This window comes from Micromonospora sp. LOL_015, assembly GCF_048060275.1.
GTDB lineage: Bacteria > Actinomycetota > Actinomycetes > Mycobacteriales > Micromonosporaceae > Micromonospora_E.
Genome location: NZ_JBHMIO010000007.1, coordinates 115344 through 173014, shown reverse-complemented (window position 1 = coordinate 173014; position 57671 = coordinate 115344). Strand labels below are relative to the sequence as shown.

The window sequence follows — 57671 nt, the reverse complement described above, 5'->3', positions numbered from 1 at the left end:
CCCCGCTGGTCGAGGCCAAGGTACGGGAACTCACCGGCCGGGTGCTGCGGATCGACCCGACGGTGAATGACCGGGACACCCCGTTCAAGGCGCTCGGCTTGGACTCGCTATCATCGGGATGGCCGGCCGGTTCCCCGGTGCCGACTCCATCGACGAGTTCTGGCAACTGCTGGTCGACGGCCGCGACGGAGTGGGCCCGGTGCCGCCACAACGGTGGAACGGTGCCGCGCTGCACGACAGCGACCCGATGAGGACCGGCACGATCACCACCGACCAGGGCGGCTTCCTCAGCGACGTCGACCGGTTCGACGCCGGGTTCTTCGGGATCCCCGCCCGGGAGGCACAGAGCCTGGATCCGCAGCACCGACTGCTGCTCGAGTGTGCCTGGCACGCGCTGGAGGACGCCAACGTCGACCCCACCGGCCTGGCCGGCGGCCGGACCGGTGTGTACATCGGCATCTCCAACTCCGACTACGCCCGACTACTGCAACGTGGCGGGCTCGACCAACTGGACGCGTACTTCGGCACCGGCACCTCGCTCAACGCGGCTGCCGGCCGGATCGCGTACCTGCTCGGTCTGCACGGGCCGGCGATCGCGGTCGACACCGCCTGCTCCTCGGCCCTGGTCGCGCTGCATCTGGCGATCCGCTCGCTGATGCCGGCCAGTTCCGCCGGGTCAAGGTCGCCGGTGGGCACCAGCGCGTTCCACCAGACGGTGCCGTCCGGCTTGGCGGTGTACTGGAAGCAGCCCTGTCGGCTGACCACCAGATGCAACGTCCCGGCCGCGATGCCCGGCAGCCGAGTCACCCCGTCGATCGCGCAGTGTCCGCCGTACTCGGGCGGTGGCGCCGCGTTGCTGATCACCCGGCGCACCCGCGAATGCGTCCCATCGGCACCGACGAGCACGTCGCACTCCACCCGGGCCCCGTCGATGAACTGCGCGGTCACTCCACCAGTGCTGCTGGTGGCACCGGCCAGCCAGCGGCCGGTATGGACCTCCGCTCCGGCCCGGACCGCTTCGTCGCGAAGTACGGACACCAGGTCGCCACGCATGATCGACAAATTCATCGGCCGGTTGGCCAGGCGATGGGCCCGGGACAGTCGACCCAGCAGCCGGCCTTCGCTGTTCCACAGGCACAGCCGGTTCACCACGATCCCGCGTGCCTGTATCTGCTCCAGACAGCCGACCGATTGCAGCGCTCCAAGCGCGTTGGCGGTCAGGTTGAGAAAGCCTCCGGTCGTCCCGGCTGGATCGAGGTACGCCTCGTAGACGGAGGTTCCGATGCCGGAACGGGCCAACGCGACTGCGGTCAGCGATCCGGCGAGCCCGGCACCGACGATCGTGGCACGAAGTGTCATCCGGATTCCTTCCGTCGTGTATGTCACGCGCCCAGAAGTGTGCCGCCAGGTACTGCAGCGCCCCTTGAGATGCGGTCGGCGACAACCGGCTGCCGACGGCCGACGTTCATCGTCGCATCCGGCCCCGGGTACATGTCCGACCCGAATTGGCGTACCAGGGCGTGCCCTGGAAGTCGATTGGCCCGTCCGGCGCAGGCCGGCGCCCGAGGATTGGCCGGGACGGCGGTTGGGCAGGATCCTCGTACCGTACCGATCGGAGGTCGCCACGATGTCGACAGCGGGTACCACAGGGACTCAGCCGGACCGGGACGGGCCGGCGACCAACCGCCGTGACCCGGACGATCCCGGCCAGCCGCCGGTGGGGCCGGACGACGGGCCGGCCAGTCCTGCCCGGCTGTCAACTGCGTCGCTGTGGGCGGCCGCTCGGCGTACGGTCCGCGAGGTCACCGCCGACGCGGTGCCCGACCTGGCGGCCGGGCTCACTTACTACGGCGTACTGTCGATCTTTCCTGGTCTGTTGGTGCTGGTGTCGGTGCTCGGGCTGCTCGGCGGCGGCGCTACCGATGACGTCCAGGGTGTGATCGGTGGTCTCGCGCCCGGCGAGATCGGCGGCTTTCTCGACCAGTCGATCGCCCAGGTCCGGGAAAACTCCGATACGGCCGGCCTGGTGGCCGTCGTCGGTCTACTCGCCGCCTTCTGGTCGGCGTCCAGCTACATCGGGGCCTTCATGCGGGCCGCGAACGCCATCTACGACGTGCCGGAAGGTCGCCCGATCTGGAAGACGTTGCCGATCCGGCTGGGCGTCACCGCAGTCATCGGGCTGATGCTGATCGCCAGCGCGCTGATCGTGGTCTTCACCGGGGAGTTGGCCGCCCGGACCGGGGAACTGCTGGGCGTCGGGCCGGAGGCGGTCGCCGCCTGGGACATCGCCAAGTGGCCGGTGCTGGTGGTTCTGGTCAGCCTGATGTTCTCGATCCTGTACTGGGCCACGCCGAACGCCCGACAGGGCGGGTTCCGGTGGGTGAGCCCGGGCAGCGTCCTGGCGGTGCTGCTCTGGCTGCTGGTCTCCGCCGGCTTCGCGTTCTACGTCGCCAACTTCGGGTCGTACAACGAGACCTACGGTGCCATCGCCAGCGTGATCGTCTTCCTCGTCTGGTTGTGGCTGACCAACATCGCGATCCTGCTCGGCGGCGAGTTGGACGCCGAACTGGAGCGGGGCCGGGCGATCGCGGCCGGGCATCCGGACGGCCGCGAGCCGTACCTTCAGCTGCGGGACACCCGGAAGTTGCCCGCCAACCGCCAACCGCCTGCCGCCGAGACCGACGGCTGACGGTCGATCAGGCCGCCGGCAGGTCCTCCCGGGAGGCCGCAGAGCGGAGGTACGTCTCGACGTCGGGTTTGGTGACTCCCAGATCGGCCAGCGGGCCGGCCCCGGCGGCGTACTCCAGCAGGGCGAGCAGGATGTGGGCCGTCCCGACCATCCGGTCGTCGAACCGTAGCGCCTCGCGGAAGGTCAGCTCCAGCACCTTGCGCACCTGGGCGTCGAACGGGACGAGCTCCGGCACGTGGTCGACTGCCGGCGGCAGGGCCGCCGCCGCCACCTGACGAATCCGATCCGGGTCGCCCACCCGATCGGCCAGAACCCGGGCGGCGAGGCTGTCCAGGTCGGTCAGCAGGGCCAGGACGAGGTGCCCGGTGGTGATCTCGTCGTTGCCGGCCCGGCGGGCCTCGTGCTGGGCGGCGACCACCACGTTGCGGGCCTGCGGAGTGAACCGGCCGAACCCCTGCTGCGGGTCGAGGTCGTTGGGTTCCTCCGGGGTCTTCGGCACGAACCGCTTCTGCGCGGCCTGTTTGCTGACCCCGATGCTGCGCCCGATCTCGGTCCACGACGCGCCGGACCGGCGGGCCTGATCGACGAAGTGGCCGATCAGGTGATCGGCGAGCTCGCCAAGGTGGTCGCCGACGGCGACGGCGCTGCTGAGCTGAGCGAGTCGGTCGTCACTGGCTCGTTTGATTTCGGCGATCAGGTCGTCGAGGCGGACCGGATTGCCGAGCGGCAGATATTCGGACATGCGTCAACCATAGGCTGACGCATGTCAGACGTCAACCCTAGGTTGACGTCTGCTCAGAGGCGTACCTGGTTTGCCAGGTGCTCGTCAAGCATGGTGGTCAACCGACCGGCCACTCCGCGCGCCTCGATATGCAACCGGGCTACGTTCAACCCGTCGGCACCGAGCACCGCGAGTAGCGCACTGTCGTTGATCGCGTACACCGAGAAATAGCCCTTGTGACTACGGACGGTGGACTCCCGGAACGGGCCCTGCCGCAGCGCGAGGCCGGTCTGCCGGCCAAGTCCGAAGGTCGCCGCCGCGAGCGCCGCCAGGTCGTGCGGCTCTGTCCCGTCGGTCAGATCGTGCAGCAGCAACAGCCCGTCGACACCGGCGATCACCGAGCCGATCACGCCGGTGACGCCGTGTTTCAGCGAGGCAAGTTCAGCGGACGCCGGATCCGGAGACGACGGAACGCCGCCGATGGTTCCAGACATGACTGATCTCCGTTCGACGGTACGGCGCGACTGTCGTCGTTCCACCCCGGGTAGCGTCCTCGCCAGGAAGGGCTACCGAGCGCACCCGGCTGCCCGCCCCGGCGAGCAGACAAAACTCCTACCGACCCGGTCAGAGCTCGAGCGAGGCCTCGACCTGTCGCAGGTGGTGCCGGGCCAGGGCCAGGTTCGACCGGGAACGGTTCAGCGCCAGGTAGAAGAACAGGCCTTGACCGGACCGGGAGGAGACCGGGCGGATGAGGTGGTACTGGGTGTCCAGCGTGATGAGAATGTCCTCGATGCCGTCAGCGATCTTCAACATCTCCAGGGTGCGCATCTTGGCCCGGACCACGTCCGTGTTCCCTGCCGCAGCCACCGCGAGATCCATCTCAGCGGATCCACCGGCGGTACCGAGTGTCATGCCGCTGGAATAATCGACCAGCGCGGCACCGATGGCACCCTCGATGCTCATCGCGTCCTTGAGTGCCGTGTCGAGTGAAGCCATGCCCTGCCTCCGGGTGATTTCAGGTGGGTCAACGCCCACCGGAGAGTTGCACGACGATGAGCCAGGGTGCACGTCGCCGGGCGATAACTGGCTGAGCAGACTACCAATCCCCGTCCGACGTCCGCCGAAGCCACCGGCACGACCGATACCGCACAGGAGGCTGCCGCTGTCGACCCGACTGCGTCCGGACCAGGTGCGGCGCGCGTCGAATGGGTACGGTGCAGACATGGCGAAGACGGCAGACGGCAGCTACGTCAACCCCGGCGGTGAGTTCACCCGCGATCAGCGGTACATCGCGACCCGGATCACCGCCGACGGGCGCGACGGATATCCGGTGGAGCCGGATCGATACCGGTTGGTGGTCAGCCGGGCGTGCCCGTGGGCAAACCGGGCGATCATCGTCCGCCGGCTGCTCGGTCTGGAACAGGCTCTGTCGATGGGCGTGGCCGGGCCCACCCACGACAAGCGCAGCTGGACCTTTGACCTCGACCCGGACGGACGCGATCCGGTACTCGGTGTCGAACGGCTGCAGGACGCCTACTTCGCCCGGTTCCCCGGCTACGATCGGGGCATCACCGTGCCGGCGTTCGTCGACGTGCCGACCGGGCAGGTGGTGACCAACGACTACGCCCAGATGACCATCGACCTGTCCACCGAGTGGACCGCGTACCACCGCAGCGGCGCGCCGCAGCTCTACCCGGAGCCGCTGCGCGACGAGATCGACGAGGTCAACTCAGTGGTCTTCGCCGACGTGAACAACGGGGTCTACCGATGCGGGTTCGCCGGCAGCCAGCAGGCCTACGAAGCGGCGTACCGACGGTTGTTCGACCGGCTCGACTGGCTCTCCACGCGACTGGAGAACCAGCGTTACCTGGTCGGCGACACTATCACCGAAGCCGACGTACGACTGTTCACCACGCTGGTGCGCTTCGACCCCGTCTACCATGGACACTTCAAGTGCAACCGGCAGAAGCTGACTGAGATGCCGGTGCTCTGGGCGTACGCCCGGGATCTGTTCCAAACGCCGGGGTTCGGGGACACCATCGACTTCGACCACATCAAACGGCACTACTACGAGGTCCACCGGGACATCAACCCGACCGGGGTGGTACCGGCCGGTCCGGACCTGACCAACTGGCTGACCCCGCACGGACGCGACAGGCTCGGCGGGCGCCCGTTCGGCACCGGCAGCCCGCCGGGGCCGCCACCGGCCGCCGAGCGCGTGCCGGCCGACCACACTCCGCTGGCCTGAGACCGACGTCCGTCGGCCCTGACCCTCCGTCGGTCGGCCGGGACCCAGGTCACGGCCGACCGACAGACCAGGTCACGGCCCGCTTGAGACGCCAGCCGTGACCGGCTCCTCGACCCGCAGACCGTGGGCACGCACCTCGTCGGCCACCCGGGTCAACGCGGAATCAATGGCGCAGAGGGCGACCGAGACCTCGCCGAGCTGGGCGCGCAGCGACTCCTCGGACCAAGCGGAGACGCTGACGCCCCGCAGAGCACTGACCGCGGCGTCGAGCCGCGCAATCACCTCGTTCGTACTCATGTTCGAAACACTAGCGTACCGGCGGAAGCCCGCGCAGCTGAATCGCCGGATCCGCCACCGCCGCGAGCAGGAGAGCCTCGGCCAGGCAGACCCGGGCGAACTCGCCCAGATGCAGGCTCTCGTTCGGCCCGTGGGCGGCGGTGTACGGGTCCTCCACCCCGGTCACCAGGATCGCCGCGTCCGGAAACATCTCCTGGAACGTGGCGATGAACGGAATCGAACCGCCGACGCCGACGTCCACTGGCGCCACGCCGTCCCACGCCGCGGCGAACGCCGCGCGGGCCGCGTCGAAGTACGGACCAGTCGCGTCAATCACACAGGCGTCGCCGTCACTTTCCAGGCTCACCTCGACCCGCGCGCCCCACGGGGCCTTTGCCCGCAGATGTGCGGTCAACGCCGCGTACGCCGCCGACGGATCATCGCCCGGGGCCAACCGCAGACTCAGCTTGGCCCGCGCCGCCGGCACCAGGGCGTTGGGGGCACCGTCGGTGGCCGGGGCGTCGATACCGAGCACGGCCAGCGCTGGCTTGGTCCACAGCCGGTCGGTCAACGCGCCGGTGCCGGTGAAGCCCACCCCGTCGACCATGCCGGCCTCGTCCCGCATCCGCTGCTCCGGCAGATCCACGGCGGAGCCCGTCCGGCCGACCAGGCCCGGCACCGCCACATCGCCGGCCTCGTCGTGCAGGGTGGCCAGCAGCCGGCAGAGCGCGGTCAGCGCATCCGGCACCGGACCGCCGAACATGCCACTGTGCACCGCCTGCTCAAGGGTGCGGACCTCGACGAAACAGTTGACTAGGCCCCGCAGCGACGTCGTCAACGCCGGTACGCCGATCTCCCAGTTCGCCGAGTCGGCGATCACGATCACATCGGCGGCGAGCTCGTCGCGGTGGGCGTCCAGCAGTCGGGACAGCGACTCGCTGCCGTACTCCTCCTCGCCCTCGACGAAGAGCACCACGCCGACCGGCAACGCGTCGCCGAACGCCCGCAACGCGGCGATGTGCGCCATGACTCCGGCCTTGTCGTCGGCGGCGCCCCGCCCGTACAGCCGGCCGTCCCGCTCCACCGGCTCGAACGGGTCACTGGACCACAGCGCCGGATCGCCGATTGGCTGCACGTCGTGGTGGGCATACAGCAGCACCGTCGGGACGCCGGGCGGCGCCGGCCGGCGGCCGAGCACTGCGGGCTGCCCGCCGGCCCGGACCACCTGCACGTCCAGCCCGCAGCCCCGGGCCAGCTCGGCGACCGCCGCGGCGGACCGCTCCACCTGGCTGTGGTCGAACCCGTCGAAGGCGATACCGGGGATGCGGATCAGCCGCTCCAGGTCGGCGCGGACCCCGGGCAGCTCCCGGGCGATGGCGGACCGCAGGTCGGCGGCGGTGGGAATGGCAGTCGTCATCCGACGATGGTAGGGGCCGTCCGGTGCTCACCCGACGACACGCCGGGGGCTCGCCTCGCGCCGCCGCAAGCGAACGGGCACACTGGCGCGATGGACGGCACCGACAACCCCGAACCGTGCGACTGCCCCGGCTGCAGTGAGGCACCCGGCGACGTCATCGGCACCCTGCTGAGCGGCGCCGCCGCCCTGGTCGACGACGATGACCCGATCGCCGCCGAACTCACCGGCGCGATGTTCGTCGCGATGGTCGGCGACGAACCCGACCCCGACGGCGTCCGCCCGCTGCGCGACGGGCTCATCCCGCAGCTCGCCGACCGAGGCGGCCCCGAGGCGGTGGCCCTGCTGACCGCGATCGCCGCGGTGTCGCCACCGCCCGCCGCCGAGGCTGCCAGGGCCGCGGCGGCGACCATCGCCGGGACAGGCGTGCCGTGGCCGAAGTGGGCCGACGAGGTCGCCGCCGAGGTGACGGTGGACGACTGCTGGCGGATCGACAGCCCCGACGGGACCGACTCGGTCTTCACCGTCGCCTTCCGACGGGCCGGCCGTAGGCACGCCATGATGGTGATCGTCGATCACGCCGACTGCGCTGCCGCCCAGGACATCCTGCTGTTGGACGGTGACCAGCTGCCGGCGGCCCTGGACGAACTGACCCGGGATCAAGGCACCACCCGGACCCGACTCGACCCGGCCGACCTGCGGTGGCACGTCGAGCAGGCGTTGGACGCCCGCAGCGTGCACGACGAGGCCGACGCCGAACTCGACGACGAACCGGAGCTCGACGACGACGAGGGGCCGCCGTACCCGGTGCTGGCCACCCTGCTGGACGCCCGGCTGGCCACCATGCCGGAGTCGGACCGGCCGCCGGCCCCGCACCATGACGCCGGTCCCGACGACCTGGCGGACCTGCTCCCCGGCCTGCTGGACGGCGGCGGGTTCCCCGCGCAGCGCCGTCCCGGGCCGGTCCGGCCGGCACCGACGCGCAAGCTGCCGGCCAAACGGAAGAAGTCACAGGGACCGGCGCCGATCTACCGGGTCGACGTGGTGCTGGCCGACAGCGAGCCGCCGGTCCGGCGGCAGTTGGAGGTCGTGGGTGATACTCCGCTGGAGGACCTGCACCACGTGATCCAGTCGGCGTTCGACTGGGACGACAGCCACCTGCACCTGTTCGAGACGCCGTACGGCGATTTCGCACCGCCCGGCGACCGGACCGGGCACCAGTCGGAGCGCAAGGTCACCCTGGAGCAGGTCGCCCCGGCCGTCGGCGACACGATTGCCTACCGGTACGACTTCGGCGACGACTGGACCCACGAGATCACCGTCGCGGCGGTCACCGACCGCGACCCGACGGCGGTCTACCCCCGGTGTACGGGAGGCGAGCGGGCTGCCCCGCCGGAGGACTGCGGCGGCGTCTTGGGCTACGCCCATCTGCTCAACGTACTGGCCGACCCGTCCCATTCGGAGTACGCAGACCGACGCGATTGGCTCGGTCTCGACGACGGGCAGGCACCCCTGGACCCGGAGCGGTTCGATCCCGACGTGATTGAGCGGCGGCTGGCCGCGCTGCGCTGACCGGCGGCAGGTCGGCCCCGCCGGCCACCAGGCCGGCCTGAAGTCAGCTCCGCCGACCACCCGGCCGGCCGGTGGAGCTGGCCGCGCCCATCCAGGACCGAGCGCGGCCGGCGGCGCCGCTGGCCCACTCGCCGACGTCGGCCGCGCCGGAACCCAGCCGACGCAGCAGGCCGACCAACGGATCCTGGCTGCGGCCGAACTCCTCGCGGTACGCCTGCGCGGCGGCCTTGATCTCATCGGTCACCGAAGCGGTCGGGTCGTCGGCACGGCGCGGGTAGTCACCGGCCAGCACCTGCGCGTACCCACCGGAGTCGATCCACTGCCGCAGTGCCGCAGCCCGCGCCACCGGCACCGGGTGGGTGCTCCAGGCGGTCATCCGGAACTTGTGCAGGCTGTCCCGCAGGTCACCGCCGCCGTCGTACTCGGCGGCCTGCTCCAGGAACGCGGCGGTGTCGATCTGGCTGAGGTCGCCGCCGCCGGCCAGCTTCATCAGCAGCCGCTGCGCCGCCGCCGGGTCCTGACCGGCGAGCAGCCCGGCACGGTCGCCGGACAGCTCCGCCTTGCGCCACCACTCCAGCATCGCTGCGCTGATCGCCCGCAGCGCGATCGCGCCGACCGGCAGCCAACTCAGGTTCGCCGCCCAGCGGGTCAGGATGGTGAGAATCGTCTGGTAGACGGCGTGACCGCTGCGGACGTGCCCCAGCTCGTGGCCGAGCAGCGTCCGCAGCTCGGCGTCGTCGAGCTGCTGTACGCAGGCGGTGTTGATCACGATGAACGGTTTGTCCAAGCCGATGGCCTGGGCACCGAGCACCGGGGACTGGGTCACGAACAGCTCCGGCAGCTCCGGCACGTCCAGCGCGGTTGCCGCCTCGGCGAGCAACCGGTGCACCCGGGGGTACTGGCGGTGGTCGACCCGGATCGCCGACGCCAGGTAGCTGAGCCGGAAGGCCCGCTCGTTCCACATCCCGAAGAATGTCCGGACCACGTCGTCGAAGCCACGCAGCTCACGGAGCGCGGTCAATGCGCCCCGGTCGGCCGGGTGCTCCCAGGCACGGGAGCTGATCCCGGTCAACGTGATCCGCCGCCGGTCCGGCGGGGTGGTGACGTCCGGCGTACCGCAGCTGGCCGCAGCCGTGGGCGTGGTGCCGTCGTCGTCTGCGGTCATGGCGGACGCTCCCCGGGATCGGCTGACTGGCCTACCCGGCCGATGGTGCCCCACCGGCGCCACCGGCGTCTACGTCCGGCCAGTCCCGGATCCACCCGTACGCCAGCTGGCCGGACCGGAGCTGGCCGGACTCGGGCTCAGCAGCGCCGTCGACGAGCAGGTCGACCGCACCGGGCGTACCGTCGGCGGAGATGAACCGCTCCTCGGCCCGCCGCCAGCGGTCGAGCGTCGGCTGTATCGCGGCCCCGTCGCGGGTGAGCGACCGGGCCAGGCGCACCGATTCTGGTGCGGTGACATAGACCGACAGCGTCGCGGCCGGCCGGACCGCCGCGCGGGCCGCGCTCACCCCTTCGATCACGAGTACGGCGGGCGGCTCGATCACGGTCCAGCCGTCGCCGAACCGCCCGGCGGCCCAGTCGTATCGTCGGTAGCGGGCCGGCCGGCCGGTCCGCAGCGGGTCGAGCACGCAGGTGCTGAGCCGGGGCCAGAATGTGAACTGGTCACGCCAGCCATCCAGCAGGTCGTCGGTGTGCACGACCGCCACGGCGGGGTCGGCGGCGGTGCTGAACGGCTCCGTGGCCGACTCCGGCGCTGTCGCCGTGATCGTCGCGCAGGCAGTGGCCAGGCGGTCGGCGAAGGTGGACTTGCCGGCGCCGCTCGGGCCGTCGACGACGACGAGCCGGACCCGGCCGAGGCGGGCCGGGGCGGCGTACACCCGCCGGGCCAGACTCTCGAAGGTCGAGATCCCCCGCGTCACCGGGGAGCTCCGGGTGGGATGAACGGTAGTCCGGCCGGCGGCCCGGACTCGATCAGCCGCCACAGCGCGGCGGTGTCCAGGTGCTCCTCCACCAGGTCGCCGAGTAGATCGAGTCCGCGTTGGCGCAGCGCCGTGAAGCTGGTGTCCGGCGCGACGGTGAAGCCGTGCCGGCCGGCCTGGCGGGCCACGTCGGTGAGGTAGCGGCGACGGAACTCGTCGGACTCGAAGGCACCGTGCCAGTGGGTGCCGCACACCGGACCGAGCCGTACGCCCTCGGTGCCGCCCGTCGCGCCAGGGCCGGTGCCGGTGCCCACCTCGGTGCCGGTGCCGGTGAACAGCGGCGAGATCGACCCGTCGGACCGGGAGATGTACCCGTGGTGAATCTCGTAGCCGCGCACCGGGACGTCGCTGTAGGCCCGCCCCGCGCTGCGGGTCACGGTCTTGTGCTCGGCGAAGGTGATCTCGACGGGCAATAGGCCAAGCCCCGGTACCGTGCCCCGGCGGCTCTCCACCTCGTCGTGGATCACCCGGCCGAGCATCTGGAAACCACCGCAGATGCCGAGCAGCGGGCGGCCAGCGCTGGCGTGCGTGGTCACCGCCGCAGCCAGCCCGGTCCCCCGCAACCAGGCCAGATCGTCCACGGTCGATTTTGTGCCGGGCAGGACGACAAGGTCGGCGGCGGCAACCTCGGTCGGGTCGACGGTGAGCCGGACCTGCACGCCCGGCTCGGCAGCGAGCGCTTCGAGATCGGTGGCGTTGGACATCCGGGGTAGTCGCACCGTCGCGACCCGCAGGATGTCGCGGCCGCGCGGCGCCGTGGGTCGTCCGATCGTCTGGCCGTACGCCAGCGAGTCCTCACCGTCCAGCCAGAGATCGGGCTGCCAGGGCAACACCCCGTAGGTGGGTCGGCCGGTCACCTGGTGCAGCATGTCGACCCCGGGCCGCAGCAACTCCTGATCACCACGAAATTTGTTGATCACGAACCCGGCGATGTGTTCCTGGTCCTCGGCGCTGAGCAGGGCTACGGTGCCGAACATGGCGGCGAAGACGCCACCCCGGTCGATGTCACCGACGACGATCGCCGGCAGCCCGGCATGCCGGGCCAGCCCGAGGTTGACGAAGTCACCAGCCCGCAGGTTGATCTCGGTTGGGCTGCCGGCTCCTTCACAGATCACCACGTCGTACTCGCCACGCAGCTCGGCGAGGGTGGTGTGCACGGCGTCGGCGAGGCGGGAGCGCATCGCGCGGTAGTTGGTCGCGGTGACGGTGTCGACCGCCTCCCCGAGCAGCACGACCTGGCTGGCCCGGTCACTGCCCGGTTTGAGCAGGACCGGATTGAACCGTACCTGCGGCTCCAGCCCGCAAGCGGCTGCCTGCACCGCTTGCGCCCGTCCGATCTCGCCGCCCCGACCGTCCGACCCGACGACCACCGCCGAGTTGTTGGACATGTTCTGTGCCTTGAACGGCGCGACCCGCACCCCACGCCGGTTCAGCCATCGACAGATTCCGGCGGTGAGCAGGCTCTTGCCCGCGTCGGAGGTGGTCCCGGCGACCAGTAGGCCACCACCGACAGGGCCAGCACTCCCCGGCACCCCGGCCTCCCTTCCGCTCCTGGTGGTGTTGCTACCGGCGGCGGATGGCCCGCACGGCGGTTCTGACCGCCTGCGCGGTCAGCTGCGCGGCGGCCAGCTGCACCACGGGAGCCGCCAACACGGACACTGCCGCAGCGGTGTTGCCGACCCGCCGGGACAGCGTCGCTGCCCGGCGGATCTGCCGAGGTGAGGGGCGCGGACCGTCACCAAGATACGGACGCACCTCGGAACGCCCGAAGTAGACGTTGCGCCCACCGAGCCGGACCCCGAGCGCCCCGGCGAACGCCGCCTCGCACTGACCGGCGTTGGGGCTCGGATGGTCGGCGCGGTCCCGACGCCACACCCGCCAGGCCCGTGCCCGGTCGCCCTTGACCGCTGGCGACCACCACACGGCGGCCAGCCCGGTGAGCCGCGACGGCACGAAGTTCAGCAGGTCGTCGAGTCGCGCCGCGGCCGTGCCGAACCGTTCGTAGCGCGACGACCGGTGCCCGACCATGGCGTCCAACGTGTTCGCCGCCCGGTAGCCGACCAGGCCGGGCAGACCTGCGACGGCCCCCCAGAACAACGGCGCGACCACGGCGTCCGAGGTGTTCTCGGCGACGGACTCGACGGTCGCCCGGGCCAGCTCCGGCGCGTCGAGCGTGGCCGGGTCCCGGCCGCAGAGATGGTTGAGCCGGCGTCGGGCCGCTGGTACGTCTGCCCGGTGCAGCGCCCGCGCCATCACCTGTGCCTCGGTCCGCAGCGTCCGCCCGCCGAGCACCGCCCAGGTGGTGCCGGCGACGAGAGCAGCCCGGGCGATCGGATGTCGTCGGGTCAGCACCGACGCCGCCACGGCGGCGATCACCGGCCCCCCGACGGCCACGGCCGTGTAGGCGACGCCGGCCCGACGGGTCGGCCGGTACAGCCGGCGCTCGGCGGCACCGGCCAACCGGCCGTACCCGGCGACCGGATGCCAGCGGCGGGGGTCGCCGAACAGGGTGTCCAGGGCGTAGCCGGCGACCAGACCGCCGGCCGTGGCGGCGGCGGCCGACGCGTTGACCCTGCCAGCGCTGGTAGCCACTCCGGCAGCCTACGTGGAGCCGGTGGCCGGTGGCCGGTGGCCGGTGGCGGGTGACGGGTCGGCTGACGGTCACCGGTCACCGGTCGGTCGACCGTCGGCGCGGTGGTACGGCAGACGGGTCCGTACCACCGCGCTCGTCGGCATGGGGCCGGCCAGGGTCAGACCGGCACCGCCGTCCGGCTCCGCGACCGCCGGGCCCGGCTGGACGAAGCCGGCTGCTCCTCGGCCGGCAGCGGATCGCCGATCGGGTCGCCGGAATTCCCGTCGCCGCCGGGCGACCGCGACGACGGCATATCCATCAGCATGTCCGATGGCTCGTCGCGGTGACCGGAGTCGCCGCCCGTCGTCGCGATGCCGGCTCCGGGGTCCTCGGTCGAAGCGGCGACTGTGCCGGCCTGAGCCGAGGCGGACTCGGCCGCCTCGGCGGCGAGCAGGTCCACGGCGAGGGTGACCGGCCGGCCACCCGGACGGTTCGGTTCCCCTTCGACCGGCGACGGCACTGACGGTTCCAGGAACATCGGGTCGTCGTCACCGTCGAACAGCTCGTTGCGGGTCGCCGGCACCTCGTCGGCCGGCACCTCGGCGGTGACCTCACCCTGCACCCGCCGCTCCGGGTCGTCCCCGTCGACCTCGCTGGTCGCCAACGTCGGCCGGTTGCGGGTGAACCGACCCCGTCCTCGGGCCAGGTCATGGCCGACCGCCACGGCCTCCATCTCGTACTGCAGGCGGTTGTTGCCGTCGCCGTCGACCCAGTCGCGGGTGTAGAGCCGGCCGACCACGACGACCGGGTCGCCGAGCATGACCGAGGAGCAGACTCCTTCGGCCAGCTTGCGCCAGCAGTTCACCCGGACCCGCAGGCTGTTGCCGTCGACCCAGCGGTTGCTCTCCCGGTCGAGCCGGCGCGCCGTCGAGGCCACTTTGAAGTTGGCGACCAGTGTGTTGGTCTGGGTGGTACGCCGCCACTCCGGCGTGGTCAGCACGTTACCGACAACCGTCACGTACGTATCGAACATCGCATCTCCGCAAGGGGCTCGTCGGATTGATCTGATCGAGTCGACTCGATGCTCAGCATTGATGGACGGCACCCCTGCCGGCCAGCCACGGTCCGGCGGCGCTGTGGACAGATCCCCGGCTGTGGACAACCGCTCCGATACCGAGTTGATCTGCTAAGACGCGCATCGGAACCGGCGGGTGGAGGTCGGACGGTGTCCGGTGGTGACCGGTAGGCTCAGCAACCGACCTCGGACCGGCTCTTGGCCATGAACTTGGGAAGACTGAGGTTCACTCAGCAGGCCTCCTACCCACTACAGTAGACCCCCAAAACGTAGTGGTCAGCCTGCTCAGAATCCACGACACCACCAACATCGACGCCGCCCTGCGATACAACGCCCGCAAGAACCGACGGATCCTCGAACTCCTGGAGCTTCTACCAACCTAAACACCCCACCCGCCGACTTTGCCGTGCCCGTGGGCTCTACGCGCCGGCCGTCCAGGCAGTTGCCTGGGCTCATCCAGACCGTCACCTGTGCACGTCCGGACCGGCATGAGTGACGCTCACCCGGATCGCCACCCGCTTGTCGCGGCGCATCGCAGCCCGGTAGTCGTCCCAGTCGGAATGCTCTCCGGAGATCCGTCGGTAGTAGTCGACCAGCACGTCGAGGGCTTCGGGCAGCCGTACCACCTCTGCTTCTCCGTCGATCTGCACCCAGTCGCCAAAGAACCGGTCGGTGGTCACGCAGAACGTGACTCGTGGGTCGCGCAGCAGGTTGCGGACCTTGACCGCGCCTTCCCTGGTGCTGACCAGCACCCGACCGGCGTCGTCGACCGCGACCAGCACCGGACTGGTCTGCGGCCGGCCGTCCGGATGCCGGGTCACCAGCACCGCCCGATGATTCGCCCGCAGGAACGCCGTCGCCTGTTCGGCCTTCATCTCGCACCTCCTCGCGCCGCGCACCGCCGCTCGGCCGCCGCCAGTGCCGCCTATGATTGTGCGACGCGCAGCGCGGTGCTACCCGGAGGTAACCATCCGGCGGTACGGTCAAGGTCGTGCAGCCTGACATCCTCGGACCCCCGTACGAGCAGCAGGTCATCGAACTGGACCCGGACGACGAGGGTCCGGTCGTCGCGACCCTGGTCCGCCGCCGGGCGGACCGCCCGGCCGGGCGGGCGGTGCTCTACCTGCACGGCTTCGTCGACTACTTCTTCCAGACCCATCTGGCAGACCACTTCGTCCGCGGCGGCTGGGACTTCTACGCCCTCGACCTGCGCAAGTACGGCCGGAGCCTGCTGCCGCACCAGACCCCGAACTTCTGCCGCGACCTCAGCGACTACTTTCCGGAACTGGACGCCGCCGCCCGGATCATCCGCGAGCAGGACGGCAACGAGACGTTGCTGGTCAACGGCCACTCGACCGGTGGGCTGATCGCCGCGATCTGGGCCGACGCGCGGGCCAGCCAGGGCATCGCACCGGACGGGTTGTTCCTGAACAGCCCGTTCTTCGACCTCAACGCACCGTGGCTGCTCCGCCGGCCGGTAGCGGCGGCCATCTGCCGCCTCACCGGCCGCTCGCCCTACCGCGTCGTCCCGGTCGGGCTTTCCCGGGTGTACGGGCAGAGCGTGCACGCCTCCCAGCGCGGACACTGGGACTACGACCTGGAGTGGAAGCCGCTCGCCGGGTTCCCGGTGCGGGCCGGTTGGCTGACCGCAATCCGACGCGCCCAGCGGCGGCTACGTGCCGGACTGCACATCACCGCGCCGGTCCTGCTGGCCTGTTCCTCCCGGTCCTACCGCAGCCACAGCTGGCACGATTCGGCCACCCTGGCCGACGCGGTACTCGACGTCGAGCACATGGCCCGGTGGGCCCCCCGGCTCGGCCGGCACGTCACCGTGGTCCGCATCGACGGCGGCCTGCACGACCTGACCCTGTCCCACCAGCCGGCCCGCGACGAGCTGTTCAGCGAGCTGGACCGCTGGCTGCGTGGCTACTTCACCACCGAGCCGGCTGGCCCGGACCCTGGTCAACCGGTAAGGGCGCAACGCCCGGTCGACCGAGGGTTACCGGAGACCGACTGACTCGTCACGGCAACTTGCGACCACTACTATGTGCACGCTAGGACGAAGATCAGCAAGCGCCCGTAGCTCAGCGGATAGAGCAGGGGACTTCTAATCCCAAGGTCGTAGGTTCGAACCCTACCGGGCGCGCCACCACCCCAGGTCAGAGCTTCGACGCTCGCAGACAGGCAGTCCGATAGACTCCCGTCCTCACGGTCACGTCAGCGGAGGTTTGACCCAGATGTCCCCAGCGGCGTCGACGTCCGCACGAAGCCGATGGATACTGCACTTCACCGACATCGACAATCATGCCAGTATCTCTGCAGAAGGCCGTTGGCCTGCGATGTTTCCGCCCGCGCCGGCATCATGCGCACGGAGGTCGGCGATCCCGCGATCAAGGACTCTCGCCGCCGACGGCGGATCCCGATCGGCCCACGGGGCTACGTTGGGGACTACGTCCCGTTCCACTTCGCCCCACGTTCACCCATGATGTATCGGATTGCCTGCGACCATCGCGACAGCATCGCCGGCCGGTACGCGGACGGCGACCGCCCGTTGGTCTACCTCGCTGTGACAGTCGGTGCGGTCGTGGAGGCTGGTGCGGCGTGGGTCGCGACCGACGACAACGCAGCGATCGCAACGTCAGCCTTCACCACGGCGCTCGACGACTTGGACAACACGGTGGACTGGCCGCTCGTGCAAGCGGAACGCTGGAACAGCACCGTAGACGATCCAGACCGGCGGCGTCGCCGGATGGCGCAGTTCCTGGAGCAGCACCCGGCCAACAGCCACCACCACGACCCCGACCAGCACCAACCCGCCGGCAAGCCAGTCGTACACCGGTGGGCCGGCGTGGGTCGCCACCGCGACCATCGCGATCAGCATCGCGACGTCGTGGAACGCCGGCACGTTCGGGGCGGCGAGCAGTCCAGTGGTACTGCGACGTCGGCCGGTACGGCGAGGTCGACGCGGGTGGTATGCCGCCCAGCCTAGGGCACGGCTCCGATCAGCTGGTCGGGAAGTCCTCGCCGAGGACGGTACGCAGCCGCTGCAGCGCCCGCATGCTGCACATCTTCACCGCCGACGTGGTGATGCCGAGGATCTCGGCGACGGCCTGCACGCTCTGGTCCTCCCAGTACCGCAGCACCAGCACCGCCCGGTCGCGCACCGGGATCTCCGCCAGCGCACGCAGCAACGCCACCTGCAGTTCGGTGGAGCCGCCCGAGCCGGCGGGCCGGCCCGCCGGCTCGGGCGGCTCGGCGAGCAGCACCTCGGTGCGGCTGCGCCGCGTCATCGCGTCGGAGACCGCGTTGATCAGGACCCGACGGCTGTACGCGTTCAGGTTCGCCGTGGGCCAGATCCGGTTCCACGAGGCGTACATCCGGGTGAAGGTGATCTGGGTGAGATCCTGCGCGAGATGCCAGTCCCGGCACATCAGGTACGCGACGCGGCGCAGCCGGGGAGCCGCGTCGACGACGAACGCGGTGAACGCCTCGTCCCCGGCCACTCGCTGCTTCCGACGGCTGGCGGCCCACCGGGCCAGCGGTCCGCCGCCGCGCTCAGACCTCGTCGGTGCCGGCTCCACCGGTAGGTCGGCAGCGACCGGCGCTACGACCCGAACCCCACTCACTCGTCCACCTGCTTGTCCGTGCCGTACAGGCAGAACCAGCCGGTGACCGTCTCGACACCGGGCATCGCCTGTAGTCCGCCGCTGACCTGCTGATACGCCGATGGGTTCGCCAAGGTGATCCGGAAGGACTCTGGCAACTGGTCCGGGGTCACTTTCTCCATCAGGTCTGGATGATCGAGCAAAACGGCAGGATCGTCCTTGTACCGCCGAATGAACCGCTGGTAGGCGTCCTGCCGGCTCTCAAACGCCACCGACCCAACCTGCGGATTGGACCGCAGCGCCGCGTCGACAGCGCGCCGCTGCTCGGCAGTCACGTTGACGCTCAGGTAGACGGCGGCTTCGGTCGCCGCCTCAGCGGTGGTGGGACGCACCAGTTCACAGCCGGGCGAGACCGACGGCATCGCCGCCTGCGCCGGCACCGGGGCCGGTGCGTCCCGGACGGGTGCTGCCAGGCTAGCTGCGACGGCGGCGAGGACGGTCACGGCGACGGCGGCACCGCCGATGGTGAGCCGTCTGCGTCGGCGTAGTCGGCTCCCGCCGACCATGGCCGCTCGGGCCAGGTCGTCCGGTGGCACCGCAGGTGCCGGTTCGTCGTCGAGCGCCCGGTCGAAGTACGTCCGCAACTGGTCCATGCAGAAGTAGACCGGTCGACGCGGCGGACCGGTCACGGCCGCAAGCCGGTGGTCCGCAGATCGATCCGGTCCGGCTGGTCGTGCGTATTTGTGGGTGCCCGGTGGTACGGATATCGTGCAGAGTCCGGTCCGGCAGGCGCACCGCCTGGCCGACTACCAGGAAGGCCCCAACTTGTCCTCCGCCACGAACTCCGCCCCGGTCACCGCCGACGACGTGACGGACCAGACGACGGCGGCGGACCAGACGACGGCGGCGGACGAGACGGCACCGCCGACCAGCGGATGGCGTCAGCGGGTACGGCGTACCGCCCGATGGTCGGCCGACGTGCTGGCGGTCGGCGGCGTGCTGGCCGCGATGACCCTGCCATACCAGCTGGATCTGGTGGTCCCGGTCGCGTTCGCCCGCATTCCGGTCGAGGCGCTGGTCGCCGCCGCGCTGCTGCTGGTGCTGCCGGGCCGGGTCCGCACCCCGGTGGCTGCCACGCTCGGCGCGCTGCTCGGCGTACTGATCACGCTGAAGGTCGCCGACATCGGCTTCTTCTCGGTGCTGGACCGGCCGTTCGACCCGGTCCTGGACTGGGGTCTGCTGGCCGACGGATACCGGTTCGTCGACGCCTCCTACGGCCGGGCCGCGGCGGTCGGCGCGGCGGTCGGCACCGTCGTGCTCACGATCGGGGTGCTGACGCTGCTGGTCGCCGCGACGCTGCGGCTGGCCCGGCTGTTGGCCGCACACCGACGGATCGGCGGCGGTACGGTCGGTGCGCTGACCGCCGGCTGGCTGGTGTTCGCCCTGCTCGGTACGCAGGTGGTGGTCTACCAGGACGAGTGGCGCACGATCGGACTGCCGGTCGCCAACCGGGCGACCGCCCGGTTGGCGTACGACCACACCATGCAGATCGGCGCGAGCCTGCAGGACCGGCAGGAGTTCGCCGAGCTGGCGGCGGTCGACGCGTTCCGGGACGTGCCCGCCGACGAGTTGCTGACCGCGCTGCGCGGCAAGGACGTGCTGCTGGCGTTCGTGGAGAGCTACGGCCGGGACGCGGTCACCCACCCCGACTTCAGCCCACTGATCGGTGACCTGCTCGACGACGGCACGCAGCGGCTGGCGGCGCGGGGCTACCAGTCGCGCAGCGCTTTCCTCACCTCGTCAACGGTCGGAGGCAGCAGCTGGCTGGCGCACGCCAGCACCCTGTCCGGGCTGTGGGTGGACAACCAGCAGCGCTACCGCAGCCTGGTGACCAGTGACCGGCTGACGTTGACCCGGGCGTTCGGACGCGCCGGCTGGCGGGTCGCCGGCTTCTTCCCCGGCAACAGCCGGGCCTGGCCGGAGGGGGCGTTCTTCGGCTACGACCAAGTCTACGACTCGCGCAACATGGGGTACGCGGGCGACAGGTTCAACTTCGCCTCCATCCCCGACCAGTACGTGCTGTCGGCGTTCGACCGCTTCGAGCGGCGCGACAACGACCAGCCGGTGATGGCCGAGGTGGCGTTGCTGTCCAGCCACGCGCCGTGGACCCCGCTGCCGCAGCTGGTCAACTGGAACACGGTCCGGGACGGTTCGGTCTTCGACCGGGAGGCGATGGCCGCCGGCCAGGCCAATAAGTCCGCGGAGGACGGATTGCGCAGCGACTACCCGAAGGCGGTGGCGTACTCGTTGAGCACGATTATCTCCTACATCGAGTCGCAGGGCGACGACGATCTGGTGGTGGTCTTCCTCGGCGACCACCAGCCGGCGCCGGTGGTGACCGGTCCGGGGGCCAGCCACGACGTGCCGGTCACCATCGTCACCAGCGACCAGGCGGTCCTCGACCGGGTCGCCGGCTGGGACTGGCAGGAAGGGCTGCGCCCCGGTCCGCAGGCCCCGGTGTGGCAGATGGACTCGTTCCGGGACCGGTTCCTCACCGCTTTCAAGTAGGCCGCCCCGCTCGTCACGGGCAGATCGGCTCCGCTCGTCACGTGAGCCGGTCTCGCAGTACCGGCCATCATGCACCGTCTCATCCGTACGGATGATGGCTGTACCCGCTGCTCGGGGCCTAGCGTCGACTCTCGACCCTTGAGAGCCACGGCTTATCGACCAGCGCACCCCCTGGCCGTTCGGGTCGTGGATCGTCACGGACTCCCGAGGAGACATTTTGAGGAAGCCCTCGACGAGGCGCCACTCGTCGCCGAACGGCCGTTCGCAGCCACCGCCCGGGACCGGCCGGTCCGGCAACCGCCGCCTGATCGCCCTGCTCGTCGCCGTCGTCGCGGCGGCGCTGCTGCCGGCGGTCGGCCCGACGTCGGCCGCCAGTGCCGCGCCGCAGGAAGGTACGCCGATCGCCGGCACCCCGTGGGCCGTGCTCGACGACGTACCGACGGCCAGCCGGTCCGGTCGCGCCCAGGACATCCAGGCACACCGGTTCGCGGCGTACACCCTGGACCGGGATGTGATCGCCGCCCAGCTGGACCGGGCGCCGGACGAGTCGGACCGGGCCGCCGCGACGGCACCGCTGGTGCTGGCCGTGCCGGACCCGGACGGCGTGGTGCAACGGTTCGCGGTGGTCGACTCTCCGGTGATGCAGGACGGGCTCGCCGCCCGGCACCCGGACATCCGCACGTACGCCGGCACCGGCGTCGACGACCCGACGGCGACGATCCGGGCCGACCTGACCCCGCTCGGCTTCCACGCCTCGGTCCGCTCGTCGACCGGGTCCTGGTACGTCGACCCGTACCATCGCGACCAGAGCGTCTATGCCAGCTACCACGCCGGTGACCTGGTCAACCGGCACGGCCCGCTGACCGAGCGGGGCGACGTCGACGCGGCCGCCGAGCAGGTCGGCGCGGAGATCGACCAGGCGCAGGCCGACGACCCGGCCGGTCCGCTGGTCAAGCTGCGCACCTACCGGCTGGCATTGCTCACCGACCCGTCGTACGCCGACTACTTCGGCGCGCAGAACGTGACCGCCGCCAAGGTGACGCTGGTCAACCGGGTCACCCAGATCTACGAGGACGAGACCGCGATCCGGCTTGTGCTGATCAACGACACCGACAAGACCAACCTGAACACCGTGGCGGCGGCCACCGGCCCGGACGGGCCGTGCGGGTCCGCGCCGTGCTTCTCCGAGGCGCAGCTGACCGGCTGTTCCGGCGCGACGCTCAACCGCAACCGGATCGTGCTGGGCCAACTGGTCGGGGCGAGCAGCTACGACGTCGGGCACATCGGCTTCGGCCTGCCGGGTGGCGGCGTCGCCGGGCTGGGGGTGGTCGGCGGCGACGGCAAGGCGCGCGGCTGCACCGGCCTGCCGAACCCGATCGGTGACTTCTACGCCGTCGACTACGTGGCGCACGAAATCGGCCACCAGTTCGCCGGTAACCACACCTTCAACGGCACCCAGTGGAACTGCTCCGGCGGCAACCGCAGCGCCGCCAACTCGTACGAGCCGGGCAGTGGTTCGTCGATCATGGCGTACGCGGGCATCTGCCAGCAGGACAACCTGCAGCCGCACACCGACCCGTACTGGTCGCAGCGCAGCTACCACGAGATCACCACGTTCGTGAACTCGTCCCGGCCGGCGATCAACGAGGTGCAGACGGTGTCGCTGCGCGACTTCGACACTGTCGGTGACTCGTTCCAGTTCACCTTCAACGGCCGAAACTCCCGGCTGATCGGTTACGGCGAAAGCTACACCACTGCCTACATCAAGGAGACGATCGAGTCGATGACCGGTTGGCCGGACGGCGCGACGGTGACCGTCGGGGCGTTCGGCGGTGTCGGCGCGCTCGACAACACTGGCTTCCAGGTGACGTTCAACGGCGGAGCCGTGGCGCAGACCAACGTATCGCCGCTGGAGTTGATCCCCTATTCCGGCATGGACGGCTTCGTCGGTGAGACCGCCAAGGGCGGCCCGGTCGACAACGGCGGCTGGCAGGTTACCGAGACCACCAACCACGCCCCGGTGGTGACCGTGCCGGACCAGTTCACCATCCCGGTACGGACCCCGTTCGCGTTGACCGGCAGCGCCACCGACGCCGACGGTGACGCCCTGACCTATCTGTGGGAGCAGAACGACCGCGGCGGCATCGCCGGAGTCAGCAACGCCGGCACCGCGTTGACCGACAACGTCAAGACCAACGGACCGCTGTTCCGAGTGTTCGGCACGGCGGCGCTGGTCGGCCCGGACGACACCGAGCAGTACTACTCCCCCGGGTTGAACGCGGTCGACGACGACCCGACCCGGGTCTTCCCGGACATGGCGCAGATCCTGGCCGGCAACACCAACGCGGTGACCGGGGCCTGCCCGGCGGCGCCGGCACCGCCGGGCAGCGGCAGCGCGTCGAACCTGCCGCAGGCGCTGGTCGACTGCTACTCGGAGTTTCTGCCGACCGCCGACTGGGTCGGCTTCGCCAACGACCGGACCATGCGCTTCAAGCTGACCGCCCGCGACGGCCGGATCGGCGGCGGCGGGGTCGGCAACGCTGAGACCGAGGTCGTGCTGGCCCCGCAGGCGGGTCCGTTCCTGGTCACCTCCCAGCCGGCGCCGGCGTTCTACCTCGGCGGGTCCACTCAAGAGGTCACCTGGGACGTGGCCGGCACCGACGCGGCGCCGGTGAACGCGGCGCAGGTGCGGATCTCGCTGTCGACGGATGGGGCGAAGACCTTCCCGTACGTGCTGGCCGAGGCGGTGCCGAACAACGGAACCGCCACGGTGACGATGCCGAACATCGACACCACCACCGGTCGGATCAAGATCGAAGCGGTCGGCAACGTCTTCTTCGACCTCAACGACGCCGACATCCGCATCGACCAGGTCCGCGCGGCCGAGCTGGCGTACACCGGGGACACGCTGGTGCACCCGGAGGGTGGCGCGGAGCAGGCGCAGGTGTTGCTGCGGACGGCGGTGAGCGCCGAGGCCGGCGACGTCCGAGGTGCCCAGCTCGCCTTCACCAGCGGCGACACCACACTGTGTGCCACCGAGGTGAAGTTGTGGGGCAGCGACCGCACCGGCGGGATGGCCAGCTGTACGGCGACCCTTCCGGTCGGCAACCACCCGGTGACCGCCACGGTCGACGGCCGCTACACCGGGTCCGTCACCGCGACGGTGACCGTCTCCCCGCCGACCAGGCTGCGGTTCCTCGGTGACGGCTACCTGCGCAGCGAGTCGACCGCTGGCGCCTACCCGCTGGACCCGGATCACCGGATCGAGTTCGACCTCGACGGCCGGATCACCTACGGCGAGAGGCTGGTCGGCAAGGTGCTGGTCGGCTACCGCTCCGGCGACCAGCGGTACAAGTTCCAGGGCAACGTTCTGGAGTCGTACGGCTCGTACGCTCTCGGCAGTGGACCAGCCACGGCGCAGCTGCGCTACCAGGTGACGCTGTTCGACCTGTCCACCCCGCAGCAGCCGGTGGCGGTGGCGACCGGACTGACCATGCGGGTGAGCGCGACGCTGGTCAGCGGGCCGGGCCAGCTGGACAAGATCGGGATCACCGTCTGGGACGGTGACACGCTGATGTTCTCGTCGAGCTGGACCGGCACCGCCACCGAGGAGATCAACCTGACCGCGTCCGGTGGTGACCTCGTCCTGTACTAAGGGCTGGGAACTGCCGATCATTGCTGACAGACGTCCGCCCGGACCGCCGGGTGGGCGTCTGTCAGCGCTGGCGGACGGCGTGCAGCACCGCGTCGTGGACGGTCACCGGGTTTCCGTCCGGGTCGATGCCCGGCCGAGGTACCGTCTCGGCCCGGATGCTGGCCCACTCCTGCGGGTCCAGCACCGCCGCCACCTGCTCGGCGGTGAACAGCAGGTCCCGCATCCGGGGCCGGCGCAGCCCCGGCACGTCCAGGTCGGACGGGTGGTGGCCGACGATCAGCAGGGTGCCGCCGGGGCGTACCGCCGCAACGAGCCGGCGGTGCAGCATCGCCCGGTCCGGGTCCGGCAGGTGCATGAACTGGGCGGTGACCAGATCGAACCGGTCCGGTCCGGGATCCCAGGTCCGTAGGTCGGCCGGCTGCCAGGTGAGCCGTCCGGCCACGTCGTCGCCGGCCGTCGCCGCCTGCTCGGCACCGCGCCGCAGCGCCACCGCCGACACGTCGACGGCGGTCACCTCCCAGCCTCGGCCGGCCAGCCAGATCGCGTCGGCGCCCTCGCCGGCGCCGACGTCACAGGCGGTGCCGGCAGGCAGTTCGGTCGCGACGGTGACCAGTTGCGGGTTCGGGTTGCCGCTCCACACCCGGTCGACGGAGCCGTACCGTTCGTCCCAGAACTCCTGGCTGACCATGGCGGCCACGTCCGCCGGCCCGTGGTGCACCGACAGGCCGGAGTCGTCCTCGCCGGCGGCGGCCCGGTGCCGGCGTACCGCGTCGGCGGTGTCCTCCTCGGCCAGGTCGCCGTTGACCGCCGCGGCCGCCATCGTGCCGGCCGCAGCCGCCGCCATCACCTGGCCGAACGGATTGGTCAGGTTGCCGGCCGCCCAGACTCCCGGGATCGGGGTACGGCCGGTCGGGTCCGCCTCGACCTGTTCGGCCATCCCGCTCGGATGGCTGGTCACCGGCACCCCCAGCTTGGTCAGCAGCCGGTAGTCGACCCGCAGCCGGGAAGCGACGGTCACCGCCGACCGGGGCACCACGGTCCCGTCGGCCAGCCGTACCCCGGTGAGCTGGTCGTCGGTCACCTCCAGCCCGACGACCTCGCCCGGCACCACCCGGACGCCGCGGGCCGCCAACTGTTCAGCCTGTTCGTCGGTGAGGTCGACACCGGTGTGGGTGAACAGCACCAGGTCGGAGGTCCACTGCCGGAACAGCTGCACCTGGTGCAGCGCCATCTCGCCGGTGGCGAGCACCCCGACCGGCTGGTCCCGGATCTCCCACCCGTGGCAGTACGGGCAGTGCAGCACATCACGGCCCCAGCGGTCCCGCAGCCCGGGGATGTCGGGCAGTTCGTCGACCACGCCGGTGGCGAACAGCAGCCGCCGGGCGGCCACCGTACGGCCGTCGGCCAGGCTGATCTCGAATCCGCTGTCGACCCGCTCGACCGCCTCCGCCCGGCCGGGCAGCACCACGCCGCCGTACCGTTCGACCTCCTGCCGGCCTGCGGCGACCAGCCCGGCCGGGCTGATGCCGTCGCGGCTGAGGAAGCCGTGCACGCCGGCCGAGGGCGCGTTGCGGGGTTCACCCGCGTCGATCACGATCACGGCCCGCCGGGCCCGGGCCAGGGTCAGCGCCGCGCTCAACCCGGCGGCACCGCCGCCGATCACCGCCACGGCGACCCGGTACGTGGGTCCCCCCACCTTGTTGTCAGCCATCCTGACCACCTCCGGCACCCACGATCCGCCGCTGCCAGCGTAGCGGCAAACTTTCTTGCCGTTTTGGCAAACGCCGGTGGTCGGCAGGCTCTGCGGGGCTTCACCACCGGTCGTGGTGCACGGCGTCGGTCACCGGCCGGCGCCGCCGCCAGCCGTGCCGCTCCAGGTCGGGTTCGTCGGCGAGCCGGCTGACCGGCCCGATGCAGAGCCAGGCCACCGGTCGGATGCCGGCCGGTATGGCGAGCAGGTCCCGCAGGAACGGCTCCCGGTAGAAAGAGACCCAGCCGACCCCGAGACCTTCCGCGGTGGCCGCCAGCCAGAGATTCTGAATGGCCAGGCAGACCGAGTAGAGGCCGGCGTCGGCGATGGCGTGCCGGCCGAGCACCGCCGGGCTGCCTCGCTGCGGGTCGTAGGTCACCACGATCGACAGGGTGGCCTCCCGTACCCCGTCGATCTTGATGTGCGCGAACCGGGCCGCCGCGACCGGGTCGAGGGTCTGCGCGAACGTCTGCCGTTCCCGCTGCACATGTGCGTGGAAGGCGTCACGCACCGCCGGATCGCGCACCAGCACGAAGTCCCACGGCTGGGTGAGCCCGACACTCGGCGCGGCGTGCGCGGCGGTCAGCACCCGGTGCAGCACCTCGTCCGGCACCGGCGCGCCGGTGAACTCGGCCCGCACGTCACGGCGCCGATGGATGACGTCGTACAGGTCGATGAGCATCGCGCTCCATTGTCCCAAGCCGCGCCTTGAATCCGGTTGCCGGCCTCAGGCCCGGCCTGATCGGATGGCGGCCATGCTGGTCAGACGGGAACGAGCCGGCGACGTCGCGGCGCTGACGCACGCGGTGCTCGCCGCCGCCGAAGCCCGCGACGAGACACTCGTCGCGCTGCTCGGCGAACCGGCGTACTACCGCCGGTTCGGGCTGCGGCCGGCGAGCGAGTTCGGCATCGTCGCGCCCGATCCGCGGTGGGGGCCCTACTTTCAGGCCCGTCCGCTGGGCGGGGCCACGCTGACACCGGGCCGGTTCCGCTACGCCGAACCGTTCGAGCGGCTCTGACCGCTCAGCTGTTCACCGGCCGGCGGGCCACCAGCAGGACGTGGGTGAGCGGCCAGTCCATCGGACGACCATTCAGGGTGGACCGGGATGCGACCGGGGCGAGCCGGTGGTACGGCACCGGGTTGCGCCGAATGTTGCCGTGGTTGGCCGACGTCACCGCCCAGACGAGGGTGCACGGCCCGTCGGACGCCGCAGCCTCGCGGACGGCCAGCCGGCTCAGATTGTCGGCCTGGAACCGGGTGAGAACGTGGTGCCGACCGGGGAAGAGCAGGTAGCGGGCCCTGGCGCGCTGATAGCCTACGGCCGCCGTGGCCGGCCGGGCAGGGTCCGCCACGGCCCAGCCCAGGACCGGGGACATCGACGCTCCAGGGAGGAGACAGGCACGGTGGATGCGAGCGCACTGCTGGTGGAGACCTTCGACCGGCTGCCCGAGCTGGTCCGCGCGGCGGTCGACGGCCTGGGCCCGGAGCAGCTGCGCTGGTCGCCGGGGTCGGGCACGAACCCGATCGGCTGGCTGGTCTGGCACCTGACCCGGGTCCAGGACGACCATCTGGCCGAGGTGATCGGCGAGCCGCAGGTCTGGGTCGGCGACGGCTGGGCGCGGCGGTTCGGCCTGACCGCCGATCCGGCCGACACCGGGTACGGGCACAGCGCCGAGCAGGTGGCGGCGGTGGCGCCGGAGAGCGCCGCCGTGCTGGTCGACTACTACATGGCGGTCGCCGACCGGACCCGGCGGTTCCTGGTCGGCCTGACCGACGCCGACCTGGACCGGATCGTCGACGAACGGTGGAACCCGCCGGTCACCCTCGGCGCACGGCTGGTAAGCGTGGCCAACGACGACCTGCAGCACGTAGGTCAGGCCGGGTGGCTCCGCGGGCTGCTCAGCGCGACCAGCTGACCGCGACCGGCTACCCTTTTGACGCGGTGTGCCGCAATAGGCATGCTGTGTCTCGGGCCCCTGTCTCCCCGGCTCGCCGGAGCACCCGCGCAGAGGAGTTCCCCTCATGTCCGTTCCCGTGTCGGAGAGCGCCACCACGTCGCAGCCCGCGCCGGTTCCGGCTGCCCGGCGCGGCGACGCCGGGGCGTTCCTCCGCGAGTTCCTCCGGTCGCCCACCCGGATCGGTGCGATCGCTCCCAGCTCGCAGCGGTTGGCCGAGGCGATCACCGCGCCGATCCCGGAACGCGGCGACCCGGTCGTCGTCGAGCTCGGGCCCGGCACCGGCGCCTTCACCGGGGTGATCCAGCGGCGGCTCGGCGGCCGGGGTCGACACCTGGCGATCGAGCTCAGCCCGACCCTCGCCGACCTGCTGGCCGGCCGACACCCGCAGGTCGAGGTGATCGTCGGCAATGCCGCCGACTGCCGTGCCCTGGTGGCCGGGCAGGGCCTGGCCACCGCCGACGTGGTGGTCAGCGGGCTGCCGTGGGTCTCCTTCCCGCGTGATCTGCAGTCGTCCGCCCTCGGCGCGGTGTGCGACGTGCTGGGACCGGACGGGGCGTTCACCACGTTCGCGTACGTACTGACCGCGCAGACCCCGCCGGCCCGTCGGTTCCGGCAACTGCTGCGGGACCGGTTCGAGGAGGTGGTGATGGGGCGTACGGTGCTCGGCAACCTGCCGCCGGCCTTCGTCTACCACGCCCGCCGGCCGCGCCGCTGACCGCTCTTCCCGGCCGCGCCGCTGACCGCTGAACCGCTCGCCCGCCGGGCGTCAGCCGGACTCGGCGACCCGCTCGCCCATATCGTGCTCCGGCAGGATCACGTGGTGGGCGCCGACCCGTTCCAGAATCCGGCCATGCTGCCGGCTGATCGCCTTTGCCCAGTGAACCCGCCGGCGATCACCCGGGCCGGGTGCTGGAACCGGTCGGCACCGCGCCGCCACATCGGGACCCGCCACCGGTGGGGCCGGTGGCGGGCCGGTTGCCGCCATCAGGCAGCCTGTCGGGCATGTCTCTCCAGGATCCGGGGTCCGGCCCGCACCGCGAGGACCGAACCGCCAGGTGGGAGCGCCGGACAGCGGCCGGGTTGACCGTGCTCGCCGTGGCGTTCCTCGTCGTCTATGCCGCGCCCATTCTCTACCCGCAGATGCCGGCGCGCTGGCACGCCGTGTGTGTCGCTGCCAACATCGTGATCTGGGCGCTCTTCTGGGCCGACTACCTCGTCCGGCTGTGGCTGGCCGGCGACCGGTGGCGGTTCGTCCGCGCCAACCTGTTCGACCTGATCGTGCTGCTGCTGCCCATTCTCCGGCCGTTGCGGATGCTCCGGCTGGTCACCGCAGTGCTCCTGCTGACCCGGCGCACCGAGGTCTGGGCGCGTGGCCGGCTGGCGCTCTACGTCGGCTCGACCACTGTCCTGCTGGTGATCGTCTCCGGGCTGGCGGTGCTGGACGCCGAACGCAGCCACCCGGACGGTGCGATCAACACCTATCCGGACGCGCTGTGGTGGTCGGTGGTCACCATCACGACCGTCGGCTACGGCGACTACTACCCGATCACCAGCACCGGCCGGTTCGTGGCGCTGGCGCTGATGATCGGCGGTATCGGCCTGATCGGTTTCGTCACCGGTTCGCTGGCCAGCTGGATCGTGGAACGCATCTCCGCAGCGGGCGAGGCCGACACCGCCAAGTCGCCGGCGACCCGCGCCGACGTCGTCGCGCTCACCGAGGAACTCGCTGCGTTGCGGGCCGAGGTGGCCGGATTGCGGGCCGACCGCCAGCCCCGTGCCGAGCTGCCCGAACCACGGCCGGCCGACCGGTCCGGTTGACGCCTCGTCGGCGGGCGGCGCTCGGCGGGCAGAGTCAGGCCCGCAACTGCGGCAGTACGTCGGTCGCCACCTCGGCAAGCACCCGCTCGTCACCGGCGTACCAGCTGCTCCGGCGCGGCCAGTGGGTGATGACATCGGTGAAGCCGAGCGCGGCGGCCCGACCGACCGCGTCGGCGAAGAAGTCGGCGCTGGTCAGCGAGAAGACCGGTGCCGAGTCCAGCGACAGGTACCGGCGCAGGTCGTCCCGGTCCCGCCCGGCCCGGTCCACCGCCGCGTCGCAGCGCCGCGTCAACTGGGCCACCGAGGCCCACCAGGCGACCTGGTCGTCGAATACGGTGCCGGTGGTCACCCAGCCGGCGCCGTACCGGGCGACCAGGTCCAACGACCGGGGCCCGTTGGCGGCCATGACGAACGGCAGCCGGGGCCGCTGGCGGCAGCCGGGCGTGCTGCGGGCGTCCACCGCCTGGAAGTACCGGCCCTGCCAGGTCACCCGATCGGTGCGCAACAGCAGGTCGAGCAGCTCGACGAACTCGGCGTACCGGTCGACCCGGGCGCGCGGTGACAACGGACCGGCGCCGAGCACCGTGGCGTCGAACCCGATCCCGCCCGCGCCGACCCCGAGCAGCAGCCGGCCGGCGGAGATGTCGTCCAACGCGGTGACCTCGCGGGCGAAGTGCACCGGGTGCCGGAAGTTCGGCGAGGCGACCAGGGTGCCGAGCGGAATCCGGGAGGTGACGGACGCGGCGGCGGCCAGCGTCGGGACCGCGTCGAACCACGGCCCGTCGATGAGGTCCCGCCACCCCAGATGATCGTAGGTCCAGGCGTGGTCGAAGCCCCACTCCTCGGCCTGGCGCCAGCGGCGCGACGTCACCGACCACGGCTCGTCCGGCAAGATCACGATCCCTACCCGCACGGTCGACACCCTACGCCCGGATGCCGCTGGGCCGGCCGGGCGCCCGGGTCAGGCCGGCTCGCGCTCCTTGCGGTGGATGTCCATCCGACCGCGACCGAACGCATCGATATGCCCCCATCTGCCGGGAATATCCAACAGTTCGATCCGGCCCATGCTGATCGGCAACGCCGGGTCGACCACCAGGTGCTCGCCCTGCGGCTCCAGACCGAGCAGGGTCCGCAGCAGCAGCAGGGTGGCCCCGGTCGACCAGGCCTGCGGGCTGCAGGAGGTCGGATACTCCACCGGATACTTGGTCAGCGCCCGGTCGTAGCCGCCGAACGCCTCCGGCAGCCGGCCGTTGAAATACTGCGCGGCGTTGATGATCCCATCGGCGATCCGGGCCGACTCCTCGACGAAGCCGTACTTGCGCAGGCCCCAGGCGATAAACGAGTTGTCGAACGGCCAGACCGTGCCGACGTGGTAGCCGATCGGATTGAACCGGCCCTCCCCCTCGGCCAGGGTCCGCACCCCCCAGCCGGAGAACATCCGCGGGCTGACCAGGTGTTTGGCGATCTTCTTGGCCTTGCCGGCATCGACGATACCGCTCCACAGCAGGTGGCCGATGTTCGACGACAACGCGTCGACCTGGCCGCCCTCCGGGTCCAGCGCGAGCGCGAAGTACTCCCCATCGGCGACCCAGAAGTCCCGGTTGAACCGATGTTTCAGGTCGGCCGCCTCCCGCTCCAACTGGTCGGCGTACCCCGGGTCGTGCCAGATCTCGCGGGCCAGCCGGGCGCCGCGCATCTTGGCGTCGTACGCGTACCCCTGCAGCTCGCAGGTCGCCCGGGGGTAGCCGGGCAGCCGGCCGTCGCGGTAGCAGATCGCGTCCCAGGAGTCCTTCCAGCACTGGTTCTCCAGACCGGTCTCCTCGTTGCGCCGCTCGTACCAGAGGTAGCCGTTGTTGAGCAGATCACCGTAGGTGTCGATCCAGCACAGCGCCTGCCGGGCCTCGGCCTCCAGTGCCCGGACCAGCTTGACGTCGCCGCTCCACCGCTCATACTCGTCGAGCAGCACGACGAACAGCGGGGTCGAGTCGGCTGCTCCGAAGTACGGAGTGTGCGGCTGCTCCTCGAAGGCCGACGACTCGCCGTACCGAATTTCGTGCAGGATCTTGCCCGGTTCCTCGTCCCGGAAGTCGTCAAGCTTGCTGCCCTGCAACCCGCCGAGCAGCCGCAGGGTCGACGCCGCCAGCTCCGGCGCGAACGGCAGCGCCTGCAGGCTGGTGAAGATGCTGTCCCGGCCGAACATGGTGGCGAACCACGGCACACCGGCGGCGGGCACCGACTGCCCGGCCAGCGACAGCGGGGTGTAACGCAGCGCGGCCAGATCCACCAGACTCCGCCGGTACGTCGACGCGAGCGGCTCACACTCGCAGGACAGCCGGGGTGCCCGGGCGATCCACTCGTCCAGTTCCCGGCGCATCTCCGGCTTGGCCCGGTCGAAGTGCTGGCCGAGCATTCCTTCGCGCAGGTCACGACCGTCCGGACCGATAGCGGTGGTCTTGACCTTGATGTGGGTGACCCACCGGCCGTGCGGCTCGACGACGATGGTGAAGCTGAGTCCGTGCTCGTCGATCGCCGCCGGCTCGCTGCTGGAGATGATCGTCTCCCGGTGGAAGCTTTCCCGCTGGTAGCCGAGCCGCAGGCAGCCCCGGTCGACGTGGGCGTAATGCTTGCCGACCTTGTTCCGGACGTCCTTGATCTCGAACAGGTCGGCGAAGTCGCTGCCCGCTTCCAGCCGGACGCTCAGTTCCATCGGCTCCTGGGCATGGTTGAGGATGGTTATCTCCTCGTCGAAGCTGCCGCCCACCCAGCGTTGCCGGATCACCGACATCTCGGCGTCGACGTAGTGGGTCGGCTCTCCGGGCACCAGGAAGAACCGTGCCTCGAAGTATTGCAGGTCGTCGACCGACAGCGAGGACAACCGCTCACCGTCAATGGTCAGCTGCCACTTCGACAAGAAGCGGGTGTCGAACGAGAACAGCCCGGTAGGTGCCGCCGGAGAGGCGTCGATGTCGCCCTGGCTGTCGCTGACCACGAAGGTGTTGCCGTCCAGGATACTGACCATTCCCTCGGTCATCGCTCAGTCCTCTCCCGCCGGGCGAACGCGCGTGGGTCGTGGGAATTGGGCGGGCCGGGCATCATCCGCTCGATCAGGATCAGCAGGCGGAGATCGCCGAGCACCATGATGTCGCCGCGCAACATCGCCGCCATCGGGTTGATCTCGCCCCGGGCCATCCCCTCGAAGACCTCCTGATCGGTACGCAGCACGCTCTCCGCATCCCGCTGCTCGCGCACCAGGCTGGCCCGACCTCCCTCGAAGGCGACGAACCAGTAGTCCACCTGTTCATCGTGTGCCAGGTCGAACCGCACCGTCCCGGAGATCTGCCGCAGCAGCGACGCGTTCTCCTTACGGCCGAGGCGGTCGAAGAACTCCCGCGTCGCCGGCATCGGTTCCCGCGCCGAGGCGGTCCGTGTGGTCTGCGCCCGCTGCGTCGTCTGCGGCATCTTCCGCTCCCTCCACCCAATGGCAGGGTCGCGGCTGATCGGGTGGTACGGCATCGCCCGTGCCGGGTGAAGCCGGCCCGGATGTCAGGCCAGGAGCGCCGGTGCTCGGTCAGTCGGCGGAGATGCCGTACGCACTCCAGCCCCGGTCGCGGAACCCGGCGGCCGAGGCCACCTTCGCCGACGCGGCGTTGCCCACCGCGTGCAGGTACGTGGGGACGGCGCCGCCGTCGAGCACCCGACGGGCGGCCTGGGCGACCAGCCGGCGGGCCAGGCCACGACCACGCGCCGCCGGTACGGTGCCGACCGCGATCTCCTGGCCGTGCGCGTCGTGCCGCTTCAGCCCGACCCCGGCCAGGAACGTCCCATCGGCGTCCCGGGCGACCAGCACCGGGTTGGTGAACTGCCGCAGCCAGGGTGGCAACGACTCGTCAGCGGAGCCGACCCAGTCCCCGGCGTCGGGCAGCGGCGCCGGCGCCAGACAGTACCGGAACACGGTGCGCTGCGCCCGCCAGCCGGGACGGCCGACCGCGGTGGGCAACTTGGCCAGCAGATCGGTGAGCGGCAGGTCGGTCAACGCGCGGACCGCCTCGACCTTGTCGGGTGGCACGGACAGCACCGCGCCGCCGGGCGCCCCGACGCCGACCACCGGATGCGGCCGGCCGTCCCAGCCCGGTCGGACTCGCCGCTCCGAGCCGACCACCTGCAACGCCCGGCCGGCCGGCCACTGACCCAGCCAGCTGACCAGATGGTGGTAGAGACGCTTGTCCAGCATCCTGCCTGCCTCCTGCCGTACGGAACGGCCCGCACGCCGCCCTGATGGAGAAGCCGTTCACCCGCCCGGAAACGCCTCTGTCTACCCTGCCGAAAGTATGCAGCTTTTCCGGCCGATGTGGTCAGTTGGCCGAAGATGTGCGAACCAGTGTCCGGATCTGGCGCAGCAGCACCGACAGTGCGGCGAGGTCGGCCGGTGAGTGGGCGAAGTCCTCCATCGCCCGCCGTACCCGGGCCACCGCGCTGGCGTTGTCCTGCTCCCACTGTTCGGCCCGGTCCTGCACCGCCAGCTCGCCCGGGGTGGCGGTGAGCACCTCGACGGTGAGCGCCGCCAGCGCGGCGTACAGGTCGTAGCGCAGCGCGGTACGGGCCAGCGTCTGCCAGCGGTCTTCCCGGGGAAGCAGCGAGATCTTGCTCAGCAGCCAGTCGACCCGGAACCGTTCGGAGAGCATGAAGTACACCGAGGCGACCTCGGTGACGTCGCAGCCGGTGTCGGCGGCGGTCTCCACCACGTCGAGCAGCCCGAAGCTGTACATGATCCGAGTGGCCCGGTCGGCGAGATCCGGCGGCAGACCGCGACCGGTCATGGTGTCGACGTGGGCCCGCAGCGACTCCCGCTCGTCGCCCCGGAAGTAGTCGCCCAGCTCCGGCAGCAGTCGCGACACCCCTTCGCGCAGCCGGGCGGTCTCCCCCGACACGTCCAGCGGGGACTTGCGGTTGGTGACCAGCCAGCGGACGGCCCGGTCCAGCAGTCGCCGACTCTCCAGGTAGACCGCAATCTGCGCGGCGGTGCTAACCACGTTGTCCAGTGCGTCGATGTCGGCCCACAGCGTGTCGAGCCCGAACACGTCGCGGACCACCACGTAGGCCCGCAGCACGTCGGCGGCCGACGCTCCGGTCTCCTCCATCGTCCGGTAGACGAAGGACATGCCGCCCCGGTTGACCGCCTCGTTGACCAGGCTGGTCACCACGATCTCCCGGCGCAGTCGGTGGTCGGTCATCCGGGCGCCGTACCGCTCGCGCAGCGGCGTCGGGAAGTAGTCGGCCAGCACCCGGTCGGTCCACGCCTCGTCGGGCAGCCCGTCGGCCAGCACCTGCCCCTCGATGGAGATCTTGGCGTAGGCGAGCAGCACCGCGAGCTCGGGCAGGGTCAACCCGTCCGCGCCGGCGCGGATCCGCTCCGCCAGATCGTCGTCGGACGGCAGCGCCTCCAACTCCCGGTCCAGCTGCCCGGACTGTTCCAGGTCGGTGATCATCCGCCGGTGCACCGGCAGCAGCGGACGTGCCTGGGCGCCGGCGTTGGCCAGGGCCCGAGCCTGGTCGTAGTTGTCCCGCAGCACCAGCGCGGCGACCTCGTCGGTCATCTCCACGAGCAACGCGTCACGCTGCGGTACGGTCAGCTCGCCATCGGCCACCGCGCCGCCCAGCAGGATCTTGATGTTGACCTCGTGGTCGGAGCAGTCCACGCCTGCCGAGTTGTCGATGAAGTCGGTGTAGATCCGCCCGCCGGCGGTCGCGTACTCGATCCGGCCACGCTGGGTGAGCCCCAGGTTGCCGCCCTCGCCGACCACCTTCGCCCGCACCGACCGGCCGTCGACCCGGATCGGGTCGTTGGCCTTGTCGCCGACGTCGGCATGCGACTCGTCGGAGGCCTTGACGTAGGTGCCGATGCCGCCATTGAACAGCAGGTCCACCGGGGCGCGCAGGATCGCCCGGATCAGCTCCGGCGGGGAGAGCAGGTCGACCCCGTCGTCGAGGCCGAGCGCCGCGCGGACCTGCCGGCTGACCGGCACCGACTTGGCGGTACGCGGGTACACGCCACCGCCGGCCGAGATCAGTCCGGTGTCGTAGTCGGCCCACGACGACCGGGGCAGGTCGAACAGTCGCCGCCGCTCGGCGTACGAGGTGGCCGCGTCCGGATCCGGGTCGAGGAAGATGTGCCGGTGGTCGAAGGCGGCGACCAGCCGGACGTGTTCGGACAGCAGCATCCCGTTGCCGAACACGTCGCCGGACATGTCACCGATGCCGACCACCGTGAATTCCTGCCGTTGGACGTCCACCCCCAGGTCACGGAAGTGCCGTTTGACCGACTCCCAGGCCCCCCGCGCGGTGATCCCCATCTTCTTGTGGTCGTAGCCGGCCGACCCGCCGGAGGCGAACGCGTCGCCCAACCAGAAACCCCGGGAGATCGAGATTGCGTTGGCCACGTCGGAGAAGGTCGCGGTGCCCTTGTCGGCGGCGACCACCAGGTACGGGTCGTCGCCGTCGTGACGCACCACCCGATCCGGCGGCATGATCTGCCCGGCGACGATGTTGTCGGTGACGTCGAGCAGACCGGAGATGAACTGCTGGTAGCAGGCCACCCCCTCGGCCTGGGCCGCTTCCCGGTCCGGTGGCTCGGCCGCCGCCCGACCGCGCGCGGTACCGCCGGGCTGCTTGACCACGAAGCCACCCTTGGCGCCGACCGGCACGATCACCGCGTTCTTCACCATCTGCGCCTTGACCAGGCCGAGCACCTCGGTACGGAAGTCCTCCCGCCGGTCCGACCAGCGCAGCCCGCCCCGGGCGACCTCGCCGAAGCGCAGGTGCACACCCTCGAACCGGGGCGAGTAGACGAAGATCTCGTACGCCGGCCGGGGCGCCGGCAGGTCCGGGACGGCTTGCGGGTCGAGCTTGATCGCTACGTACGGGACCGGGCGACCGTCGGTGCCGCGCTGGTAGAAGTTGGTCCGCAGGGTGGCCAGGATCAGGGTCAGGTAGCTGCGCAGGATCCGGTCCTGGTCGAGGCTGTCCACTTCGTCGAACTGGCGGCCGATCACGGCGACCAGTTCCTGGCCGCGCCGGCGGCGGCGCTCGTCGTCAACGGCGGGCCCCGGCGCGAACCGGGTTTCGAAGAGTTGGATCAGCAGCGCGGCGATCGCCGGGTAGGCGACGAAGGTGGACTCCATGTACTCCTGGGAGAAGACCGCGCCGGCCTGGCGCAGGTACTTCGCGTACGCCCGCAGCACCACCACCTGCCGCCAGGTCAGCCCGGCGCGCAGCACCAGCTCGTTGAGCCCGTCAATCTCCACCTCACCGCGCCAGGCCGCCGAAAACGCGTTCTCCACGTGCGGCCGGACCTCGGCCATCGCCCGCGCGCCGACCGGCAGCCGCAGCCCGAAGTCGTACAGGTAGATCCGCTGGTCGACCCGGTCGATCTCGTACGGCCGTTCGTCGATTACCTGCACGCCGAGCGAGTGCAGCACCGGCAGCACATCGGACAGCACCATCGGTTCGCCGTACCGGTAGACCTTGAACCGCACGTCCCGCTCGTCGACCTCGGCGCCGCCGGGCGGCCGGAACAGGTGCATCTCCAGCTGGCCGGGCTCCTCCAGCAGCTCCAGCTTGGCCAGGTCCTGGACCGCCTCGTACGCGGTGTGCTCTTCCTTGTACCCCTCCGGGTAGGCGCCGGCGTACCGCCGGTGCAGCGACTTGGCCGACTCGTCGCCCAGCTTGCGTTCCAGCACCAGCCGGAAGTCGTCCTCCCACAGCCGGGTGGCTTCGGCGAGCAGTTCGGCGAGCCGGTCCGGGTCCAGCTCGGCGGGCGGCGAGGCCGGGTCGGTACGCACGATGAAGTGCACCCGGGCCAGCATCGACTCGGTTACCCGGGTGGTGTAGTCGACGCCGACGCCGTTGAGCTCGCGCAGCAGGATCTGTTGCATCCGCAGCCGGTTGTGGGTGGTGAACCGATCCCGGGGCAGGTAGATCAGGCAGGACAGGAACCGCCCGTACCCGTCGGAGCGCAGGAACAGCCGCAGCTGCCGGCGGCCGGCCATCCGCAGTACCCCGAGTACGGCGTGGTAGAGGTCGTCGGTGCGGATCTGAAACAGCTCGTCGCGCGGGTAGGTCTCCAGGATCTGCAGCAGATCCTTGCCGGAGTGGCTGCGTGGGCTGAGACCGGACCGTTCCAGCACCTCGGCGACCTTGCGCCGGACCACCGGCAGCTCCTGCACGCTGGTCCGGTACGCGGCGGTGGAGAACAGCCCGAGGAACCGGCGCTCGCCCACCACCGTACCGGCCGAGTCAAAGACCTTGACGCCGACGTAGTCGAGGTAGGCGGCCCGGTGCACGGTGGCCCGCGAGTTGGCCTTGGTGATGATCAGCAGCCGCTGTTCGAGCGCCTTCGCCGCCGCCTGCGGGGTCATCGAGGTGAGCGGGCGGGGCCGGGTCTGGTCCTGGCGCAGGATGCCGAGCCCGGAACCGAGCACCGCTACCAGCGCTTTGTCCCCGTCCGCGTTGTCGACCAGCCGGTACTCCCGGTAGCCGAGAAAGGTGAAGTGGTCGTCGGCCAGCCAGCGCAGCAGCTCGACCGAGTCGGTGAGGTCCTTCTCCGGCACCGGCGGTGCGTCGGGTGATCCGGGCTCGGCCCGGTCGAGTTCGTCGGCCAGGGCCAGGGCCCGCTGCCGCATCCGGGGCCAGTCCTCCACCGCTTCCCGCACGTCGGTGAGGACCCGCTGCAGGTCGCGGCGCAGCCGGTCCAGGTCACCGGCGATCCGGATCGGGTCGATCTCGATCCGAATCCAGCTCTCCACCAGGTCGCCGTCGATCGCGTCGTCCGGCTCGACGTCGGCCGCCACCTCAGTCAGCTGGCCGAGTGGTTCGCGTCGGACCACGACCAGCGGGTGCACCAGCAGATGGACGTCGAAGTGCCGCTCGGTGAGCAGCGCGGTCACCGAGTCGACCAGGAACGGCATGTCGTCGGTGACGATCTCGATGACGGTGTACGGCCGACCGTCGCCGGGCGGGGTGAGCCGCAACTTCAATTCGCCTGGCAGCCGGTGCCCGGCCAGCTCCCGGTGCGCCCGAGCGGCGTCGAGCATCTCCTGCGGGCGGCAGCCGACCAGCTCCTCGTCGGCGGCGAACCGCCAGAACCGGTCCACCAGAGAGGCGGCGTCGTGGTCGGCGTCGGCCAGCGATACCGCCTGGGCGATCAGCCGCTCGGCGCTGGGCATCGGTTCGTCGTACCCGGTGTCGTCGGTGTCGTCGACCACGGCGGCCAGCGCCGACTCCGGCGGCGCGAACGTCTGAAGGTCGAACACCTCGTCCGGATCCGGCTCGGACTGGCGGTGCGGCCCGGCGCTCTGCCGGCGACGCTGCCCGTCACCGCCCGAGGCCTGGCGTTTCGACTTCGTGACCGGACGGCGGTTCATTGGCGCAGACTCCCCTCGGCCCCACCACGCTGTGGGGTCAACCTCGGCCAAGCCTATTCCTCCCGGATCGTCGTTCCGACGGCACACCGGCACCCCGTCGTCGGCTTGGCGACACGCTCTGACCACGTCGTGTGATATGCCCTGGACGAAACGGGACAGCGGTTCATCTGGTACCCCGAGGGACAGCGGTCCATGCGCGCACGTACTACCGTTCCGGTGTCCGCCATGCGTCCGGAAGGGGGCCGTCGCATGCGCCGCAAGGCGACCGTCGCGACCGCGCTGCTACTCGCCGTCACCACGCTGACCAGCTGTTCCTCCGATGACGGACCGGACGCCACGGTCGCCGCCTTCATCGACGGATGGCACTTCGGTGACCTCACCGACACCGGCTTCATCACCCCGGCCGGCGAACGGGTGCCCGCCACCGACGTCACCGAGGAGTTGACCGCCCTCGTCGGCGACCTGAAGGACACGCCACCGCAGCTACGCCGGGACGGCGACGCCGAGGTGACCGAGGACATCGCCACCGCCACCATCGCCGTCGAATGGGCGCTCCCCGGCGACGTACGGTGGAGCTACCCGACGTCGGTCCGGCTACGCCGGGGCGCCGACGACGCCTGGCAGATCATCTGGGAGCCGGCGATCGTCCACGACCGGCTCGGCAGCGGCGACCAGCTGGCACTGAACCGGCTCGTCCCGCCCCGCGGCGCCATCCTCGACGGGGCCGGGCAGCCGATCGTCGCGCCGCGCCCGGTGGTGGTGGTCGGCGTACAGCCCAGCGAGGTCGACGACCCGGCCGCCCTGGCCGCCCAGCTCGACGCCGCGTTCCGGGCGATCCGACCGGCGATCAGCCCGCCGGTGGACGTCTCCGGGCTGGCGGACCGGCTCGACGCGGCGAGACCGGACGCCTTCGTCGAGGTGGTCACCCTGCGCGAGGAGGCGTACGAGCAGATCCGGGACCGGATCTACGAGCTGCCCGGCACCAAGTTCCGCCGGCAGGAGTGGGACCTGGCCCCCACCCGGGAGTTCGCCCGCGCGCTGCTCGGCACCGTCGACCCGGTGCAACGGCAGGACATGGCGGCGCACCCCGGCCGGTACGAGGTCGGCGACCTGGTCGGCCACGGCGGCCTGCAGGGCGGGTACGAGGAGCGGCTACGCGGCGTACCCGGGTATTCGGTGCAGATCGTCGGCACAGCTCCGGACGGCAGCGTCTCCGGTGACGAGGTGGTGTTTCGTGCCGACGCCCAGCCGGGTGAGCCGCTGCGGACCACGCTGGACACGGCCGTACAGACCGCCGCCGACGCCGCGCTGGCCGACGAGGAGCAGCGCGCCGCGCTGGTGGCGGTGCGGGTCAGCGACGGCGCGCTGGTCGCCGTCGCCAACGGCCCCGACGGCGGCACGGAGAACCTGGCGTTGACCGCACAGGTCCCGCCCGGCTCCACGTTCAAGATGGTCAGCGCGTTCGGCCTGCTCGAAGCCGGCGCGGTCGACCCGGACGCGCCGGTCGACTGCCCGAAGACGGCCACCGTTGACGGGCGCACGTTCACCAACTCGGACGGCTTCGAGCTGGGCCGGGTGCCGTTCCGGACCGCCTTCGCCAAGTCGTGCAACACCACCTTCGTCGAACTGACCCCGCAGTTGGATGCGGACGGGCTGGCCGATGCGGGTCGGCTGCTCGGGCTGGAAGGCGAGTGGCGGCTCGGCGTGTCCGCCTTCACCGGCGCGGTCTCCGCCGGCGGCCCACCGGCGGAACGGGCCGCGGCCGCCTTCGGCCAGGGCACCACGCTGGTCAGCCCGGTGGCGATGGCCGGCGCCACCGCCGCAGTCGTCCGGGGGCAGTGGCGCCAGCCGACGCTCATCGTCGAGCCGCCGCCGTCGGCGGTGCCGGACGGCCCGCAGCTGGACGCGGCGGCGGTGCAGGCGCTGCGGACGATGATGCGTGAGGTGGTCACCGACGGCACCGGGCAGGCGTTGCGGGACGTGCCGGGCGAGCCGGTGCACGGCAAGACCGGCACGGCCGAGTACGACGACGACCCGGCGAACACGCATGCCTGGTTCGTCGGCTGGCAGGGCGACCTGGCCTTCGCCGTCTTCGTCGAGCAGGGCGGCTCCGGCTCCGGGCGGGCGGTCCCGATCGCCGAGCGGTTCCTACGTGGCCTCGCCGCCAGCTGACCCGGCAACGGCCCCTGGTTGGCGAAATCGATCTGACCGGGTTGTCACACCTTCAAGATGTCCACGTCGTACAGCGCTATGGACGAGTCGCGGGAGGCGAGCGTGATCCCCTCGACGGTTGCCTGTGCCACCAGCATTCTGTCGAAGGGGTCTCGGTGATACGCGGGTAGGCGACCGGCCGCGATCGCGTGAGCGTGGGTCACCGGTAGTTCGACGAAACCCATGTTCCGTACTTGTTCGGCGAGGTCGGTCGGGCCGGTGAGCTTTCCGGTGGCCTGCTTGATGGTGATCTCCCACAGGCTGACCGGGGACAGGAAGATGTCCGGGTCGTGGCGGAGCCGGTTGAGGAAGTCGTCGCCGAGGGTGGTGTCGCCGGTGATGGCCCACAGCGCGACGTGGGTGTCCAGCAGCAGGCTCATGCGCCGACGCCGAAGTCGGCGGCGATCTCGGCGTTGGTCTGGGCCGAGTCCCAGTCCCCGGACAGGTCCAGCTGCCCCGCGAGTGAGCCGACCGCGGTCCGATTGGCTCGACGTACCAACGGCACCACCTTCGCCACCGGGGTACCTGCCCGGTCGATGATGATCTCCTCGCCGCGCTCCACCCGCTCGATGATGCGCGAGAGGTGGGTCTTGGCGTCGTGCATGTTGTAGTGCACGGCCTCGGCAGACATGACTAGACCTCCCAGTTAGCTAGCAGCTTAGTCCACTCCGGCATGGTGGCGCGACGATTCCCAGCGGTAACAGATCACGTGTCGGCGGCGGACGGAGCCGGCGGTTCGGCGGCCGGCGGTTGTTGCGGCGACGGGTTGGTGGAGTCAGCGGCAGGAGGCCGCGGGGACGGCGCCTGCCGCCGTAGCCGTCCGGGCTTGGCCGCCCCACCACCTGGCGCGCTCCGATCCGCGACCGTCAAGGTCACCGCTGGTGGCGGCACCGCCGGCCGCAGCCCGGCAACCGCCGGTGTCTCCTGCTCGGCAGGGGCGGCAACAGTCGAATCGGCTGCCGGTGACGGTGCCTGCTCAACCGGAACGCGGTCGGCGTGCACCGGGCGCAGGCCGGCCACCAGGGTCGAGACGATGTCGGCGGCGTAGCTGCCGTCCGGGTCGTAGTCGGGGTCGAAGACGGTCAGCTCGACGCCGAGGCAGTGCGGGGTGTCGACCAGGTCCGCGAGCAGCAGCTCCAGCTCGGCGAAGGCGATGCCGCCCGGATCCGGCGCGTCGACCGCCGGCATCACCGCCGGGTCGAGCACGTCCACATCGACATGCACCCAGTAGCCTGCGCAGTCGGCCAGCTGGTCACGGGCCCACTGGGCGCTGCGCGCCGCCCCCTCCGCACGCAGCTCCGGCACCGGGCGGGTGACGATACCGGCCGCCTGCAGATCCAGCCGGTACTCGTCCTGGGCCCGGATGCCGAGCACCACGACGTCGATGTCGCGAAAGTACGGCCGGCGGCCCTCGATCCCCGCCAGATCCGGCTGGCCCCGCCCGGTGACCAGGGCCAGCCCTTCGCCGGCCGCCGCACCGACGTAGGAGGCGTTGCCGGGATGCCGGAAGTCGGAGTGCCCGTCGACGTAGACCAGGCCGATCCGCCCACCGACCGCCTCGCCGAGCCGGTGCATGGCGAGCGCCCCGCCGAGCAGGATCGAGCAGTCGCCGCCCAGCACCACCGGGAACTCCCCAGCGTCGATGACGGCACCGATCCGCCCGGCGAGGGCGAGCGTGTACGCCGAGATCGACCCGGCGTGGCAGACCCCGTCACCGGGTCGCCAGTCCGCCGGGTCGTACCGGGGCGGGGTGAGGCACCCGGCGTCACGGGCGCTGAGCCGACCCACCAGCTGATGGTCCCGCAGTGCGCCGGGCGCTTTCGCGCAGCCAGGCACCGACGTCCCGGTCGGCGGTCGCAGACCGAGATTCGACGGTGCGTCCAGTACGGCGATCCGGCGCATCGGCGGGGCTCAGAACAGTGCGCTGGCCAGCGCCCGGCGGGCCCTGGTCACCGCCGGGTCGTCCGGACCGGCCACGGTGAACAGCGACACCAGGTGTTTGCGGACGGTCTCCCGGTCGTCACCGGCGCTGCGCCGGACCAGGTCGATCAACCGCTGGTACGCCTGCTCCGCCTGACCGCCGAGCACCTCCACGTCGGCGGCGAGCAGCTGGGCCGGTACGTCGTCCGGTGCCGACGCCGCCGCGTCAAGCGCGGCCGCCGGGTCCACCCCCTGCACCCGACGGGCCAGGGCGACCTGGGCCAGCCCGGCCTCGGCGGCGGTGTCCGCCGGCGCCTCGTTGAGGATTTTCCGGTAGGCCTGCTCGGCGGCCTCCAGGTCGCCCATCATCAGCGCCTCGTCGGCGGCGTTGAGCAGCGGATTCTCCGGCTCCTCGACGGTGACGCCGCCGGCTTTGAGCACGGCGCCGATCCACTGCCGCAGCTGGGCCTCCGGCACCACTCCGGCGAACGCGTCGACCGGCTGGCCGCCGACGACGGCGTACACCATGGGAATGCTCTGCACCCGGAACATCTGCGCCAGACGCTGGTTGCTGTCCACGTCGATCTTGGCCAGCGTCCAGGCGCCGCCGCCCTCGGCCGCTAGTCGCTCCAGCAGCGGCGACAGTTGCTTGCAGGGCTCGCACCACTCGGCCCAGAAGTCGATGACCACCGGTGTGGTCATCGAACGTTCGAGAACCTCGGTCTGGAAGGTCGCCTCGGTGACATCGATGACGGCACCGGCTGCCGCCGGTGCGCCGGCTGCCGGGCCGCCACCGGCCCGGGTCGGGGTCCCGTCCGGCCGGCTCCCGCCGGCCGGCGCTGCGCTGCGCAGCGAGCTGAGGTCTACCGCGCCGCGAGTGAAAATCGACGGGGTGGTACGTGGGTCGCTCATGGTTACCTAGTCTCGCACGCGCAGGGCGCGTCCCAACGCCAGCGCCACCGCCCCGAACAGCAGCATGACGCCGATCACGGGGAGCAGCACGGCGACCGGCCGGGGCCAGCGCACCGGGGCCAGCGGGACCGCCTCCTCGACGGTGACCGGCAGGTAGCTGCCGCTCAGCCACCAGGCGAGCAGCGCGCCGCCGAGCCCCGTCGCCGCGGCCAGCAGCACTGCGGGCAGACCGCTCCAGCGCAGCGAGCCGGCCGCCGACCGGGACGGCAGTCCCTGGGTCCGCAGCGCGGTCAGGTCCTCGGCACGACGGCGCCGTTCGACCATGGCCAGTAGCACCATCCCGGAGCCGGCGAGGATCACCGCCAGGGCGGCGGCGAGCAGGTGGAACCAGATCGCCAGGGCCGGTGCCTGCCGGTCCAACCCGGCCCGGACCTGCTCCGGGGTGAACTCGCCGGTGACGGTGAGCCCGGCCGCGTCCAGCTGCTCGGCGAGGTCCGCCGGTGCCCGGGGACCGAGCCAGACCTGGGCCGTTTCGAGCCCGGTCTTCTCGGGCACCGCCCGTACGGCGTACTCCATGTCGACCAGGAAGCCGCGGTCGCCCAGCGCCGGCAGCGCCGGGACCGGGTCGGCGTCGGCCGTCAGCTGCGCACCGGTGGGTAGCAGCGCCGTGGTCGGGTTCAGCCCGGATGCCCGGTCGTCGGCGCGGGCGGTGACAGCCGGCAACGGGTACGGCGTGTCGGCCGGCAGCGCCCACGGGTCGGGGGCGGCCCCACCGGCGAGCAGTCGCAGCCCGTCCGGCCCGGCCTCGGACGGATCACCGGACGGATCACGCCAGCGCTGCTCGTCGGTGAGCTCCGCCGGCCCGAGTAGCTGCTCCCCATCGACGGAGAGGCCGGTGAGGGTCACCTCACGCACCCGAGGGTCGACCTCGGTGTCCGGGTCGACCGCACCGGCGGTGCCCGGTTCGAGCCGGACGGACAGCCCGGCGAGCTGGCATCCGTCGGCGCACTCGACCGGAATCCGGTAGGTGTGCCGCCCCAACCGGGCGAACGTGGCCTCGGCCGCCGCACCGCCCGACGGCGACCGCAGGTGGACGGTGAACCGTACATCGTCGGCCGGACCGGTGCCCTGCGGGTCGGGCCGCCCCGGATCCGCCGACGGGTCGGGCTGTGCCGGGGCGGCGTCGACGACCAGGTCCACCGAGATCTCCGTCCCGTTGACGGTGATCGGCGCGGTGGCGGCCGGTCCGCGCAGCGCCTCGGCGACGTCAGCGGGGCCGGCCGGGCCGAACTCCGGTCGCCAGCGGGCGGTGGCGGCCAACGCCGACGTGTCGGCGAGCAGCACCGGGGCGTCCGCGTCGGTGGCGGCGAAGCCGACCGCCATCGCGTACTCGCCGACCGGGTCGACCGTCCGTACGGCCGTCAGCAGCGTGCCGGCGTCGACGGGCAGCAGGGTCAGCACCCGGTCCGCGCCGCCGCGCACCTCGGCCAGCGCCGCCCGCGACTGGCGGGCCACGTCGAACGCGCTGGCCGCGTAGCCGGTCAGCACCACGGTGACGGTGAGCAGGGTGAACAGCCGTTGGCTGGCCGGCTGCCGGGCCAGGTGCAGCAGCCCCAGCGCCGGGCCGAGCCGGCCCCGGCGCAGCGCGACCGCGCCGAGCCGGCCGGTCAACGGCGCCACCACCCGCGCCGCCAGCAACGCCACCGTTACTCCGATCAACGCCGGCACCAGCAACGACACGCCGATCAGCTGGCTGTCGAACAGCCGCAGCTGTGCCACGGCGACCGCGGTCAGGGCCACCATCACCGTCTCTGCCAGCAGCGAGGTCCAGAGTCGGGACCGGGCCGGCACCCGGCGCAGCAGCTCGGCGACCGGGCTGGCCAGCTCCCGGCGCTGGGCGGCCAGCACGGCGAGCAGCGCACCGACGACGGTGGCGCAGCCGGCCAGCACGGCCGTGCCCGAGGTGACTGGGGCGAACCGGCCCTCCTCCAGGCGCAGGCCGGCGAGCAGCCCGACGGCGACCGAGCCGAGCAGGTAGCCGGCCGGCGCGCCGAGGGCGATGGCGGCAGCCGGCTCACCGGCGGCCAGCGTCCACCGGGTCCGCCGAAGGATCCCGCGCAGCGCGATCAGGCCCAGCTCGGTACGGCGGGCCGCGGTACCGGCTGCGACCGCGACGAAGACGACGAACAGACAGAGGATCACCAGCGGGACGGCCGCGACCGGCACCACCTGCCGGGTCAGCGCCTGGGCCGACGAGATCCGCTCCAGCAGCGGTCCGACGTCGTCGGACAAGTAGACGTACCCGGCGCCGTCGGCGCGAACCTGCTCAGCGAGCCGGGCCAACTGCTCGCTGAGGCCCGCCAGCCGGTCCGGTTTTAACGCATCGGCCTCGGCCAGCGCATCCACGCCCCGGTAGTCGCTGCCCCGGTCGATGGCGTCGACGACGTACCGGCCGGTGAATACCGGTTCGCGGTAGGCGTCCAGGGCCCCTGGGACGAAGTACGGCGTCCGGCCCCAGTAGAGCGCATCCGGGTCCACCGGTTCGTAGACGCCCACGACGGTGATCTCGGCCGGCGCCCCGCCCGGGCGGTAGCTGCGCTGCACCGGGGCGTAGTCGGCCCAGGTGACGGTGACCGGGGTACCCGGGGCCAGGTCCAGCCGCCGGGCCGTGTCCGCCCCGATCACGACCTCGTTCGGCGACATCAGACAACGCCCCGCGACCATCCGCAGGTTGGCGCAGACGTCCTCGCGGAAGACCAGGTAGGAGATGTCGGTGGCGACGGGTTCCAACCCGAGCATCGGCATCTGAACGGTGTAGACGGTGCGGAAGCCGCGCAGGTCGAGCACGGCACCGGTGACCGCCAGGAGGCCGGCTTCCTCCCCGGGTAGCACGTCAGGGACGGACAGGGTGACCGTGCGGTCGCCACGGTCGGCAGCGTCGAGCTCCGCCGCCACGACGGCCCGGTCCGCAGCGGCCAGGTACGCCGGGCCGGTCACCGCGGCGGCGGTGGCGAACGCGCTCAGCAGGAAGACGACCAGCGCCTGCCCGCGCCGGGCGGCGAGCATCGACAGCAGCAGGGAGATCATCCGACGTCTCCGTCCCGGTCGCCGGCCATGAGCGGGTTCGGACCGGCCGGCGGACCGACCCGGGAACCGGCCGGCGGACCGACCCGGGAACCGGCCGGCGGACCGACCCGCAAGTCGACGGCCCGGACCAGCCGGGCACCGGCGAACGCGGCCGCCGCACCGAGCACCCCTACCGCGACGAGCACGCTGACCAGCAGCGGAACGGCCTGCGGACCGATCCGCAGCGGCAGTGCGGCCCAGTTGTCGACGAAGATCGGCATCGTCTGCCGGATCGGCAGCTGGGCGAGCACGGTGGCCACCAGGCCGACAACCACCGCGAGCGCCACGGCGACGGCGTACCCGCCGTAGGCAATCCGGGCAACGGCGCGGGCCGGCAGCCCCTGCGTCCGCAGAGCGGCCAACTCGGCGGCCCGGTCGTCGCGTTCCACCGCGGCGACCACCGCCAGCGCCCCGGCCGCCAGCAGCAGCCCGATCAGTCCGGCGGCCAACTGGAACCGCAGCGCCGATGGCGGACCCTGGCGGCCGAGCTGCTCAATCACCGCCGCCCGGGAATCGGTGCCGATGATGGTCAACCCTTCGGCAGTGAGCCGGTCGGTCAGGTTCCCGGGCGCGTCGGGGGCGAGCCAGACCTGCGGCACGTCGCCGAAACCGGCTCCGTCGGCCAGCCGGTCGGCCCGTTCCAGGTCGACCAGGTACCCGCGCTGGCGGGCCTGCGGCAAAGCGGCGGCCACCGACACGTACCGCACCGGCAGCTCGGCACCGCCGAACACGGCGAGCCGTGGCTCGCCCGGAACGTCCGGGGCGAGCTCCGGCCCGGAACGCACCACCGGCACCGGCACCGGCGCGTCGATCGGATGGATCCGGGTGGACCGCTCCCGGTGCACCCCGCCCGGTGACGGGGTAGTGAGGGTCACACCGCCCGGCCCGGCGCTGATCCGGGGGCCGAGGGCGCCACCGGCGACCGCGCCACGCCAGTTTCCGATGTCGCCGAAGTACGCCGCGTCCAGCCGGGGTGTGGTGGCCCCGGCCAGATCGTGCAGGGTGATCGTGAGATCGGGTTCGGCCGGCACCGGTACGCCGTTCCAGGCAGGTTGGACCAGTTCGAGTGACGTCAGCCGGCAGCCGTCCGGGCCGCATCCGGTCACCGTGGCGGGATGCTCGGCACGATCGGTGTCGAGCGGGCCGAACACCACCTGCACCGGCTCTCCGGCCGGGTCGACCAGGTGCGCCACGACGCTGACCGGCACCTCGTCCGGTCCGGTGGCGGTCAGGACCAGCGGACCGTCACCGACCCGAACCTCGGTGACCGGCGGGGTGAGCGCGGCGGCGACCTCGGCGGCGACCTGGCCGTAGCCGGGGTGCCAGGCGGCGACCTGGGCGAACCGGGAGGCGTCGACGGCGAGCACGTACTGGGCCGACCCGGGATTGTTGCCGACCACCGCCATCGCGTACCGGCCGGACGGGTCGGCGGCGCGGACCGCGGCCAGCAGGTGGGCCCGGCTGCGGGCCTGCACGGTGAGCACCTGGTCGGCGCCGGTGGCGTGGGTGGCCCGGACGGCCCGCGCGGAGACCGATTCGGTCCAGCTGCCGATCGCGGTGCCGAGCAACGCCACCCCGACCGTGAGCAGGGCGACCAGCCGCGCGGTCCCCGGCCGGCGGGCCAGGTGCAGCGCGGCCAGCGCGGCGGGCAGCCGACCGGCGCGCAGCAGGGCCGCCGCAGCCCGGCCGGCCACCGGGGTGGCCGCCCGGCCGGCGGTCAGCGCGATTGCCAGGGCCAGCAACGCCGGGGCGAGCAGCACCAGAGCACCGGCCTCGTCCGGCTCAGCCGCGCCGACGTACGCCTGGTAAAGCCCGGCCCCGGCGACGGCCACCGCGATCAGGTCGACGACATCGGCCCGCCAGCCGCGCTGCCGGGCCGGCACGTGCCGGAGCAGATCCACCACTGCGGCACGGGCGTTGCGCAGGTCGGCGGCGATCGCGGCGACCAGCGCGCCGGCGACGGCGGTGCCGGTCGCGGCGAGGGCTAGCCGGGCGGCGGAGCCGGCCTGCTCCGGGTCCGGGCCGGCACCGGCGAGCAGCCGGGCGGTCACCAGGCCGGCGGCGACACCGACCAGCGCGCCGACGATCATCGGCAGCCCGCTCTGGCCCACCGTGAGCAGCCACACCCGCCATCGGGCACCGCCGCGCAGTTTGACCAGTCCCAGGTCACGGCGGCGGTGCACGGCGGTGTGTCGGACGGCGAAGAACAGGGCGAACCAGGACAGCAGCAGCAGTTGCCCGGCGGCGACGGCGACACCGAGCTCGACCAGTTGGCGGTGGCGGGCGATCTGGTCCACCAGGATCGCCGCGTCGGTGCGGACCTGCCAACGGCCGATGACGCCACCACCGTCGTCCCGGCGGATCTCGGTGGCCAGGTCGACTCCGGCGAGGTAGGCGGCGGCCGGCAGCACCAGGTGGTGGGTGGCGAACAGGTTGTCCGCCGGTACGGCGGCCAGCGTGCCGGCGGTGGCGAAGACCGGGTCACCGCTGTCGGCGTCGGTACCGCCGCCGCTGAGATCGTCGAACGCCCAGTACGGCTCGCCCGGATCAGTCACCTGGTAGGTCCCGGTGACGGTGAGGAGCACCGGTGCGCTGCGGCTCGACTGATGGGTGATCCGGTCGCCGACCCCGACGCCGAGCCGTTCGGCGCTGCGTGCGCTGAGCACCGCCTCGCCGGGGCGCTGCGGGCAGGTGCCGGTGACGGTCAGGTGTTCGCAGACCTGCTCCCGGTGTGTCAGGCTGGCGGCCAGCTCGGCCTGGCCGCTGGCGACGGTCCCGGTGCTCCACACCGAACTGCTCGCCGCCGCACCCGGGTAGCCGATCCGCTCGGCGCCGGCGTCCCGGGCCCGGTCGATCAGGTCGGCGCCGGTGGCGTCGAGTTCGGTGCGGTCCCCGGCGGCCGGGTCGACCTGCTGGTCGGCGGCGACTTCGGCGGCGGTGCTGGCGACCCGGCCGGTGGCGCGGGCGGCCAGCAGGTTGGGGCCGGCCGCGTCGACCGCAGCCTCGGCGACGGTACGGGTGGTCGCCGCCGCGTACCAGGGGGCGGCGGTGGTGGCGGTGACCGCGAGTGCGGTGAGCACCAGCAGGGCGACGGCCTGACCGGCCCGAGCCCGGACCGCGCCGACGAGCAGTGCGAACACTCAGACTCCTGTGCCGTCGACGCCGTCGGGCAGCAGACCGGGCGGGGCGGCCCCGCCCACGACCAGGGTTACCGCGCCGTCGGCCTGGGCCACCCGCAGCAGGGTGCCGGGTGGGAAGTCGCCGAGCACCTCGGGCGGCAGCTGCACCGTACCGTCGCCGGCCACCACCGCGAAGTCCTCACCGTCGCGGCCCTCGGCGCCGACCCGGCCGTCCCGGATGGTCACCGCCCGACCGAGCCGGGCACCCACCTGCGCGTCGTGGGTCACCACCACGATCGTGGTCTCCCGTTCCCGGTTGATCGTCTCCAGCGCGTCGAGCACTTCGTCGCGGCCCCGGGTGTCGAGTTGACTGGTCGGTTCGTCGACCAGCAGCAGGCCGGGCGAGGCGGCGACGCCGACGGCGAGCGCGGCCCGCTGCCGGGCGCCCGGCGTCAGCTCGGCGAGCCGGTCATTGCCGCAGCCGGGCAACCCGACCAGGTCGAGGATACGGTCCGGGTCGTCCAGGTCGATGCCGGCGGTGGCGGCGGCCCGCCGCTGGGCCAGCCAGACGTTGCGGCGCAACGTCGCGTACGGCAGCAGGTTACGGGCGGCGCCCTGCAGCACCACGCCGATCTGGGTGCCCCGCAACCGGGCGACCTCCCGGTCGGAGAGTTTGCCCAGGTCGTAGCTGCCGACGCTGACCCGGCCGGCGGACGGGCGCATCAGCCCGGCGAGCAGCGCCACCAGGGTCGATTTGCCGGAGCCGGACGGGCCGACCAGGGCGAGCATCTCCCCGGGGTTGATCCGCAGGTCGACGCCGGAGAGCGCGACCACGTCGCCGGCCTCGCCCCGGTAGATCTGCACTACCCGTCGGCAGCTCACCGCAAGTCCCGTCACGGCGTACTGCCTACCATGAATCCCTTGGAACCGCTGCCCCCGATTGGGTGGCCGGCACCGGCCCCCCAGGTCAGGAGCGCGGGGTCGGGTCAGAAGCGGGCCGGCTCGCGGTAGACGCCCCATTCGGCGCGCAGCGCGTCGCAGATCTCGCCGAGGGTCGCCTCGGCGCGGACCGCGTCGAGCATCGCCGGCACCATGTTGTCGCCGTCCCGGGCCGCAGTGACCAGGTCGTCGAGTCGGCGGCGGACCAACGCGTCGTCCCGGTCGGCCTTACGGGCGGCCAGCAGCCGGCGCTGCTCGACCTCCACCTCGTGAGAGATCCGCAGGATCTCCAGCTCCTTGGCGACCGTACCGGTGTGGCAGTTGACGCCGACGATCTTCTTCCGGCCGTCCTCCACCGCCTGCTGGTACGCGAACGCCGCCTCGGCGATCTGCCCGGTGAACCAGCCGTCCTCGATGCCGCGCAGAATGCCGGAGGTCATCGGCCCGATCGGGTGCGGGCCGTCGCCGCCGAGCTGGCGGATGCGGGCGAAAATCTCCTCCGCCTCGGCCTCGATCCGGTCGGTGAGCGCCTCGACGTACCAGGCACCGCCGAGCGGGTCGGCGACGTTGGCCACCCCGGTCTCGTCCATCAGCACCTGCTGGGTCCGCAACGCGATCTCCGCAGACTCGTCGGTGGGCAGCGCCAGGGTCTCGTCCAGGGCGTTGGTGTGCAGCGAGTTGGTGCCGCCGAGCACCGCCGCGAGCGCTTCGACCGCCGTACGTACCACGTTGTTGACCGGTTGCTGCGCGGTCAGTGACACCCCGGCGGTCTGGGTGTGGAACCGCAGCCAGAGGGCGCGTTCGTCGGTGGCGCCGTACTCGTCGCGCAGCCAGCGGGCCCAGATCCGCCGGGCGGCGCGGAACTTCGCGATCTCCTCGAAGAAGTCGACGTGCGCGTCGAAGAAGAAACTCAGCCCGGGGGCGAACCGGTTGACGTCCAGCCCGCGGGAGAGCCCCAGCTCGACGTAGCCGAAGCCGTCGGCGAGGGTGTAGGCCAGCTCCTGCGCGGCGGTGGAGCCGGCCTCCCGGATGTGGTATCCGGAGACCGACAGCGGTTTGTAGCGCGGGATCCGCCGCGCGCAGAACTCCATCAGGTCACCGATCAGCCGCAGGTGCGGCTCGGGGCCGAACAGCCACTCCTTCTGGGCGATGTACTCCTTGAAGATGTCGGTCTGCAGGGTGCCGTCCAGGGTGGCCAGGTCGGCGCCCTGCCGTTCGGCGGCGACCAGGTACATGCAGAACACCGGCACCGCCGGCCCGGAAATGGTCATCGAGGTGGTGACCGCCGCCAGGTCGATGCCGTCGAAGAGCACGTCCATGTCGGCGGCGGAATCGACAGCCACCCCGCAGTGGCCGACCTCGCCGAGCGACTGCGGGTCGTCGGAGTCGCGGCCCATCAGCGTCGGCATGTCGAAGGCCACCGACAGCCCCCCGCCGCCGGCTCCGAGGATCATCTTGTAGCGCTCGTTGGTCTGCCGGGCGTTGCCGAAGCCGGCGAACTGCCGGATGGTCCAGGTCCGCCCCCGGTAGCCGGTCGGATACAACCCCCGGGTGTACGGGTACTCGCCGGGCCAGCCGATCCGTTCGAAGCCCGGGTGGTCGGCGCCGTCGGGCGGACCGTAGACCGGGTCCACCGTCGTGCCGGACAGCGTGGTGAAGTCCGCGTCGCGTTTCTTCGCGGCGTCGTAGCGGGCCTGCCAGCGGGCACGACCGGCGGCGATCTGTTCGGCGTCCATCGGGGCCTCCTCGGGTCCGGGCGGATCCGAGTCTAGAGCCCGTACTGAACGATCGCTAAGCCCACTGGCTGAGATCGTCGACGGATGCCGCCTCAGCCGGTCGGCCGCAGCCGCCGCCGGAGATGATCGACCACCTCGTCCACCGGCACCCGCACCGTCTCCCCGGTGGCCCGGTCGGTCACCTCGACCACGCCCTCGGCCAACGACCGCTTTCCGACAGTGACCCGCAACGGAATGCCGACCAGCTCGACGTCGCGGAACTTGACCCCGGCCCGCTCCGCTCGGTCGTCGATCACCACGTCCACCCGGCCGCCGCGCAGCCGCTGGTAGATCCGCTCGCCGGTTTCGGCCACCGGACCGTCGTCGACCTGAGCGACGACCACCGCCACCTCGAACGGGGCGACCGCCGCCGGCCAGACGATGCCCTTGGCGTCGTGGTGGCTCTCCACGATCGCCGCGATCGCCCGCTCCACCCCGATCCCGTAGCTGCCCATCACCACCGGAATCCGGTTGCCGGCCGGATCGAGCACCGACGCGTCCAGCGCCTCGCTGTAGCGCTGGCCGAGCTTGAAGATGTGCCCGACCTCGATCGCCCGGCGTACCCGCAGCGGCTCCCCGCACGTCACGCACGACTGGCCGGCGGCCACCTCGCGCAGGTCGGCCCAGGCGCCGACGGCGACGTCCCGGTCGACGTCGACGCCACGCAGGTGGACGCCGTCGACGTTGGCGCCGGTGAACATGTCCCGCCGGCCGCGCAACGCCTCGTCGGCGATCACCGGCAGACCCGTCAGCCCGATCGCGCCCAGGCTGCCCGGGGCCGCCCCCAGCGCCGCCCGGATCTCGTCGCCGGCTGCCGGCCGCAGCTGCGCCGCGCCGGTGGCGTCGACCAGTTTCTGCTCGTTGAGCGGGTGGTCGCCGCGCAGCAGCACCAGGGTGAGCTGGCCGTCGAGCAGGTACACCAGGGTCTTGATCTGCCGGTCGGCCGGCGCGGCGAAGCGCACCGCGAGGTCGTCGATGGTCCGTACGCCCGGGGTGTCGAACGGCTGCGGGGCGGCGGACCCAGCGGAGTCCGTCGATGGATCGAGCCGCGAGGTCGCCTTCTCCAGGTTCGCCGCGTAGCCACAGGCCGGGCAGTCGACCACCTGGTCTTCGCCGGTCGGTGCCGGGCACATGAACTCGACCGACGCCGACCCGCCCATCGCGCCGCTGGACGCCTGCACCGCCACCGCCGGGATACCCAGGCGGTCGAAGATCCGTCGGTACGCGTCGTGATGCAGGTCGAAGGACCGGTCCAGCCCGGCCCGGTCCAGGTCGAAGCTGTACGAGTCCTTCATGGTGAACTCGCGGGTGCGCATCAGCCCGGCCTTGGGCCGCGGCTCGTCCCGGAACTTGGTCTGGAACTGGTACCACAGCTGCGGCAGCTCCCGGTAGGAGTTCAGCTCCCGGGCAAGGGTCGTGAACACCTCCTCGTGGGTCATGCCCAACGCCAGGTCAGCACCCCTGCGGTCACGCAGCCGAAACATCTCGTCACCCATCGAGTCCCACCGGCCGGTCCGACACCAGATCTCCGCCGGATGCAACGCGGGCAGGCTGAACTCCTGCGCCCCGATCCGCGCCATTTCGTCGCGGATCACCTCGATCACCTTCGCCCGTACCCGCACCGCCAGCGGCAGCAGCGAGTAGTGGCCGGCCATCAGCTGCCGCAGGTAACCGGCCCGCAGCAGCAGCCGGTGGCTCGGCGCGTCGGCCTCCGCCGGGTCATCGCGCAACGTAGGAATGTGTAGTCGGGACCAGCGCATGAACGGCCTTCCTCACTTCCGGCGGCGGCGCGGCACTCAGCAACGACACAGGGTAAACCTGGGCAGGTTCCAGATTGCGGTGGCACGGTCATCCGGTATGACCGACAATGGCGGGAACGGACCCGCGCTCCGCCAGCGGCTGAGCCGACGCGGCCTGCTGGCCGGCGGCGGACTGCTCACCGCCGCCGGCCTCGGCGGTGCCGCCGGCTTCGGACTCGCCCGACGCGCACCCGGGTCGGCGACCGACGACGACGGCGGCACGGACGGCGGCGGCACGGACCGAGTCAGGTCCTACGCCACCCGCCCCGATCTGCGCGTCCCGGTGATCGAGACGAGCGTCACCGGCCCGGTCACCGACGGGCTGATCTTCCTCACCCCGGCCGCCGGGGCCGGCGGCCGGGGCCCGCTGATCATCGACGACGACGGCGACCCGGTCTGGTTCCGTCAGGTGGCCGGGCCGGCGCAGGTCGCGGTGGACCTGCGGGTCCAGCGGCTCGCCGGCGAACCGGTGCTGACCTGGTGGGGCGGGGCGATCACCAACGGCATCGGCGGCGGCGAGTTCGTGATCGCCGACGCCGCGTACCGGGAGATCACCCGGATCCGCGCCGACGGCGCGCTCTACGACGGGGTGGTCCACGAGGTGGAGGTCGGCACCGGACGCACCGTCCGCCGCGGGCAGGCCCGCGACCACGTGCCGCTCACCGAGTCGTACGCCGAACCACCCCAGGGTGACCGGGCCCGCACCCCGTTCGACTTCTTCCACCCCAACTCCGTCGACGTCGACACCGACGGCAACCTGCTGATCTCGGCCCGGCACACCTGGACCGTCTACAAGATCGACCGCGACAGCGGTGCGGTGCTGTGGCGGCTCGGCGGCAGGAGCAACGACTTCGCCCTCGACGACCGGGCCCGGTTCTCCTGGCAGCACGACGCCCGGCGACGGTCCGACGGCACCATCGGGATCTTCGACAACCGGGCCGGCGTCACCGACGCGGCGGACCGGTCACGCGGGCTGATCCTCGCCGTCGACGAGACCAGCCGGACCGCGTCGGTGGTCCGGGAACTGGCACCGCCGCAGGCGCTGCTCGCCCGGACTCAGGGCGGTGTGCAGGAGCTGGTCGGCGGTGGGTCGTTCGTCGGTTGGGGCGCCGGGCCCCACTTCTCCGAGTACGCCGAGGACGGCGCCATGGTGCTCGCCGGTCGACTCCCCGACGACAACGGCTCCTACCGGGCGTACCGGTTCGCCTGGAGCGGGCAACCCACCGACCGGCCCACCGTGGTGGCCCGGGCCAGCAGCGACGAGGCGGCGACCGTGCAGGTCAGCTGGAACGCCGCCACCGAGGTGACCAGCTGGCAGGTCCGCGGCGGCCGCCAGCCGGACGGGTTGGCCGTACTCGGCGAGGCCGACCGGACCGGGTTCGAGACGACCGTCACCGTGCACGGTCCGGTCGCGTTCGTCGTGGTTGACGCGCTCGGCACCGACCGGCGGCCCCTGGCATCGTCGCTGACCGTGCCGGTGCGCCCGGCCGGATCGGACTGACCGGCACCGGGTCGGACCGACCGGCATATGCTCGACGGCGTGGACTTGCGGATCTTCACCGAACCTCAGCAGGGTGCCAGCTACCAGCAGCTTCTCGCGGTGGCCCGGTGCGCCGAAGACGCCGGGTACGACGCCTTCTTCCGGTCCGACCACTATCTGGCGATGGGCGGCGACGGGCTGCCCGGCCCGACCGACGCCTGGACGACCCTCGCCGGGCTGGCCCGGGACACCAGCCGGATCCGGCTCGGCACCCTGATGACCGCCGCGACCTTCCGCTACCCCGGCCCGCTGGCGATCACCGTCGCGCAGGTCGACGAGATGAGCGGCGGTCGGGTCGAGTTCGGCATCGGGGCCGGCTGGTTCGAGGCCGAACACACCGCGTACGCGGTTCCGTTCCCGTCGCTGGCCGAGCGGTTCGACCGGCTCGACGAGCAGCTGGCGGTCATCACCGGTCTGTGGGAGACCCCGGTCGGCGACACCTTCGACTTCCAGGGCAGCTACTACCAGATCGCCGACTCGCCGGCGCTGCCCAAGCCGGTGCAGCGGCCCCGGCCGCCGGTGCTGCTCGGCGGGAAGGGCCGCAGGCGGACCCCGCAGCTGACCGCCCGCTACGCCGACGAGTTCAACGTGCCGTTCGAGGGCCTCGCCGAGTCGGCGCGACTGTTCCAGCAGGTACGGACGGCCTGCGCCGAGACCGGCCGCGACCCGGACGGCCTGCGGCTGTCCAATGCGTTGGTGCTGTGCTGCGGTCGTGACGACGCCGAGGTGGCGCGGCGGGCGGCGGCCATCGGTCGGCAACCGGACAAGCTGCGCGCGAACGGTCTGGCCGGCACGCCGGCCGAGGTGGTGGACAAGATCGGCCGGTACGCCGAGATCGGTGCCGAGCGGATCTACCTGCAGGTGCTGGACCTGGCCGACCTCGACCACGTCGAACTCGTCGCCGCCGAGGTGGCACCACAGCTGTGACCTCGGGTGGGTGCCGGTGAGTGGGCAGGTCTCCACTGACCGGCGCCCCCCGTGGTCAGGCCGGCCGGCTGGCCTCGCCC

Annotated in this window: 46 protein-coding genes, 1 tRNA gene and 2 pseudogenes (2 of these 49 cut by a window edge); 17 read left to right on the top strand and 32 right to left on the bottom strand. The window is 71.7% G+C overall.

Annotated elements, in window-relative coordinates; translation table 11 throughout:
• Nucleotides 1-66: the 3' end of a ketoacyl-ACP synthase III family protein gene (locus ACFHWU_RS09855; RefSeq protein WP_416557162.1), read on the top strand. The gene continues 624 nt to the left of window position 1, outside the view; the window shows 66 of its 690 coding nt (coding positions 625-690); the start codon falls outside the window, past its left edge; its stop codon occupies nucleotides 64-66.
• Between the two features lie 52 nt (nucleotides 67-118).
• Nucleotides 119-598: pseudogene (locus ACFHWU_RS09850) on the top strand (beta-ketoacyl synthase N-terminal-like domain-containing protein); the annotation flags it as partial.
• A gap of 272 nt (nucleotides 599-870) precedes the next feature.
• On the opposite strand, the pseudogene ACFHWU_RS09845 reads toward ACFHWU_RS09850, so the two are convergent.
• Nucleotides 871-1359 (bottom strand): annotated as a pseudogene (locus ACFHWU_RS09845) (FAD-dependent oxidoreductase); the annotation flags it as partial.
• A gap of 268 nt (nucleotides 1360-1627) precedes the next feature.
• Between ACFHWU_RS09845 and ACFHWU_RS09840 the strand changes: the two are divergent.
• Nucleotides 1628-2689, top strand: a complete 1062-nt coding sequence (locus ACFHWU_RS09840) for a YihY/virulence factor BrkB family protein (RefSeq protein ID WP_416590347.1) — start codon at nucleotides 1628-1630, stop codon at nucleotides 2687-2689.
• 7 nt (nucleotides 2690-2696) lie between these two features.
• Here ACFHWU_RS09840 and ACFHWU_RS09835 read toward each other — a convergent pair whose 3' ends face one another.
• From ACFHWU_RS09835 to ACFHWU_RS09825, 3 genes are all read right to left on the bottom strand, one after another.
• Nucleotides 2697-3431, bottom strand: coding sequence for a Clp protease N-terminal domain-containing protein (locus ACFHWU_RS09835; RefSeq protein WP_416557160.1), 735 nt, complete (start codon nucleotides 3429-3431; stop codon nucleotides 2697-2699).
• A gap of 53 nt (nucleotides 3432-3484) precedes the next feature.
• Entirely contained in the window at nucleotides 3485-3904 is a 420-nt protein-coding gene (locus ACFHWU_RS09830) for a roadblock/LC7 domain-containing protein (RefSeq protein ID WP_416557159.1), read from the bottom strand.
• A gap of 130 nt (nucleotides 3905-4034) precedes the next feature.
• Nucleotides 4035-4406: a hypothetical protein gene (locus tag ACFHWU_RS09825; RefSeq protein WP_416557158.1), complete on the bottom strand. Its 372-nt coding sequence runs from the start codon at nucleotides 4404-4406 to the stop codon at nucleotides 4035-4037.
• Between the two features lie 226 nt (nucleotides 4407-4632).
• Between ACFHWU_RS09825 and ACFHWU_RS09820 the strand changes: the two genes are divergently transcribed.
• On the top strand, nucleotides 4633-5658 hold the full coding sequence (locus ACFHWU_RS09820; RefSeq protein WP_416568982.1) for a glutathione S-transferase family protein: 1026 nt from the start codon (nucleotides 4633-4635) through the stop codon (nucleotides 5656-5658).
• Between the two features lie 72 nt (nucleotides 5659-5730).
• On the opposite strand, the gene ACFHWU_RS09815 is transcribed toward ACFHWU_RS09820, so the two are convergent.
• Together ACFHWU_RS09815 and ACFHWU_RS09810 are read right to left on the bottom strand one after the other, a co-directional pair.
• Complete coding sequence (locus ACFHWU_RS09815; protein WP_416557156.1) at nucleotides 5731-5955, bottom strand: hypothetical protein; 225 nt, start codon at nucleotides 5953-5955, stop codon at nucleotides 5731-5733.
• Between the two features lie 10 nt (nucleotides 5956-5965).
• Nucleotides 5966-7351 carry a dipeptidase gene (locus ACFHWU_RS09810; protein ID WP_416557155.1) on the bottom strand — a complete coding sequence of 462 codons (1386 nt, stop codon included), beginning with the start codon at nucleotides 7349-7351 and terminating at the stop codon, nucleotides 5966-5968.
• Between the two features lie 90 nt (nucleotides 7352-7441).
• On the opposite strand from ACFHWU_RS09810, the gene ACFHWU_RS09805 reads away from it, so the two are divergent.
• Nucleotides 7442-8920, top strand: a complete 1479-nt coding sequence (locus ACFHWU_RS09805) for a plasmid pRiA4b ORF-3 family protein (protein WP_416590346.1) — start codon at nucleotides 7442-7444, stop codon at nucleotides 8918-8920.
• A gap of 43 nt (nucleotides 8921-8963) precedes the next feature.
• On the opposite strand, the gene ACFHWU_RS09800 is transcribed toward ACFHWU_RS09805, so the two are convergent.
• The 6 genes from ACFHWU_RS09800 to ACFHWU_RS09775 form a co-directional block, all read right to left on the bottom strand.
• Nucleotides 8964-10085 (bottom strand): M48 family metallopeptidase, encoded by a 1122-nt coding sequence (locus tag ACFHWU_RS09800; RefSeq protein WP_416590345.1) that lies wholly within the window; start codon nucleotides 10083-10085, stop codon nucleotides 8964-8966.
• 31 nt (nucleotides 10086-10116) lie between these two features.
• On the bottom strand, nucleotides 10117-10842 hold the full coding sequence (locus tag ACFHWU_RS09795; RefSeq protein WP_416568985.1) for a uridine kinase family protein: 726 nt from the start codon (nucleotides 10840-10842) through the stop codon (nucleotides 10117-10119).
• Nucleotides 10839-12434, bottom strand: a complete 1596-nt coding sequence (locus ACFHWU_RS09790) for a cobyric acid synthase (protein ID WP_416590344.1) — start codon at nucleotides 12432-12434, stop codon at nucleotides 10839-10841. Before ACFHWU_RS09790 ends, ACFHWU_RS09795 begins: the two co-directional genes overlap by 4 nt.
• A gap of 31 nt (nucleotides 12435-12465) precedes the next feature.
• Nucleotides 12466-13494, bottom strand: coding sequence for a cobalamin biosynthesis protein (locus tag ACFHWU_RS09785; RefSeq protein ID WP_416590343.1), 1029 nt, complete (start codon nucleotides 13492-13494; stop codon nucleotides 12466-12468).
• Between the two features lie 158 nt (nucleotides 13495-13652).
• Nucleotides 13653-14507, bottom strand: coding sequence for a single-stranded DNA-binding protein (locus ACFHWU_RS09780; protein ID WP_416557149.1), 855 nt, complete (start codon nucleotides 14505-14507; stop codon nucleotides 13653-13655).
• A gap of 506 nt (nucleotides 14508-15013) precedes the next feature.
• Entirely contained in the window at nucleotides 15014-15424 is a 411-nt protein-coding gene (locus ACFHWU_RS09775; protein ID WP_416557148.1) for a PPOX class F420-dependent oxidoreductase, read from the bottom strand.
• A 116-nt stretch (nucleotides 15425-15540) separates the two neighbouring features.
• On the opposite strand from ACFHWU_RS09775, the gene ACFHWU_RS09770 reads away from it, so the two are divergent.
• The 3 genes from ACFHWU_RS09770 to ACFHWU_RS09760 all read left to right on the top strand — a co-directional run bounded on the left by ACFHWU_RS09770 (nucleotide 15541) and on the right by ACFHWU_RS09760 (nucleotide 17538).
• Nucleotides 15541-16566 (top strand): alpha/beta hydrolase, encoded by a 1026-nt coding sequence (locus ACFHWU_RS09770; protein WP_416557147.1) that lies wholly within the window; start codon nucleotides 15541-15543, stop codon nucleotides 16564-16566.
• Between the two features lie 56 nt (nucleotides 16567-16622).
• A tRNA-Arg gene (locus ACFHWU_RS09765) sits at nucleotides 16623-16698 on the top strand.
• A gap of 123 nt (nucleotides 16699-16821) precedes the next feature.
• Complete coding sequence (locus tag ACFHWU_RS09760) at nucleotides 16822-17538, top strand: DUF4433 domain-containing protein (protein ID WP_416590342.1); 717 nt, start codon at nucleotides 16822-16824, stop codon at nucleotides 17536-17538.
• Nucleotides 17539-17551: 13 nt separating this feature from the next.
• Here the strand turns inward: ACFHWU_RS09760 and ACFHWU_RS09755 are convergent, their stop codons facing one another.
• Together ACFHWU_RS09755 and ACFHWU_RS09750 are read right to left on the bottom strand one after the other, a co-directional pair.
• On the bottom strand, nucleotides 17552-18175 hold the full coding sequence (locus ACFHWU_RS09755) for a SigE family RNA polymerase sigma factor (RefSeq protein WP_416567769.1): 624 nt from the start codon (nucleotides 18173-18175) through the stop codon (nucleotides 17552-17554).
• Nucleotides 18172-18843 carry a permease-like cell division protein FtsX gene (locus tag ACFHWU_RS09750; protein ID WP_416557144.1) on the bottom strand — a complete coding sequence of 224 codons (672 nt, stop codon included), beginning with the start codon at nucleotides 18841-18843 and terminating at the stop codon, nucleotides 18172-18174. Before ACFHWU_RS09750 ends, ACFHWU_RS09755 begins: the two co-directional genes overlap by 4 nt.
• 79 nt (nucleotides 18844-18922) lie before the next feature.
• On the opposite strand from ACFHWU_RS09750, the gene ACFHWU_RS09745 reads away from it, so the two are divergent.
• Entirely contained in the window at nucleotides 18923-20722 is a 1800-nt protein-coding gene (locus ACFHWU_RS09745; RefSeq protein ID WP_416590341.1) for a sulfatase-like hydrolase/transferase, read from the top strand.
• 217 nt (nucleotides 20723-20939) lie between these two features.
• Nucleotides 20940-24377, top strand: a complete 3438-nt coding sequence (locus tag ACFHWU_RS09740) for a M12 family metallo-peptidase (protein WP_416567771.1) — start codon at nucleotides 20940-20942, stop codon at nucleotides 24375-24377.
• 61 nt (nucleotides 24378-24438) lie between these two features.
• Here the strand turns inward: ACFHWU_RS09740 and ACFHWU_RS09735 are convergent, their stop codons facing one another.
• Nucleotides 24439-26088 (bottom strand): FAD-dependent oxidoreductase, encoded by a 1650-nt coding sequence (locus ACFHWU_RS09735; protein ID WP_416590340.1) that lies wholly within the window; start codon nucleotides 26086-26088, stop codon nucleotides 24439-24441.
• A gap of 100 nt (nucleotides 26089-26188) precedes the next feature.
• Entirely contained in the window at nucleotides 26189-26803 is a 615-nt protein-coding gene (bluB, locus tag ACFHWU_RS09730) for a 5,6-dimethylbenzimidazole synthase (RefSeq protein ID WP_416556198.1), read from the bottom strand.
• Between the two features lie 79 nt (nucleotides 26804-26882).
• Here bluB and ACFHWU_RS09725 point away from each other — a divergent pair, with 79 nt between their 5' ends.
• Nucleotides 26883-27146 (top strand): hypothetical protein, encoded by a 264-nt coding sequence (locus ACFHWU_RS09725; protein WP_416590339.1) that lies wholly within the window; start codon nucleotides 26883-26885, stop codon nucleotides 27144-27146.
• 4 nt (nucleotides 27147-27150) lie between these two features.
• On the opposite strand, the gene ACFHWU_RS09720 is transcribed toward ACFHWU_RS09725, so the two are convergent.
• Complete coding sequence (locus ACFHWU_RS09720) at nucleotides 27151-27504, bottom strand: hypothetical protein (RefSeq protein ID WP_416590338.1); 354 nt, start codon at nucleotides 27502-27504, stop codon at nucleotides 27151-27153.
• A gap of 27 nt (nucleotides 27505-27531) precedes the next feature.
• On the opposite strand from ACFHWU_RS09720, the gene ACFHWU_RS09715 reads away from it, so the two are divergent.
• The 3 genes from ACFHWU_RS09715 (at nucleotide 27532) to ACFHWU_RS09705 (ending at nucleotide 29904) form a co-directional block, all read left to right on the top strand.
• A complete protein-coding gene (locus ACFHWU_RS09715; RefSeq protein WP_416556191.1) occupies nucleotides 27532-28044 on the top strand; it encodes a mycothiol transferase in 513 nt (170 codons plus the stop codon).
• A gap of 106 nt (nucleotides 28045-28150) precedes the next feature.
• The gene (locus ACFHWU_RS09710) at nucleotides 28151-28801 is read left to right on the top strand and encodes a class I SAM-dependent methyltransferase (RefSeq protein ID WP_416556190.1); all 651 of its coding nucleotides are present in this window, start codon (nucleotides 28151-28153) and stop codon (nucleotides 28799-28801) included.
• Between the two features lie 287 nt (nucleotides 28802-29088).
• On the top strand, nucleotides 29089-29904 hold the full coding sequence (locus tag ACFHWU_RS09705; protein ID WP_416556189.1) for a potassium channel family protein: 816 nt from the start codon (nucleotides 29089-29091) through the stop codon (nucleotides 29902-29904).
• A gap of 34 nt (nucleotides 29905-29938) precedes the next feature.
• Here the strand turns inward: ACFHWU_RS09705 and ACFHWU_RS09700 are convergent, their stop codons facing one another.
• From ACFHWU_RS09700 to ACFHWU_RS09680, 5 genes are all read right to left on the bottom strand, one after another.
• On the bottom strand, nucleotides 29939-30817 hold the full coding sequence (locus tag ACFHWU_RS09700) for an LLM class flavin-dependent oxidoreductase (protein WP_416590337.1): 879 nt from the start codon (nucleotides 30815-30817) through the stop codon (nucleotides 29939-29941).
• Between the two features lie 48 nt (nucleotides 30818-30865).
• Complete coding sequence (locus ACFHWU_RS09695) at nucleotides 30866-32935, bottom strand: glycogen debranching N-terminal domain-containing protein (RefSeq protein ID WP_416590336.1); 2070 nt, start codon at nucleotides 32933-32935, stop codon at nucleotides 30866-30868.
• Nucleotides 32932-33363, bottom strand: a complete 432-nt coding sequence (locus ACFHWU_RS09690) for an SCP2 sterol-binding domain-containing protein (RefSeq protein ID WP_416590335.1) — start codon at nucleotides 33361-33363, stop codon at nucleotides 32932-32934. The genes ACFHWU_RS09695 and ACFHWU_RS09690 overlap by 4 nt, the downstream gene beginning before the upstream one ends.
• A gap of 109 nt (nucleotides 33364-33472) precedes the next feature.
• Nucleotides 33473-34135 (bottom strand): GNAT family N-acetyltransferase, encoded by a 663-nt coding sequence (locus tag ACFHWU_RS09685; protein ID WP_416590334.1) that lies wholly within the window; start codon nucleotides 34133-34135, stop codon nucleotides 33473-33475.
• Between the two features lie 121 nt (nucleotides 34136-34256).
• Complete coding sequence (locus tag ACFHWU_RS09680; protein ID WP_416590333.1) at nucleotides 34257-39323, bottom strand: NAD-glutamate dehydrogenase; 5067 nt, start codon at nucleotides 39321-39323, stop codon at nucleotides 34257-34259.
• 249 nt (nucleotides 39324-39572) lie between these two features.
• Between ACFHWU_RS09680 and ACFHWU_RS09675 the strand changes: the two genes are divergently transcribed.
• On the top strand, nucleotides 39573-41495 hold the full coding sequence (locus tag ACFHWU_RS09675; RefSeq protein ID WP_416590332.1) for a penicillin-binding transpeptidase domain-containing protein: 1923 nt from the start codon (nucleotides 39573-39575) through the stop codon (nucleotides 41493-41495).
• Nucleotides 41496-41539: 44 nt separating this feature from the next.
• Here the strand turns inward: ACFHWU_RS09675 and ACFHWU_RS09670 are convergent, their stop codons facing one another.
• The 9 genes from ACFHWU_RS09670 to ACFHWU_RS09630 form a co-directional block, all read right to left on the bottom strand.
• On the bottom strand, nucleotides 41540-41914 hold the full coding sequence (locus ACFHWU_RS09670) for a type II toxin-antitoxin system VapC family toxin (protein WP_416556182.1): 375 nt from the start codon (nucleotides 41912-41914) through the stop codon (nucleotides 41540-41542).
• On the bottom strand, nucleotides 41911-42165 hold the full coding sequence (locus ACFHWU_RS09665; protein WP_282232049.1) for a type II toxin-antitoxin system Phd/YefM family antitoxin: 255 nt from the start codon (nucleotides 42163-42165) through the stop codon (nucleotides 41911-41913). The genes ACFHWU_RS09670 and ACFHWU_RS09665 overlap by 4 nt, the downstream gene beginning before the upstream one ends.
• Nucleotides 42166-42239: 74 nt before the next feature.
• Nucleotides 42240-43436 (bottom strand): arginase family protein, encoded by a 1197-nt coding sequence (locus tag ACFHWU_RS09660; protein WP_416590331.1) that lies wholly within the window; start codon nucleotides 43434-43436, stop codon nucleotides 42240-42242.
• Between the two features lie 9 nt (nucleotides 43437-43445).
• The gene (locus tag ACFHWU_RS09655; protein ID WP_416556180.1) at nucleotides 43446-44366 is read right to left on the bottom strand and encodes a tetratricopeptide repeat protein; all 921 of its coding nucleotides are present in this window, start codon (nucleotides 44364-44366) and stop codon (nucleotides 43446-43448) included.
• Nucleotides 44367-44372: 6 nt separating this feature from the next.
• Nucleotides 44373-47453 carry a hypothetical protein gene (locus ACFHWU_RS09650; RefSeq protein WP_416590330.1) on the bottom strand — a complete coding sequence of 1027 codons (3081 nt, stop codon included), beginning with the start codon at nucleotides 47451-47453 and terminating at the stop codon, nucleotides 44373-44375.
• Complete coding sequence (locus tag ACFHWU_RS09645) at nucleotides 47450-50632, bottom strand: FtsX-like permease family protein (RefSeq protein WP_416590329.1); 3183 nt, start codon at nucleotides 50630-50632, stop codon at nucleotides 47450-47452. Before ACFHWU_RS09645 ends, ACFHWU_RS09650 begins: the two co-directional genes overlap by 4 nt.
• Nucleotides 50633-51508: an ABC transporter ATP-binding protein gene (locus ACFHWU_RS09640; protein WP_416590328.1), complete on the bottom strand. Its 876-nt coding sequence runs from the start codon at nucleotides 51506-51508 to the stop codon at nucleotides 50633-50635.
• 89 nt (nucleotides 51509-51597) lie between these two features.
• Nucleotides 51598-53286, bottom strand: a complete 1689-nt coding sequence (locus ACFHWU_RS09635; protein WP_416567778.1) for an acyl-CoA mutase large subunit family protein — start codon at nucleotides 53284-53286, stop codon at nucleotides 51598-51600.
• A 92-nt stretch (nucleotides 53287-53378) separates the two neighbouring features.
• Nucleotides 53379-55085, bottom strand: coding sequence for a proline--tRNA ligase (locus tag ACFHWU_RS09630; RefSeq protein ID WP_416590327.1), 1707 nt, complete (start codon nucleotides 55083-55085; stop codon nucleotides 53379-53381).
• Nucleotides 55086-55182: 97 nt separating this feature from the next.
• On the opposite strand from ACFHWU_RS09630, the gene ACFHWU_RS09625 reads away from it, so the two are divergent.
• The gene (locus ACFHWU_RS09625; RefSeq protein WP_416590326.1) at nucleotides 55183-56625 is read left to right on the top strand and encodes an arylsulfotransferase family protein; all 1443 of its coding nucleotides are present in this window, start codon (nucleotides 55183-55185) and stop codon (nucleotides 56623-56625) included.
• 39 nt (nucleotides 56626-56664) lie between these two features.
• The gene (locus tag ACFHWU_RS09620) at nucleotides 56665-57591 is read left to right on the top strand and encodes an LLM class F420-dependent oxidoreductase (protein WP_416590325.1); all 927 of its coding nucleotides are present in this window, start codon (nucleotides 56665-56667) and stop codon (nucleotides 57589-57591) included.
• A 55-nt stretch (nucleotides 57592-57646) separates the two neighbouring features.
• On the opposite strand, the gene ACFHWU_RS09615 is transcribed toward ACFHWU_RS09620, so the two are convergent.
• On the bottom strand, nucleotides 57647-57671 hold the 3' portion of the coding sequence (locus ACFHWU_RS09615) for an SRPBCC family protein (protein ID WP_416590324.1). The gene runs 500 nt beyond the window's last position; only the last 25 of its 525 coding nucleotides appear in the window; the start codon falls outside the window, past its right edge — the gene reads right to left on this strand; it ends in the stop codon at nucleotides 57647-57649.

Coding starts and splice junctions, on each gene's coding strand:
- ACFHWU_RS09725 (WP_416590339.1), top strand. CDS start 26,883: ATGCTGGTCAGACGGGAACGAGCCGGCGACGTCGCGGCGCTGACGCAC.
- ACFHWU_RS09830 (WP_416557159.1), bottom strand. CDS start 3,904: ATGTCTGGAACCATCGGCGGCGTTCCGTCGTCTCCGGATCCGGCGTCC.
- ACFHWU_RS09800 (WP_416590345.1), bottom strand. CDS start 10,085: ATGACCGCAGACGACGACGGCACCACGCCCACGGCTGCGGCCAGCTGC.
- ACFHWU_RS09635 (WP_416567778.1), bottom strand. CDS start 53,286: ATGGACGCCGAACAGATCGCCGCCGGTCGTGCCCGCTGGCAGGCCCGC.
- ACFHWU_RS09705 (WP_416556189.1), top strand. CDS start 29,089: ATGTCTCTCCAGGATCCGGGGTCCGGCCCGCACCGCGAGGACCGAACC.
- ACFHWU_RS09760 (WP_416590342.1), top strand. CDS start 16,822: ATGGATACTGCACTTCACCGACATCGACAATCATGCCAGTATCTCTGC.
- ACFHWU_RS09840 (WP_416590347.1), top strand. CDS start 1,628: ATGTCGACAGCGGGTACCACAGGGACTCAGCCGGACCGGGACGGGCCG.
- ACFHWU_RS09825 (WP_416557158.1), bottom strand. CDS start 4,406: ATGGCTTCACTCGACACGGCACTCAAGGACGCGATGAGCATCGAGGGT.
- ACFHWU_RS09690 (WP_416590335.1), bottom strand. CDS start 33,363: ATGCCGCAGACGACGCAGCGGGCGCAGACCACACGGACCGCCTCGGCG.
- ACFHWU_RS09820 (WP_416568982.1), top strand. CDS start 4,633: ATGGCGAAGACGGCAGACGGCAGCTACGTCAACCCCGGCGGTGAGTTC.
- ACFHWU_RS09775 (WP_416557148.1), bottom strand. CDS start 15,424: ATGAAGGCCGAACAGGCGACGGCGTTCCTGCGGGCGAATCATCGGGCG.
- ACFHWU_RS09735 (WP_416590340.1), bottom strand. CDS start 26,088: ATGGCTGACAACAAGGTGGGGGGACCCACGTACCGGGTCGCCGTGGCG.
- ACFHWU_RS09710 (WP_416556190.1), top strand. CDS start 28,151: ATGTCCGTTCCCGTGTCGGAGAGCGCCACCACGTCGCAGCCCGCGCCG.
- ACFHWU_RS09680 (WP_416590333.1), bottom strand. CDS start 39,323: ATGAACCGCCGTCCGGTCACGAAGTCGAAACGCCAGGCCTCGGGCGGT.
- ACFHWU_RS09625 (WP_416590326.1), top strand. CDS start 55,183: ATGACCGACAATGGCGGGAACGGACCCGCGCTCCGCCAGCGGCTGAGC.
- ACFHWU_RS09675 (WP_416590332.1), top strand. CDS start 39,573: ATGCGCCGCAAGGCGACCGTCGCGACCGCGCTGCTACTCGCCGTCACC.
- ACFHWU_RS09630 (WP_416590327.1), bottom strand. CDS start 55,085: ATGCGCTGGTCCCGACTACACATTCCTACGTTGCGCGATGACCCGGCG.
- ACFHWU_RS09665 (WP_282232049.1), bottom strand. CDS start 42,165: ATGTCTGCCGAGGCCGTGCACTACAACATGCACGACGCCAAGACCCAC.
- ACFHWU_RS09835 (WP_416557160.1), bottom strand. CDS start 3,431: ATGTCCGAATATCTGCCGCTCGGCAATCCGGTCCGCCTCGACGACCTG.
- ACFHWU_RS09655 (WP_416556180.1), bottom strand. CDS start 44,366: ATGAGCGACCCACGTACCACCCCGTCGATTTTCACTCGCGGCGCGGTA.
- ACFHWU_RS09815 (WP_416557156.1), bottom strand. CDS start 5,955: ATGAGTACGAACGAGGTGATTGCGCGGCTCGACGCCGCGGTCAGTGCT.
- ACFHWU_RS09720 (WP_416590338.1), bottom strand. CDS start 27,504: ATGTCCCCGGTCCTGGGCTGGGCCGTGGCGGACCCTGCCCGGCCGGCC.
- ACFHWU_RS09660 (WP_416590331.1), bottom strand. CDS start 43,436: ATGCGCCGGATCGCCGTACTGGACGCACCGTCGAATCTCGGTCTGCGA.
- ACFHWU_RS09805 (WP_416590346.1), top strand. CDS start 7,442: ATGGACGGCACCGACAACCCCGAACCGTGCGACTGCCCCGGCTGCAGT.
- ACFHWU_RS09695 (WP_416590336.1), bottom strand. CDS start 32,935: ATGACCGAGGGAATGGTCAGTATCCTGGACGGCAACACCTTCGTGGTC.
- ACFHWU_RS09810 (WP_416557155.1), bottom strand. CDS start 7,351: ATGACGACTGCCATTCCCACCGCCGCCGACCTGCGGTCCGCCATCGCC.
- ACFHWU_RS09780 (WP_416557149.1), bottom strand. CDS start 14,507: ATGTTCGATACGTACGTGACGGTTGTCGGTAACGTGCTGACCACGCCG.
- ACFHWU_RS09685 (WP_416590334.1), bottom strand. CDS start 34,135: ATGCTGGACAAGCGTCTCTACCACCATCTGGTCAGCTGGCTGGGTCAG.
- ACFHWU_RS09670 (WP_416556182.1), bottom strand. CDS start 41,914: ATGAGCCTGCTGCTGGACACCCACGTCGCGCTGTGGGCCATCACCGGC.
- ACFHWU_RS09650 (WP_416590330.1), bottom strand. CDS start 47,453: ATGATCTCCCTGCTGCTGTCGATGCTCGCCGCCCGGCGCGGGCAGGCG.